This window comes from Williamsia sp. 1138 (assembly GCF_002095435.2).
Lineage (GTDB): Bacteria > Actinomycetota > Actinomycetes > Mycobacteriales > Mycobacteriaceae > Williamsia.
Window position 1 is genome coordinate 1 of record NZ_MJEJ02000022.1, and the last position, 54,071, is coordinate 54,071.

At 64.2% G+C, this 54,071-nt stretch carries 48 protein-coding genes and 1 pseudogene; 29 read left to right on the forward strand and 20 right to left on the reverse strand.

What is annotated here, in order from left to right; all coding sequences use genetic code 11:
• The first annotated feature begins 71 nt into the window (after positions 1–71).
• Complete coding sequence (locus BH683_RS02375) at positions 72–1,286, forward strand: DUF222 domain-containing protein (protein ID WP_084834671.1); 1,215 nt, start codon at positions 72–74, stop codon at positions 1,284–1,286.
• Positions 1,287–1,443: 157 nt separating this feature from the next.
• Here BH683_RS02375 and BH683_RS02380 read toward each other — a convergent pair whose 3' ends face one another.
• Complete coding sequence (locus BH683_RS02380; RefSeq protein WP_084834672.1) at positions 1,444–2,130, reverse strand: hypothetical protein; 687 nt, start codon at positions 2,128–2,130, stop codon at positions 1,444–1,446.
• A 242-nt stretch (positions 2,131–2,372) separates the two neighbouring features.
• On the opposite strand from BH683_RS02380, the gene BH683_RS02385 reads away from it, so the two are divergent.
• Positions 2,373–3,335, forward strand: a complete 963-nt coding sequence (locus BH683_RS02385) for an oxygenase MpaB family protein (protein ID WP_084834673.1) — start codon at positions 2,373–2,375, stop codon at positions 3,333–3,335.
• Here the strand turns inward: BH683_RS02385 and BH683_RS02390 are convergent.
• Positions 3,323–5,521, reverse strand: a complete 2,199-nt coding sequence (locus BH683_RS02390) for an EAL domain-containing protein (RefSeq protein ID WP_084834674.1) — start codon at positions 5,519–5,521, stop codon at positions 3,323–3,325. The two genes, BH683_RS02385 and BH683_RS02390, sit on opposite strands and share 13 nt — an antisense overlap.
• Positions 5,522–5,752: 231 nt before the next feature.
• Between BH683_RS02390 and BH683_RS02395 the strand changes: the two genes are divergently transcribed.
• A complete protein-coding gene (locus tag BH683_RS02395; protein ID WP_084834675.1) occupies positions 5,753–6,856 on the forward strand; it encodes a glycosyltransferase in 1,104 nt (367 codons plus the stop codon).
• Between the two features lie 3 nt (positions 6,857–6,859).
• Here the strand turns inward: BH683_RS02395 and nadE are convergent, their stop codons facing one another.
• The 6 genes from nadE to BH683_RS02425 all read right to left on the reverse strand — a co-directional run bounded on the left by nadE (position 6,860) and on the right by BH683_RS02425 (position 12,364).
• Entirely contained in the window at positions 6,860–7,684 is an 825-nt protein-coding gene (gene nadE / locus BH683_RS02400; protein WP_084834676.1) for an ammonia-dependent NAD(+) synthetase, read from the reverse strand.
• Entirely contained in the window at positions 7,681–8,229 is a 549-nt protein-coding gene (locus BH683_RS02405) for a CinA family protein (protein ID WP_084834677.1), read from the reverse strand. Before BH683_RS02405 ends, nadE begins: the two co-directional genes overlap by 4 nt.
• Positions 8,230–8,396: 167 nt before the next feature.
• Positions 8,397–9,236, reverse strand: a complete 840-nt coding sequence (locus BH683_RS02410; RefSeq protein WP_094647198.1) for a galactosyltransferase-related protein — start codon at positions 9,234–9,236, stop codon at positions 8,397–8,399.
• Entirely contained in the window at positions 9,233–10,210 is a 978-nt protein-coding gene (locus BH683_RS02415; protein WP_094647196.1) for a glycosyltransferase, read from the reverse strand. The genes BH683_RS02410 and BH683_RS02415 overlap by 4 nt, the downstream gene beginning before the upstream one ends.
• A complete protein-coding gene (locus BH683_RS02420) occupies positions 10,207–11,301 on the reverse strand; it encodes a glycosyltransferase (RefSeq protein WP_084834680.1) in 1,095 nt (364 codons plus the stop codon). Before BH683_RS02420 ends, BH683_RS02415 begins: the two co-directional genes overlap by 4 nt.
• Positions 11,294–12,364 carry a glycosyltransferase gene (locus BH683_RS02425; protein ID WP_246833154.1) on the reverse strand — a complete coding sequence of 357 codons (1,071 nt, stop codon included), beginning with the start codon at positions 12,362–12,364 and terminating at the stop codon, positions 11,294–11,296. Before BH683_RS02425 ends, BH683_RS02420 begins: the two co-directional genes overlap by 8 nt.
• 450 nt (positions 12,365–12,814) lie before the next feature.
• Between BH683_RS02425 and BH683_RS02430 the strand changes: the two genes are divergently transcribed.
• The 11 genes from BH683_RS02430 to BH683_RS02480 all read left to right on the forward strand — a co-directional run bounded on the left by BH683_RS02430 (position 12,815) and on the right by BH683_RS02480 (position 25,307).
• On the forward strand, positions 12,815–12,913 hold the full coding sequence (locus BH683_RS02430; RefSeq protein ID WP_084834682.1) for a potassium-transporting ATPase subunit F: 99 nt from the start codon (positions 12,815–12,817) through the stop codon (positions 12,911–12,913).
• Between the two features lie 6 nt (positions 12,914–12,919).
• Entirely contained in the window at positions 12,920–14,605 is a 1,686-nt protein-coding gene (gene kdpA, locus BH683_RS02435; RefSeq protein ID WP_084834683.1) for a potassium-transporting ATPase subunit KdpA, read from the forward strand.
• Positions 14,602–16,704: a potassium-transporting ATPase subunit KdpB gene (kdpB, locus tag BH683_RS02440; protein WP_084834684.1), complete on the forward strand. Its 2,103-nt coding sequence runs from the start codon at positions 14,602–14,604 to the stop codon at positions 16,702–16,704. Before kdpA ends, kdpB begins: the two co-directional genes overlap by 4 nt.
• A gap of 6 nt (positions 16,705–16,710) precedes the next feature.
• The gene (locus BH683_RS02445) at positions 16,711–17,337 is read left to right on the forward strand and encodes a potassium-transporting ATPase subunit C (RefSeq protein ID WP_084834685.1); all 627 of its coding nucleotides are present in this window, start codon (positions 16,711–16,713) and stop codon (positions 17,335–17,337) included.
• A 10-nt stretch (positions 17,338–17,347) separates the two neighbouring features.
• On the forward strand, positions 17,348–19,891 hold the full coding sequence (locus tag BH683_RS02450; protein WP_084834686.1) for a sensor histidine kinase KdpD: 2,544 nt from the start codon (positions 17,348–17,350) through the stop codon (positions 19,889–19,891).
• A complete protein-coding gene (locus BH683_RS02455) occupies positions 19,884–20,603 on the forward strand; it encodes a response regulator (protein ID WP_084834687.1) in 720 nt (239 codons plus the stop codon). The genes BH683_RS02450 and BH683_RS02455 overlap by 8 nt, the downstream gene beginning before the upstream one ends.
• A 58-nt stretch (positions 20,604–20,661) precedes the next feature.
• The gene (locus tag BH683_RS02460; protein WP_143695955.1) at positions 20,662–21,192 is read left to right on the forward strand and encodes a hypothetical protein; all 531 of its coding nucleotides are present in this window, start codon (positions 20,662–20,664) and stop codon (positions 21,190–21,192) included.
• Between the two features lie 156 nt (positions 21,193–21,348).
• A complete protein-coding gene (locus BH683_RS02465; protein ID WP_084834689.1) occupies positions 21,349–22,857 on the forward strand; it encodes a PepSY-associated TM helix domain-containing protein in 1,509 nt (502 codons plus the stop codon).
• Between the two features lie 2 nt (positions 22,858–22,859).
• A complete protein-coding gene (locus BH683_RS02470; protein ID WP_094647200.1) occupies positions 22,860–23,399 on the forward strand; it encodes a copper chaperone PCu(A)C in 540 nt (179 codons plus the stop codon).
• The gene (locus BH683_RS02475) at positions 23,392–24,612 is read left to right on the forward strand and encodes a Dyp-type peroxidase (RefSeq protein WP_084834691.1); all 1,221 of its coding nucleotides are present in this window, start codon (positions 23,392–23,394) and stop codon (positions 24,610–24,612) included. The genes BH683_RS02470 and BH683_RS02475 overlap by 8 nt, the downstream gene beginning before the upstream one ends.
• 59 nt (positions 24,613–24,671) lie before the next feature.
• Positions 24,672–25,307 carry a LysE family translocator gene (locus BH683_RS02480; protein ID WP_084834692.1) on the forward strand — a complete coding sequence of 212 codons (636 nt, stop codon included), beginning with the start codon at positions 24,672–24,674 and terminating at the stop codon, positions 25,305–25,307.
• A gap of 91 nt (positions 25,308–25,398) precedes the next feature.
• On the opposite strand, the gene BH683_RS02485 is transcribed toward BH683_RS02480, so the two are convergent.
• Positions 25,399–26,541, reverse strand: coding sequence for an acyl-CoA dehydrogenase family protein (locus BH683_RS02485; RefSeq protein WP_084834693.1), 1,143 nt, complete (start codon positions 26,539–26,541; stop codon positions 25,399–25,401).
• Positions 26,542–26,604: 63 nt separating this feature from the next.
• Here BH683_RS02485 and BH683_RS02490 point away from each other — a divergent pair, with 63 nt between their 5' ends.
• Positions 26,605–28,089, forward strand: a complete 1,485-nt coding sequence (locus BH683_RS02490; protein ID WP_084834694.1) for an NAD(P)/FAD-dependent oxidoreductase — start codon at positions 26,605–26,607, stop codon at positions 28,087–28,089.
• A 1,415-nt stretch (positions 28,090–29,504) separates the two neighbouring features.
• The gene (locus BH683_RS29120) at positions 29,505–30,566 is read left to right on the forward strand and encodes a histidine kinase (RefSeq protein WP_281492262.1); all 1,062 of its coding nucleotides are present in this window, start codon (positions 29,505–29,507) and stop codon (positions 30,564–30,566) included.
• 10 nt (positions 30,567–30,576) lie between these two features.
• Here BH683_RS29120 and BH683_RS02500 read toward each other — a convergent pair whose 3' ends face one another.
• Together BH683_RS02500 and BH683_RS02505 are read right to left on the reverse strand one after the other, a co-directional pair.
• Positions 30,577–31,227, reverse strand: coding sequence for a response regulator transcription factor (locus BH683_RS02500; RefSeq protein WP_084834696.1), 651 nt, complete (start codon positions 31,225–31,227; stop codon positions 30,577–30,579).
• A 115-nt stretch (positions 31,228–31,342) separates the two neighbouring features.
• Complete coding sequence (locus BH683_RS02505) at positions 31,343–31,774, reverse strand: hypothetical protein (RefSeq protein WP_084834697.1); 432 nt, start codon at positions 31,772–31,774, stop codon at positions 31,343–31,345.
• 284 nt (positions 31,775–32,058) lie between these two features.
• On the opposite strand from BH683_RS02505, the gene BH683_RS02510 reads away from it, so the two are divergent.
• The 7 genes and pseudogenes from BH683_RS02510 to BH683_RS02540 all read left to right on the forward strand — a co-directional run bounded on the left by BH683_RS02510 (position 32,059) and on the right by BH683_RS02540 (position 38,384).
• Entirely contained in the window at positions 32,059–32,442 is a 384-nt protein-coding gene (locus BH683_RS02510) for a PLDc N-terminal domain-containing protein (protein ID WP_084834698.1), read from the forward strand.
• Positions 32,443–32,544: 102 nt separating this feature from the next.
• Positions 32,545–32,985, forward strand: coding sequence for a hypothetical protein (locus BH683_RS02515; RefSeq protein WP_084834699.1), 441 nt, complete (start codon positions 32,545–32,547; stop codon positions 32,983–32,985).
• Positions 32,986–33,054: 69 nt separating this feature from the next.
• Positions 33,055–33,333: pseudogene (locus BH683_RS02520) on the forward strand (polyphosphate kinase 2); the annotation flags it as partial.
• A gap of 61 nt (positions 33,334–33,394) precedes the next feature.
• A complete protein-coding gene (locus tag BH683_RS02525; protein WP_084834718.1) occupies positions 33,395–35,113 on the forward strand; it encodes a SulP family inorganic anion transporter in 1,719 nt (572 codons plus the stop codon).
• Positions 35,110–36,456: a diacylglycerol kinase family protein gene (locus BH683_RS02530; RefSeq protein WP_084834700.1), complete on the forward strand. Its 1,347-nt coding sequence runs from the start codon at positions 35,110–35,112 to the stop codon at positions 36,454–36,456. Before BH683_RS02525 ends, BH683_RS02530 begins: the two co-directional genes overlap by 4 nt.
• A complete protein-coding gene (locus BH683_RS28875) occupies positions 36,446–36,757 on the forward strand; it encodes a hypothetical protein (RefSeq protein ID WP_084834701.1) in 312 nt (103 codons plus the stop codon). The genes BH683_RS02530 and BH683_RS28875 overlap by 11 nt, the downstream gene beginning before the upstream one ends.
• Before the next feature lie 64 nt (positions 36,758–36,821).
• Positions 36,822–38,384, forward strand: coding sequence for an MFS transporter (locus tag BH683_RS02540; protein WP_084834702.1), 1,563 nt, complete (start codon positions 36,822–36,824; stop codon positions 38,382–38,384).
• Here BH683_RS02540 and BH683_RS02545 read toward each other — a convergent pair.
• The 4 genes from BH683_RS02545 to BH683_RS02560 all read right to left on the reverse strand — a co-directional run bounded on the left by BH683_RS02545 (position 38,379) and on the right by BH683_RS02560 (position 41,349).
• Positions 38,379–38,606 (reverse strand): hypothetical protein, encoded by a 228-nt coding sequence (locus tag BH683_RS02545; protein ID WP_143695956.1) that lies wholly within the window; start codon positions 38,604–38,606, stop codon positions 38,379–38,381. The two genes, BH683_RS02540 and BH683_RS02545, sit on opposite strands and share 6 nt — an antisense overlap.
• Before the next feature lie 235 nt (positions 38,607–38,841).
• Entirely contained in the window at positions 38,842–39,390 is a 549-nt protein-coding gene (locus tag BH683_RS02550; protein WP_084834704.1) for a molybdenum cofactor biosysynthesis protein, read from the reverse strand.
• An 88-nt stretch (positions 39,391–39,478) separates the two neighbouring features.
• A complete protein-coding gene (locus BH683_RS02555) occupies positions 39,479–40,552 on the reverse strand; it encodes a diacylglycerol kinase (RefSeq protein WP_084834705.1) in 1,074 nt (357 codons plus the stop codon).
• A 56-nt stretch (positions 40,553–40,608) separates the two neighbouring features.
• On the reverse strand, positions 40,609–41,349 hold the full coding sequence (locus tag BH683_RS02560) for a glucose 1-dehydrogenase (RefSeq protein WP_084834706.1): 741 nt from the start codon (positions 41,347–41,349) through the stop codon (positions 40,609–40,611).
• A 179-nt stretch (positions 41,350–41,528) separates the two neighbouring features.
• Between BH683_RS02560 and BH683_RS02565 the strand changes: the two genes are divergently transcribed.
• Positions 41,529–42,425 carry an HAD family hydrolase gene (locus tag BH683_RS02565; RefSeq protein ID WP_084834707.1) on the forward strand — a complete coding sequence of 299 codons (897 nt, stop codon included), beginning with the start codon at positions 41,529–41,531 and terminating at the stop codon, positions 42,423–42,425.
• Positions 42,426–42,509: 84 nt separating this feature from the next.
• Here the strand turns inward: BH683_RS02565 and BH683_RS02570 are convergent, their stop codons facing one another.
• From BH683_RS02570 to BH683_RS02580, 3 genes are all read right to left on the reverse strand, one after another.
• Positions 42,510–43,874 carry a diacylglycerol kinase family protein gene (locus tag BH683_RS02570; protein WP_084834708.1) on the reverse strand — a complete coding sequence of 455 codons (1,365 nt, stop codon included), beginning with the start codon at positions 43,872–43,874 and terminating at the stop codon, positions 42,510–42,512.
• 26 nt (positions 43,875–43,900) lie between these two features.
• Positions 43,901–44,221: an amphi-Trp domain-containing protein gene (locus BH683_RS02575; RefSeq protein ID WP_084834719.1), complete on the reverse strand. Its 321-nt coding sequence runs from the start codon at positions 44,219–44,221 to the stop codon at positions 43,901–43,903.
• A 230-nt stretch (positions 44,222–44,451) separates the two neighbouring features.
• The gene (locus BH683_RS02580) at positions 44,452–44,895 is read right to left on the reverse strand and encodes a DUF6325 family protein (RefSeq protein ID WP_143695957.1); all 444 of its coding nucleotides are present in this window, start codon (positions 44,893–44,895) and stop codon (positions 44,452–44,454) included.
• Between the two features lie 295 nt (positions 44,896–45,190).
• On the opposite strand from BH683_RS02580, the gene BH683_RS02585 reads away from it, so the two are divergent.
• Positions 45,191–47,758 carry a LuxR C-terminal-related transcriptional regulator gene (locus BH683_RS02585; RefSeq protein ID WP_246833156.1) on the forward strand — a complete coding sequence of 856 codons (2,568 nt, stop codon included), beginning with the start codon at positions 45,191–45,193 and terminating at the stop codon, positions 47,756–47,758.
• A gap of 7 nt (positions 47,759–47,765) precedes the next feature.
• Here BH683_RS02585 and BH683_RS02590 read toward each other — a convergent pair whose 3' ends face one another.
• Together BH683_RS02590 and BH683_RS02595 are read right to left on the reverse strand one after the other, a co-directional pair.
• Positions 47,766–49,136, reverse strand: coding sequence for a DUF2252 domain-containing protein (locus BH683_RS02590; protein WP_246833157.1), 1,371 nt, complete (start codon positions 49,134–49,136; stop codon positions 47,766–47,768).
• Positions 49,137–49,265: 129 nt separating this feature from the next.
• Positions 49,266–50,165 carry a helix-turn-helix transcriptional regulator gene (locus BH683_RS02595; RefSeq protein ID WP_084834712.1) on the reverse strand — a complete coding sequence of 300 codons (900 nt, stop codon included), beginning with the start codon at positions 50,163–50,165 and terminating at the stop codon, positions 49,266–49,268.
• Positions 50,166–50,265: 100 nt separating this feature from the next.
• Here BH683_RS02595 and BH683_RS02600 point away from each other — a divergent pair, with 100 nt between their 5' ends.
• The 4 genes from BH683_RS02600 to BH683_RS02615 all read left to right on the forward strand — a co-directional run.
• Positions 50,266–51,315 carry an alcohol dehydrogenase catalytic domain-containing protein gene (locus BH683_RS02600; protein WP_084834713.1) on the forward strand — a complete coding sequence of 350 codons (1,050 nt, stop codon included), beginning with the start codon at positions 50,266–50,268 and terminating at the stop codon, positions 51,313–51,315.
• 157 nt (positions 51,316–51,472) lie between these two features.
• Positions 51,473–52,357, forward strand: a complete 885-nt coding sequence (locus BH683_RS02605) for an aldo/keto reductase (protein WP_084834714.1) — start codon at positions 51,473–51,475, stop codon at positions 52,355–52,357.
• A gap of 2 nt (positions 52,358–52,359) precedes the next feature.
• Entirely contained in the window at positions 52,360–52,767 is a 408-nt protein-coding gene (locus BH683_RS02610; protein ID WP_084834715.1) for a cupin domain-containing protein, read from the forward strand.
• 256 nt (positions 52,768–53,023) lie between these two features.
• On the forward strand, positions 53,024–54,071 hold a 1,048-nt coding region (locus tag BH683_RS02615; protein WP_084834716.1), incomplete at its 3' end, for a DUF222 domain-containing protein.

Below are 54,071 nucleotides of genomic sequence, written 5' to 3' on the forward strand. Positions count from 1 at the left end.
TTGATACATGCCCTTCCGGGAAGATGCCGCCGACTGTCCCTGTTGATTGCTTGGGTGGAAGGTGTTGTCTTATGCGGGTTCTCGATGTGGTGTCGGCTGTGACTGAGCTGGTGGTCCCTGGTGATTGTGCGGAGCTGTTGGTGTTGGTGCGTGATCTGATCACGTTGCGTAATGCCACCGAGCATCAGGTGTCGGTGTGTGCTGCGGTTCTCGATGAGTTGGGGGTGGCGCGGCAGGCGGGGTCTACGACGTCGAAGTTGTTGGAAGCCAATGGTGCTGCGCCGGCGTCGGCGCAGCGGTGGGTGCGAATCGGTGCCGGTTTGGCGGGTTTGGATCGCACGGCCGGGTGGGCCCGTGATGGGTACCTGTCGTCCGAGCATGTTGATGCGGTGGTCAAGGGTCTAGCCGGTATCGAGGGGCGCTCGGACGAGCCGGTCACCGACGCCGAGCGTTACGAATTTGAGGGGGAGCTGCTGAACGGGGCGGTGTCGGGGGCGCCGCCGGCTGAGATCAGTAAGACTGCTCGAGGTCTGGGTAACGCACTGGCTGCAGATACCGGTGGGAAACCGCCCGCGGAGGACCCTTCCCTGAACAGTCTCGATTATGCGGTCGGTAGCGACGGGCGGTGCGTGGGGAAGTTCGATCTGGATGTGAAGATCGGGGAGAAGTTGTTTTCCGCCCTGGACTTCTGGTCGAAGCCGCGTCCGGAGCCGGATGGTTCTCCGGATGCGCGGACGCCGACGCAGGCGCGGGCCGATGCGTTGCATCAGTTGCTCGACTGTGGCGGTGGTGGGCAGGGGTTGATCTCGGCGCCGCGGACCGAGGTGAATGTGACGGTCCCGGCCGATCATCCTGATCAGGCGTCGTTGCGGTGGATGGGTCCGATCACCGAAGCCACCGCAGCAGCGTTGGCGTGTGATTCGACTTTCACCTTCATCACCCTCGATGGGCAGCAGGTGCCGATTGATCTGAGCCCACCCAAGCGTTTGTTCACCGGGCCGGTCCGTAAAGCCATCATCATCCGCGACGAGTGCTGCATCAAGTGCGGGGCACCGGCGACGTGGACTGATGCCCATCACATCAAGCACTACATCGACGGCGGGGAAACAACCCTGGCCAATGGATGTTTGTTGTGCCGGACCTGCCACGGCGCCGTCCACAACACCGGCTGGGACGTTGTGATGGGCTCCGATGGGCATCCATGGTTGATTCCGCCGCTCGAGATGGACCCACACCAGCGACCATTACCGGCCTATAACAGGCGAACCATGACCCTCGCCGCGTAACACCCTGCTACTGAACGATTCTGACTGACCCCTGGCATTTTCGACCAGCCGCACCTGACCGTGAGTCAGGACCGCGCACGCAATCTTGACAACTCCATAGTGTGAAAACGCACGGTGTTGCCGCCCAGACGGGCTGGGCGGCAACACCAGCGAGGCTTCAGTCCGTGTTCTTCGTGGCGGAAAGGCGCGCCTCGATACCTCCGACGAATACGTCGATCGACAGCTCCAGTTGGGCTCTGTCGTAGGTGTTTACCTTCTGTTCGGCGATCCTGGCGAGAGTGGGTATCTCAGGTTTGTGCTCAGACATGGCTTGCCGGAGCAACTCTGGCCGCGGGGCTGCTTCGGCCGCTGCGATCGCGACGACGTCCCTGGCATGGGAGAGGCAGATGTTCGTCAGTAGCACCAGACACCGAAGGGCGGTCTCGTCATCGGCGCCGGCGTCGATCAGCTTCTGGACGATGACCTCGGATGCCTCGAGCATGGTCGTGACGAACGGATTGCCGAGTTGGAGATGGTCGGCGAGCGGCCCGATGGCGATGACCGCGTCGGTGAAGCCGATCGCGTAGGTGCGGCAAGCCTCCCTCCACGGAATCTCTGCAGCTAACCGAACTGCAGAAAAGCTGTCCGCGAAGGCGTCCATGGCGACGAGTCCGAGTAAGGTCTCTCGGTCGCTGACGTGATGATTGACCGCCTTCCTGTCGACACCCAAAACTCCGGCAACGGCCTGCATGGTGACCGCACCAGGGTCGAGTGTCTTGGCGGCTGCGACGATCTGGTCCCTGTCGAGCCCCGCCCGGACTCCTCGTGCACGGCGAACGGATGCAGTGCGTTCACTGTGAGCCACGAGCCCTGCCTCCTCGGAATGGGGTTGACGACCTCCGAACGGCCAGCCTACAGTCGCACAAGCAACAGTTCCCGGCCGGGAACTGGAAGCCGAGGGGGGTAGGCATGCGACTTGTCGCCAACGGTCGAAGCGATGGGTCCGTGAACAGGGTCCTCACCAGTGAGCGCCTTCTCGGTACCGCAAGACGATGGAGGCGATTCGGAGAGCCGACACCAGCGGGTGAATCGCTGAATGCGGACGGGATGCCCGACTACGGAATCTTCGGTCCGGGAAGCGAGGTGTGGGAGGTACTGCTCCATCCCGCGACAATCGTGTTCCACAACTCGATCCAGGGTTTCATGCAGACGATCTACAAACCGATCGAAGCCGGCATTCGCGACTGCGATCCGATCTCGCGCAAGGGCCGCGACGGCACCTTGACGTTCTTCGATTCGTTCGAACGGCTCCAGCGCAATGCGGGCATGCACGCTCCGATGTGGCTCGGCGACACCGCCACCGCGGAAAAGATGGTGAAACACCTGCACAACATTCACCAGCGAGTGGCGGGCGACATCATTGACGTCGGCGAGCCGGAACTGGGTGGCTACGCCGCGACCGACACGCGCGAGGTGATGTGGGCGGCACTCACCGAGATGCATCCCATGCTGCGTGTATATGAGGCCTTTGCCTTCCGGGATGGGAAGCTGCCCCATCGACTTCCGGCCGCAGCCCGCGACCGATTCATGGGCGAGTCCGCGCGCTACGTACGTCTGCATGGTGTGCCCGAGGACGAGATACCGACCACGATGGCTCAGCTCGCTCTGCTCTACGAGAAATACGATCATCTGTTTCGGCACAGCCCGACGATGAAACTCATTCCCGAGACCGGCGAGGACTTCGAAGAGGTCATGGGCAAGGCCATGATCAAGAATTTTCACTTCACGCAGGTGCGGGCAATACTTCCGTTGATGATTCAGGCCATCATGTTCAATCTGCCCATCGCAGGTGCACTTTCAGGCAAAGCGCGCCGCGCGATGGGACTGAGTCCGGCGAAGGGTCGACTTGCGATCCTGTCGAGGATGGCTGTTCTACCGATCGTCTGGCTCATGCAGCAGCCACCGATCGAACGCCGCTTCATGAGATTGATGTGGGGACCGGACGGAGTGGTGCTCATCGAATCGGCGCGCGTACTGCACAAGCAGGCGCTCGCAGCTCAGTCCAGCTGAGCATGCAGCAATTCCGTTGTGTCGTCGCCTGATATCGGGCGTCCGAACAGATAGCCCTGCGCCAGTTGGCATCCGCAATTCCGAAGGGCCTCGAGCTGCTCCGAGGTCTCGACCCCTTCGGCGACCACAGTCACATCGAAGGCTTTCGCAAGCGAGACGATCGCGGAGATGATGGCCTCTCCGCGAGGGCTGGGCAACCTCGCGATGAACGACTGGTCGATCTTGAAACACTCGAACAGCGGGTAGCGATCGAGGTACGAGATGGAGCTGTGCCCGACCCCGATGTCATCGAGCAGGATCCCCACGCCCATCCGGTGGAGTTCGGTGAGAGTGTCGGCAACTCGTTCCGAGTCTTCGACCCAGACGGTCTCGGTGATCTCCAGGCCCAGTGCCGTCGGGGGCAGGCCGGTCGCAGCCAGGACCAGGGCGACCTGGTCGGGTAGCTTCGCGTCGCGCAACTGCAGAGCACTGACGTTGACGCGAATGGCGATGTCGCTGGTCTGCCGCCACTCGGCGGCCTGCGCGCACGCCGTCCGCAGGGCCCACACACCTAGTTCGGTGGCCAGGCCGGTGCGTTCGGCGACAGCGACGAACTCGGTGGGACCGATCGGACCGAGCGTCGGGTGGTTCCACCGCGCCAGCGCCTCGATCGCAACGATCCGGTTGGCGTCGATGTCGACGATCGGCTGGTACGCCATGTACATCTGATCGCCGCGGATCAGCGCCTTTCGCAATGCAAGCGACAGAGTTCGGATGCGTTCGGCGTCATAGACATCGGCGTTGTCGAAGACCGCGTGCCCGCCGGTCCCGGTGCTCTTTGCGCGGTACATGGCCAGATCAGCCTGATGAATGAGGTCTCGTCTGGTCGACGACTCGTCGGACACTGCGATCCCGATGCTGGCGCTGCGTGGGGTAGGCGAGTTGTCGTCGACGACCGGCTGTCTGATCTCGTCGGTGATCGAGTGCGCGATCTCCTGAGCATGTGCCACGTCCCGGATGCCCTCGCAGATGATCAGGAACTCATCCCCGCCCAGGCGTGCGACCGTGTCCTGTGGCCGCGTCGCGGCATTGAGGCGACGGGCGAACTGCCGCAACGCGATGTCTCCGGTGTCGTGTCCGAGGCTGTCGTTGATGATCTTGAAGTCGTCGATGTCGAGGAGGAGTACGGCGACGACCGTGCCGTTGAGCAGGGCACGTGCGAGGGCCTCATCGATGCACTCGTAGGCGACCTCGCGGTTGGGCAAACCGGTCAGCTGATCGCTCATCCTGCGGTGCCGCAGACGCCGATCCAGTTCGATTCGCCGAATCGCCGTGGACAGGACTCCCGCCACCGTCTGGAGAAAGGCGACCTCCCGCGGGCCGTACGAGCGGGGCCGGACGCTGTGAACGGACAACGCACCCCACGGTCCGGCGTTACCGGCGATGGGTACCGAGACCCCACTCCGCATGCCGGTGGTGGCCATCGCGTGGGTGTCGAACCGCAGCTCGCCTGCGATGTCGGTACACACCACCGGCGTGTTGTGCAGGATCGAATAGCCCATCAGAGAATGGTTCCCCGCGGGTATGCGCCCCATTTTCCACGGGGTTCCGCTGAAGGCCTCGAGCACCAGGGTGGAGTCTTCCTCTGCGTCGACCCGAGTGATCGTAGACCGCTCGACGCCCATCATGGTGGCGGCTGCGCCGGTCGCAATCGGGAGTAGTTGGGGAAGGTCGCCACTGATCGCGATCTTGCTGAGTTCGGCGACAGACTGTTGCTCCGCGGCGAACTGGGCGGCGCTGGCAGCCGCATCGAGCAACTTGAGGTCTCGGTCGTAGCCGGCCCGGCGGTCACGGACGTACGAGGCGATCAGGCTCGGTCTGTCGCCGTCCCTGTCGACCACAAACGTGGAGATGGCGACGGGGATACCCTCTCCCGTGGCGAAGTTTCGCATCTCGCTGCGGCCCTGCCAGTGTCCGACCGTGCTCAGCCCGTGCTCCACCTCGCCTGCGACCTGCAAACCCTCCGGGGTGAAGAAGTCCTTGGTGGTGAGCGTGTCTTCCTCGGGCAATGCGGTCAGGCCCAGTAGCTCGAGACCGGCCGGGTTGAGATAACGGACCAAGCCCGAGAAATCAGACAATGCGACGAGATCGGGCGACCGCTCCAACAGCGCTTGCAAGATCGCCAACTCTGCTTCGGGTCCGCGCATAGGTCGCCATTCTCCCAGAGCCGTGGTCGGCCGGGGCTTGGGCCGCAGGCTGCCTATGAATGTACTGCGGCCAGTCAGGCGGCGGATGTGATTGACCACCACGGCGGTGGTTGCGCGAGGTCCCTGCCGTCCACCGCGGCTGGGTGGGTGCCGGAGGAGTTTCGGACGGTGTTCATCGCGGGGCCACGTGGTGTTCGGTCAACGGGCCGGGGAGGAGTCGACACTTCGATCATGCGGATAGTGCAGGTCGCCAATTTCTATGGGCCGCGTTCGGGAGGACTCCGCACCGCGGTCGATGAATTGGGTAGCGGATACGTCCGGCGCGGTCACGACGTGACGTTGATCGTTCCGGGGCCGATCGCGGCACGCGAGCCACTCGTGTCAGGGGTGGTGCGGCTGACGGTGCCCGCTCCTGTGCTCCCGTTCACCGGGGGATATCGCGCTGCGCGCTTCTCGGCCGTCGCTGCCCAGGCAGCGTCGCTGAACCCCGACGTCATCGAAGTGTCCGACCGACTGACATTGCGTCGCATGGGCATCTGGGCGCGAGACCGGGGCATCGGCTGCGTGATGATCGCCCATGAACGTCTCGACCGGCTGCTGGGTCAGGCACTTCCCCGGCCCGTGGCGCAAACCCTTGCCGACGTCGCCAATCGCGCCACCGCGCGTGACTACGACAAGATTGTGTGCACCACCGCGTTCGCGGGCGAGGAGTTCGACCGTATCGGTGCGAGCAATCTGTGCAGGGTTCCACTGGGCGTCGACCTCGACGTGTTCCATCCGGGCCGCCACAGCTCAGCGATACGCGACCGGACCCGGCGAGGTGCCGATCATCTGCTGATCCACTGTGGACGGTTGTCCGTGGAGAAGCAGGTCCATCGGAGCCTTGATGCTGTTGAGATGCTGCAGGATTCGGGGGATTCGGTGCGGCTGCTGGTCGTCGGCGACGGGCCGTGCATGCGAAAGCTCCGCAAGCGGGCCGAAGGGTTACCCGTCGATTTCACTGGGTACCTCGGGAGCCGTTCCGAGGTCGCGGCGTTGATGGCCTCGGCCGACGTGGCATTGGCGCCGGGACCACACGAGACGTTCGGGCTGGCGGCGCTCGAAGCGCTCGCCGCAGGTACTCCGGTGGTGGTCTCGCAGACCTCAGCGCTGTCGGAGATCGTGACACCGGAGTCCGGTGCGCAGGCGCCGAACACGGCACACGACCTCGCCCAGGCGATCAGGGCCGTGCTGCAACTACCTGTGGCTCAACGACGGTTCAGTGCGCGAGAGCGTGCAGAACAGTTCAGTTGGCCGCACGCGGTCGACGGTATGCTGGCGGCGTTCGTCGGTTGACCGTCATTGCCACCATGTGTCGGACGGTGCGACAGGTAGGTGGCGCTTGTGTCGGGTGCGCAGGTACGCGGCCTCGATGGTCTCTGCGGCCTCGCTCGACACCGATTGTCCCTGTAGATATCGGTCGATGTCGGAGTACGTCACCCCGAGTGCTTCTTCGTCGGGTAGCGCGGGCCGGTCGTCCTCGAGGTCGGCCGTGGGAACCTTCTGCCAGGTCGATTCGGGTGCGTTCAGCGCACGCAGCAATTGCGCGCCCTGGCTCTTGGTCAGACCCTCGAGGGGGTTGACGTCAGTCCCGCCGTCTCCGTACTTCGTGAAGAATCCGGTGACGGCCTCTGCGGCATGGTCGGTCCCCACCACGAGCAGGTTGTGCTCGCCGGCCACCGCGTACTGCGCCACCATGCGTGCGCGGGCCTTGACGTTTCCCCGCACGAAGTCGCGCAGCCGGTCGACACCGAGACCCGTGGCGATTGCGGCGGATTCAGCATCGACACCGGGCTTGATGTCGATGCTGATGACCCTCGACGGCTTGATGAAATCGAGAGCGATGTCGACGTCGGATTGATCGGACTGCTTGCCGTGCGGCAACTGCACGCCGACGAACTCGGCACTGTCGTCGGTCTGGTTGACGCGGTCGACGGCCAGTTGGCTCAGCTTTCCTGCCAGGGTGCTGTCCTGGCCCCCGCTGATGCCCAATACCAAACCCTTTGTCCCGGTGGCGCGTAAGTACGAGGCGAGGAAGTGCACTCGCTGTTCGATCTCGCGTTCGGCATCAATCGACGGTGAGACATGCAGCTCCTCGCGGATCTGGTCACGGAGCGCGGTCATGAAGTCTCCTCCCCGGTCCGGGGTGTCTGCTCGTCCCGATCGCCGGTTCCTGCCTTGGCGTGCTGAATGAGCAGATCTACACTGGCGGCGATCGTGGAGGCGAGGACCTGCTCCGGCTCCCCATCGAAGACGCGATGCAGGGTCTCGACGGATCCGTTGTCGTACACGCCGAACCACACGGTGCCCGGCGGTACGTCCTCCTGGGTCTCGGGCCCGGCTTCGCCGGTCACCGCGACCGCGAGGTCGGCGCCGAGCAGGGTCGCGGTGCTCCGCGCCATCGCGGTGGCCGCAGCTTCGCTGACGACCGGTCCCTCCGGGACATGCAGCACGTCGTATTTGACCTCCTTGCGGTAGGCGACGATGCCTCCGCTGTACCAGTCACCCGACTCCGAGGCGCGCCCCAACTCGGCAGCCAGGTTTCCGGCCGTGAGTGACTCGGCGGTCGCGATCACGCGATTGTTTTCTTCGGCCAGTTCCGCCAATTGCTCGCACCATTGCGCGAGCTCGGAATCGGTGGGTACCCGGTCGTCGGGATCGGCGATCATCAGCTTCTCCGTTCTCGAATTATGCTGTTCGGCAGGATGTTGCGGAACCTCAGTGTCCGCCCTGCGCCTCATCGATCAGCTGCTGCTCGTGCTCGGCATTTCGACACCTATATGGCGTAGCCATTTCGAGATGCCCTAAACCTTCGCCCGGCCCCAGAATCTTCCGATCAAGGGTGCCTGGTGATCCAGTCATCGCTACCGGCATCGAAGGCGATCAGGCCTTGGTCGCGGAAGGCGTCCAACCAACCCTGCATCGGCCACCATCCCCACCGCGCGTGGAAGATCCGGGCGTTCCGCAGGATGTCGTCGAGGTGTTCCACCGGAGGGCTCGAAACCGGGTGGTACTGATGGTAGGCGTGCGCGCCGCCCACCCACGCGATGCGAAAGTCGTTCGCTGCAGCCGACATGGCGAAATCGGTGTCTTCGCCGCCGTAACCCTCGTAGGTCGTCTCGAATCCGCCGATCAGCTGCCAGTTCGCGACGGTCAACGCGAAAGACAACGACCAGAACAGGGTCATCTCGTCATCGCGAACGATGTCGCCTGCCGCAGGGTTGGGCCGGGCGGCGTGCGGATTCGTCAGCGCCTCGAGATCGCTGAGGTCCGCCTGCGGCGGCAGGTAGGTCACAGGCCCGCAGTAGAGCAGACGCTCGCCACCTGTCCGGTCGGCTGCAGCGCCGTACCACCGAAACAACGCGGGGCCCGGCACGCAGTCGACGTCGAGAAAAATCAGCTGTTCGGCGCCGGCATCGATTGCCGTCTGTGCACCGAGGTTGCGGGCCTGCGCCAGCGGCAAGTGTTTGCCCGCACCCTCGACGTCTACCACCCGGGTGGATGGGTAGGGGGCTGCGATGTCATGTACCGCAGCATCATCCATCGCGACGATGATGTGCTCGGCGGGCGGCGTCGTCGCTGCTCTGACCCCGTCGAGTTGGCGCGCCAGGTGATCGTGGCGGCCGGAGACGATGGTGATGGCGACGATCTTCGGCGGCCGGCAGACGGAAGTCACCCGAGGACCGCCTCGATGGCGGCCGCCGCTCGTCCAGCGGCGCCGGCGGTGCGCCACTGCGACCACGGCGGGGCCGCATCCGGTATCGACGCCAAAATGGTGTCCCACTCGCTTGCGGTGGGCCAGGAAGGGGCGACATACGCCAGACCTGCACGCGCCAAATTTCTTCCGGTCCGGAGTTGTTCGTCGAACGGGCGTTCCTGCGGAAGGATCACCGCGGGTTTCTGGGCGACCGCGACGTCGGCGACACTGCCCTGTCCGGCATTGGTGACCACGAGCCGGGCGCTGCACAACTCCCGCCATGGATCGTCGCTCCACGTCCCGAACGCCGGGCCGAGCCCACGGATGGTGAGTTCGGGGTGGTCGCCGGCGAGCTGCGAGACCGCGGCCTGCGAGGTGGTCGCTCCGCCGGTGCCGGTCAAGACCAGGACATCGGACTCGCAGTCGGGATCGATCCGGACCGGCCGGCCGTCGAACCGGCTGATCCCTCCCGTGAACGTGGTCTTGTGCAGGTGCGGGGTGAGCCACTGAGGCTGGTACAGCTCTTTCGGCCACGGGGCGATGATGGCGTCGGCCAACCGGTAGGCCAGCAGATGGGGCGGATCCGTCCGTTCTCCGGGCATCGCGGTGACGACCACGGGAACACCGAGCAGGCGGACGAAGGCGGTGACCTCCACCGACACGTCGACCACCATGGCATCGGGCCGATGCACGGACACGAACTCCGCGATCTCCACCATCCGCGTCCGAAGTCCGTCGTCGAGGCGCGGAGCCCAGTGCAGCGCGCCGTTGGCGTCGACGTCGCTTGGGGTGTCCGTTAAATCATCTCGCGTCAGCGTGATCCGATCGGCGAACACGGTGCTGGTGATGTCGGCACTGCTCAGTGCCACGACCGGAACCCTGAGTCGGTCGGTGATCGCCTCCGCGCGCATCCGGTGACCACTGCCCTGATGGTGGATGTAGTAGCCGATCACGCCGGGATGTTCTCGCGGCCGGCCATCTCCGAGTAGAGCAGTTGATACTGCTCCACCATGGCGTCTTCGCTGCAGTGGGTGAGCGCGCGACGCCGAACGTTGCGACGGTCGTACCCCGCGGCCGTGAGTGCCGCCGTGGCCAGTGCCGCAACGTCTCCGGGCGGAACGAGGATCCCGCCGTCGGTGCCGACGATCTCGGGGATGCCACCGCGGTCGAACGAGGCCACGGGTGTGCCGCACGCCAGTGATTCGGCGACCACCAGACCGTACGGCTCGTCCCACGTCGGGGTGACCAGGGTGACCGCCGACGAACCGACGAGGTCGGCCAGTGCGCTGTGGCCGAGGTGTCCGACGTAGCGGATCTGGTCGTCGAGCGCAGGTTCGATCATCGTGGTGAAGTAGTGCTCGTCGCTCCTCGGACCGGCAAGACGGAGCGGCTTCCCGGCCAGCCGAGCGGCCTCGATCGCCAGGTGTGCGCCCTTCTCCGGGACCAGGCGACCGAACCAGACGAGATCGGTACCCCCGGCACCCTCCGGCCAATGGTCGATCCGAACTCCGTTGCGGACGACGGGTGTCGGACCCAGGACGTGCTCCCACAGCCGCGCGGTGTGGCCGCTGACCGCCACACACCGCGGATGGGGCGCGACGGTCATCGCCGACTCCAGCCAGGGCGTAGGTGGGGTGTGCAGCGTGGTCACCATGGGCGTGGCAAGCGCCGGGGCCATCGCAATCGGCAGGTAGTGCAGGCTGTGGTTGTGGATGAGGTCGAATCGCCCGGGATCGGCGACGAGGTCGAGCATCAATGACAAATACGCGTGATGGTCGCGCATCGCCGTCTCGGACGGCATCGACACATCACCCCGCGCCACCTCAGATGGCTCGAAGATGTTGACGTGCATCACATGTACCCCGGGGCCGACGTCCGATCCAGGGCCTGCGAACAGGGTCACCTCGTGTCCTGCAGCGGTCAGGGCCCGGGTCAGGTGCCAGACATGGGCTTCGAGTCCGCCGGCGAAAGGTTCCGCGATCGGGTGACGGCTCGATGCGATGACGGCGATCTGCAACGGCCGCTCAGTCTTCCGTTCAGGCATCGAGGCACCTGCTGTAGATGGCGGAGTGCTGTTGGGCAAGCCACTGTCGCTGCGCCAGCCGCTGCGACCACGACGGTGCCGGGGTGGGGGTGTCGTGGGCCGCTTTCAGTGCAGCGGCGAGGCTCTCGGCGTCGAAATGGTTCTCGTCGGAGTCGAACTCGAAACAATCCTGCTGCTGACCGTAGAAACCGCAGCTGGGAGCCAGGACCGCCGTGCCCAGATCGTGGCACGCCTCGAGCCAGCCCGAGTGCGTCCCGAACCGGTACGGAAGTACCGATACCGACAGTCCCTGCAGGTACCCCCACAGTTGGTCGTCCGAAAACCGCCGATGCTCGATCAGCCGTGCGCTGTCGTGGGATCCGAGGGTCCGTAGTTCCCGTCCGAGGTCGGGGTCGTATCCGTGGTGGCTCCGATCGAAGATGTCGTCGTGCACGTTGATCTGAACCACCATGTCGTCGTATGACGCGGCGATGTCCACCAGGGCCTGCGCGACCGTCAGTGGGTCGCAGTTCGCTCGCGCACTCTTCGCATGAATGCCGACGGTGAACTCGGGGGAGTCGGTCGGACGTTGATGAAACCACTGCGGCGGGACCACATGTGGGTGGGGCAAGACGGTGGCGGTACGCTGCCAGCGCTCCCGGATGCGCTCGGCAGCGCCCGGGGTGAGAGTGATGATCTCATCGGCCTCCGGGACCAGGATGTCGAGTACCGCTTCGTGGGCACCTGGCGATCGGTGGTGCGGATTACGCAGGTCGTGCAGCGTGTAGACGATCGGCTTACCACGTGATCGGAGCTCGGAGATCACATCGTTCATGGTCTCGGGAGAGACATCGTCGAACCCGAAGTGGAGATGAAAGACGTCGAACTCTGCGTGATGGGCCGCGAGCCACTGCGGGTCCAACATGCGTGGCGGCCACCACACGCCGGGATCGGTCCGACCGCCGGCCGGAACAGGATCAGGAAGACGGATGACGTTCGTCTCCTCGGGCATCAGAGGAGCGATGTGCCGGACGTACACGTGCGAGTTCGGCACCGACGCGACCCTGATACTGCTGCGCTTCACCCACGACCTCGCTTCACCATCGCTCACTGACTCCCAGAAGGCTGACGACTCAACCGAGACAGGCATGACGCAGGCGGATCGTGTCCGCCTCGCCATGCCTCATCGAGCGTGTACCCAGCTGTGACGGTGGCTAACCGTGCGCGGGTGACCGGCGTCAGGCCGCGGATCGATCCCTGATCACGCGAACGGGCTCCGTCATCTGGCCGTCGGCTTCAGTGGGCGCAAAGATCTCGTAAAGATGCAGCACGCGGGCGTATGAAGGTCGTCAACGCACTGGTCGCAACCACCGCCGCCCCAGCATGCTGAACTCACCGGCCGGACCCGACGAAGTGGTCCGGCCCCCTCATCCTCAGGAGTGGACGTGGCAGATCTCTATTTCGTGCCGGCGATCTTCGGTGGCTTCGGTGTGTGCGTACTCGTCCTACGCCTTGTTGCTGCCCGGACCCGACCGTGACCGCCGACGGCGCGACAAATGTCGTGTTGCTGATCATCGCAATCGTGGTGGTGCTGTATCTCTGTGCAGCCCTGGTACTTCCCGAAAGGTTCTAGGCAAACGTGAACTCCTCAGTGGCCGCCGCCCTCCAGGTCGGGTCGGTGGTCTTCATTCTCGCGGCTGCGTATGTGCCGCTCGGCGACTACATGGCCCGCGTCTTCTCCAGCACTCGCGACCTGGCGCCCGAACGCCTGCTCTACAAGATCGCGAGGATCGATCCGCGCCGGTCGCAGACCTGGACGGGTTACGCCACCGCGGTGCTGGCGTTCTCCTTCGTCGGGGTGCTGTTCCTCTACGCACTGCAGCGACTCCAAGGTGTACTGCCCTGGAGCGACGGACGCGTTGGGGTCTCGCCCGCGATGGCCTTCAACACGGCGATCTCCTTCGTCGCGAACACGAACTGGCAGTCGTTCTCTCCCGAGGTCGTGATGAGCAACCTCACCCAGATGGCCGGGCTCGCCGTGCAGAACTTCCTGTCCGCCGCGGTCGGACTCGCGGTGGCGATAGCACTCATCCGCGGAATCATCGGCACGAAAGGCGACGGTGAACTCGGAAATTTCTGGGTGGACCTGACCAGGGCCACCCTCCGTATCCTCCTGCCGCTGAGCATCATCGTCGCGCTACTGCTGCTCACCCAGGGTGCAGTGCAGTCGTTCAAGAGCGGTTTCGACTTCATCGGGCTCGACGGGTCGAGTGGTTCCGGCGTGGTCGGTCCGTTCGCGTCTCAGGAGGCGATCAAGGAGCTCGGCACCAACGGCGGCGGAACGCTGTCGGCCAACTCCGCCCACCCGTTCTCCAACCCCACACCGCTCAGCAACATTGTGGAAATCATTGCGCTGCTGATCATCCCGGTGTGCCTGACCCGCACCTACGGCACGATGGTCGGTGACCGTCGACAGGGTCTGACGATCCTCGGGGTGATGGCCGCGATCTGGTCGGGCATGGTCGCCATCGTCTGGGCGTTCGAATCGCACACCAATGGACTGGCGGCGCAGGGGGCAGGCGCGATGATGGAAGGCAAAGAACAGCGCTTCGGCGTCGCCGGGTCCGCGTTGTTCGCGGTCTCGACAACAGGAACATCCACCGGTGCGGTGAACTCCGCGCACGACTCTTACTCCGCCGGCGGCGGTGGCGCACTGATCTGGAACATGCTGCTCGGTGAAGTCGCACCCGGCGGCGTCGGGACCGGTCTGTACGGAATGCTGGTGCTGGCGATCATCGCGGTGTTCGTCGGTGGCCTACTCGTGGGCCGGACACCGCAATTCCTGGGCAAGAAGATCGGCCAGCACGAGATCACCATGGCGGCGCTGTCGATCCTGGTGATGCCCGCGTTGGTGTTGATCGGCACCTCGATCACCGTGATCTTGTCGTCCACCACCGGATTTCAGGGCAACAGCGGCGAATCCGGATCGCCGGGTTCGATTCACGGCTTCTCGGAGGTGCTGTACGCGTTCGCCTCTGCGGCGAACAACAACGGTAGTGCGTTCGGCGGACTGACGGTCACCAGTGACTGGTTCCAGACGGCGCTGGGAATCGCCATGCTGCTCGGCCGGTTCCTGCCGATCATCTTCGTCCTGGCGCTGGCCGGCCTACTGGCCTCGGCGAAACCCCGACAGGTCAGTTCCGCAACACTGCCCACCCACGGTCTGCTCTACGGCGGCCTGCTCACCGGCACGGTTCTTCTCGTCGCCGGGCTCACCTTCTTCCCGGCCATGGCGCTGGGACCTATTGCAGAGGCACTTTCATGACAACAGTCGCGGAGCGGGAGACCGCGCCCGTCCGGGCGGACGACGATCTGGCCGGTAGCGGAGCGTTTGATCCCCGCCAGTTGATCACTTCGATACCCCAGGCGCTTCGCAAACTCGATCCGCGTGACCAGGCGCGCAATCCGGTGATGTTCGTCGTCTACCTCGGCGCGATCATCACGACGGTTCTGGCGGTGTGGCAGCCCTCGTGGTTCTCGTTCGCGGTGGTGTTCTGGCTGTGGTTCACGGTGTTGTTCGCGAATCTCGCCGAAGCGGTCGCCGAGGGACGCGGCCGCGCCCAGGCCGCGAGCCTGCGGAAGGTCAAACAAGACACCGTCGCCCGACGGCTCGACGCCGACGGCGCCATCACCGAGATCTCGGGCAGTGCACTCGTGATCGGCGACCTGATCGTCGTCGAGGCCGGAGAGGTGATCGCCGGCGACGGCGACGTCGTCGACGGTATCGCCACGGTCGACGAATCCGCGATCACCGGTGAATCCGCGCCCGTGATCCGCGAATCCGGCGGTGACCGCAGTGCGGTGACCGGTGGCACGGTGGTGTTGTCCGACAAGATCATCGTGAAGATCACGACGTCCCCGGGTGAATCCTTCGTGGACCGGATGATCGCGCTGGTCGAAGGAGCGTCGCGGAAGAAGACACCGAACGAGATCGCACTCGACATCCTGCTCTCGAGCCTGACCATCATCTTCCTGCTGGCGGTGGTGGCCGTCGGTCCCATGCAGCAGTACGCGGGACAGAGCCCGGACGCAGTGAAACTCATTGCGCTACTGGTCTGCTTGATCCCGACCACCATCGGCGCCCTGCTCTCGTCGATCGGGATCGCCGGTATGGACAGGCTGGTGCAGCGCAACGTCCTCGCGATGTCCGGGCGCGCGGTCGAGGCGGCCGGCGACATCGACACGCTGCTCATGGACAAGACGGGAACCATCACGTTCGGCAACCGCCAGGCGACTGCCCTGGTGCCGGCGCCAGGGGTGACGCTCGGCGAATTATCTTTGGCAGCATGCCAATCGAGCCTGGCCGATGACACCCCGGAGGGCCGCAGCATCGTCGACTTGTGCCGTGTCGAGTTCGGCCAGGACCCGGTGGCGCTCGACGCAGCAGACCGTGCCACCCGGGAGATCGTTCCCTTCACCGCCCAGACCCGGATGAGCGGCATGGACGTGCCGGGCCCCGCCGGTACGGTCAGAATCCGCAAGGGTGCGGCCGATGCGCTGTTGCGGTGGGTCGCCGACAACCACGGTGACACCCCGGCCGAGGTGAGCGACGAGGTCGCTGCCATCTCGCGGGCAGGTGGCACGCCACTGGTCGTCGGCACCCAGACCGGCGACGGCCGCGCGGTCATCCTCGGAACCATCGCCCTTTCCGATGTCGTGAAACCAGGTATGGCCGAACGGTTTGCGCAGCTGCGGGCCATGGGCATCAAGACGGTGATGGTCACCGGCGACAATCCGCTCACCGCGACGGCGATCGCCGCACAAGCAGGGGTCGATGAGTTCGTCGCCGAGGCGACGCCGGAGGACAAACTGGCGCTGATCCGCAAGGAACAGGCCGGTGGGCGGCTGGTCGCCATGACCGGCGACGGCACCAACGACGCCCCGGCCCTCGCGCAGGCCGATGTCGGGTTGGCGATGAACACCGGTACCTCAGCCGCCAAAGAGGCGGGCAACATGGTGGATCTGGACTCCGATCCCACCAAGCTGATCGATGTGGTGGCGATCGGCAAGCAGCTACTGATCACTCGTGGAGCGCTGACCACGTTCTCGCTGGCCAACGACCTCGCGAAGTACTTCGCCATCCTGCCCGCGCTCTTCAGCGGCATCTATCCGCAACTCGACAAACTCAACATCATGGGTCTGCACTCGTCGGAGTCGGCGATCACCTCGGCGGTGATCTTCAACGCCCTCGTCATCGTGGCGCTCATTCCGTTGTCGCTGCGCGGTGTGCGCTACCGGCCCAGTTCGGCGTCGAAGCTGTTGGGCCGCAATCTGTTGATCTACGGACTCGGAGGTGTGATCACGCCGTTCCTCGGGATCTGGCTGATCGACCTGGTGGTCCGCTTTCTCCCGGGAATGGGGTAGACGAACATGAGAACGATGTCCACATGGATCCGGCAGTGCGTGGTGGCGGTCGCTGTTCTCGCGGCGATGACGGTGATCCTGGGCGTGGCGTATCCCGCAGTCGTCTGGGGTGTGTCTCGGCTCGGCGCGACGTCGGCCGAGGGGTCGCAGGTCACCGACCGCAACGGCTGCGTCGTCGGGTCGAGACTGATCGGCGTCGATTCGCAGGTGGCCGCCGGCGAACCCGACAAATACCTGCACGCCCGCGTGCTGGGTTCCACCGACGACCCGATGGCGCCCGGTGATCCCGCGGCGTCCGCGGCGAGCAACCAGGGCCCGAACAGTGAGAAGCTGGCCGGCTGGATCGCCCAACGCAGGCAACTGATCGCCACGCGCGAGGGCGTGGCGCCCGACCGGGTTCCCGTCGACGCGGTCACCGGGTCAGGGTCGGGTCTGGACCCGCACATCAGCCCGGCCTATGCGCAACTCCAGGTCCCGCGGCTGGCCCGGGAGAACGGCAAGTCGATCGCAGAGGTCGAGCAGGTCATCTCGGACCACACCGCGGGCCGTCAGCTGGGCTTTCTCGGCCAGCCCAGGGTCGACGTACTCGAGGTGAACCTCGATCTGGGGCTGACCGCTCCTGCCTGCGACTAAGGTCGACGCAGTGACCGGCGAAACCAGAGGGCGTCTCGAGGTGTTCCTCGGCTGCGCCCCCGGTGTGGGCAAGACGTACGAGATGCTGGCCCAGGCGCACGCTCTGCTCGCAGAGGACGTCGATGTGGTGGTCGCGGTGGTGGAGACGCACGGGCGGTCCGTCACCGCGGCTATGACCGACGGACTGGAGATCGTCGCCCGCAAGGATGTCGAGCACCGCGGGACCGTGCTCGCCGAAATGGATATAGACGCCGTGCTGGCCCGCCGCCCGCAGGTGGCCCTCGTCGACGAACTCGCCCACACGAACGCCCCCGGTTCGCGGAACGCCAAGCGCTGGCAAGACATCGAGGAGCTACGCGCAAGCGGGATCGATGTCCTGTCCACGATCAACATCCAGCATCTCGAGAGTCTCAACGACGTGGTCCAGGAGATCACCGGGATCGCGCAGCGTGAGACCGTCCCAGACGACGTCGTGCGGGCCGCCGACGAGATCGAACTCGTCGACATCGCGCCGCAGGCACTGCGGCAGCGTCTTTCGGCGGGCAAGGTCTATCCCGGGGACAGGGTGGGCGGTGCGCTGGCGAACTACTTCCGCGAGGGCAACCTCACCGCACTACGGGAACTGGCCCTGCTGTGGCTGGCCGATCAAGTCGACGACAACCTGGCGACGTACCGCGCCGCACACCAGATCACCGCCACCTGGGAGGCTCGCGAACGCGTCGTGGTGGCTTTGACCGGCGGTCCGGAATCGGCGACGCTGCTCCGCCGCGCAGGCCGGATCGCATCGCGCTCGAGCGCCGAACTCGTGGTGGTGCACATCGCGGCGGCCGACGGTCTCTCCGACCCCGCCTCGGTGGACATCGCCGAGCTCACCGAACTGGCCAAAGGATTCGGCGCACAGACCCACACGATCGTCGGCGACGACGTTCCTGCCGCGCTGCTCGAGTTCGCCCGTGGGGTCAACGCCACCCAACTCGTGATCGGCACCTCCAGACGATCTCGGTGGCAACGCATCCTCGACGAAGGAGTAGGCGCCACCGTCGTGCGCAACTCCGGAAAAATCGACGTCCACATGGTCACCCATTCCGAGACCAAGGCGCGAAACCCACTCGACATCAGGCAGACCCGCTTTCACCGTCCGCTGAGCTGGATGTTCGCCGTCCTCGTGCCTGCCGCGGCGGCGGGCCTGCTCGCCTTCCTGGATCGGTGGCTGGGTATCGCCAGCGAGTCGGCGTTGTTCTTCGTGGTGGTGCTGGCGGTCTCGATGCTCGGTGGCATCGGCCCGGCGGCGTTGTCGGCGATCGTGTCGGGGTTGTTGCTCAACTACTTCTTCACCTCGCCGCGCTACACCTTCACCATCAACGAGGCCGACAATCTGATCACCATCATCGTGATGCTGATGATCGCCATAGCCGTTGCCGCTCTGGTGGACTCGGCCACCGTCCGGCGGGTACAGGCGCAGCGGGCCGGTCGTGATGCCGAACTCCTCGCCACGTTCTCCGGTGCTGTTCTCAGCGGAGAAGGACTCGAAGGCCTTTTGCGGCGTGTCCGCGAAACCTACGACCAGCGCGCCGTCTCTCTGATCCGACGCAGCGGCCGGGAGGCGAGCATGGTGGAAGGAGCGGTCGGGGAGAATCCACCTGCCGAGACCGGGGCCGCCGACACCGTCTGTCCTGTCCCTGGCAGCGACTTCGCGATGTTGCTCAGCGGACCCAAACTCGGTGGCCGTGAACGCAAAGTGCTCGTCGCGGTCGCCACCCAGGCCGCCGGGATCGTCGAACGGCGCGAGCTCGCCGCCGAGGCGGCCGAGGCGCGAGCGCTGGCGGAGACCGATCAACTGCGGCGGGCTCTGCTGTCGGCGGTGAGTCACGATCTGAGGACCCCGTTGGCCGCGGTCAAAGCGGCCGCGTCGAGTTTGCGGGGCACCGACGTCACCTTCTCGCCCCAGGACACCGAGGAACTGCTCGCGACCATCGAAGAATCCACCGATCACCTGACCGCGCTGGTCGGCAATCTGCTCGACTCGTCGAGACTGGCCGCCGGGGTGGTCCGGCCGGATCTGCAGATGGTGTACCTGACGGAGGTCGTGAGCCGAGCGATGATGGGCATCTCCCGCCTCGACCCCACAGGCGCCAACCGTGTCGAACTCGACGTCGAACAGATGCTCGTCTACGCAGACCCGGGGTTGCTCGAGCGCGTGTTGGCCAATCTGATCGACAACGCCCTCCGGCACAGCGGGCAGGCCTGCGCGGTGCAGGTCCGCGCCCGCCTCGGCCCCGACCCGGCTGACGCCGATGGCCCACCGCGTTGCACGGTGTCGGTGCGTGATCACGGCTCGGGAGTACCCGCCGAATCCTGGGACAAGCTCTTCACCGCCTTCCAACGACTCGGGGACTCCGGCAGTGGTACCGGGGTCGGGCTGGGGTTGTCGGTGGCGCAGGGTTTCGTCCGCGCCATGGGAGCTGAGATCGCCCCGTCGCACACCCCCGGTGGCGGTCTGACGATGTCGTTCGAGCTCCCGGTCGAACCGCCGGCGGAGGCCACACATGGTTGATCAGGTACGTGCGGATCAGGCGCGGGAAGAGCGGGTGCGGGTGCTCGTCGTCGACGACGAGCCGCAGATTCTGCGCGCCCTGCGGATCAATCTGAATGCGCGCGGGTTCGCCGTGACCACCGCCTCCAGCGGTGCGGGCGCCCTGACTGCCGCCGGGCAGACGAATCCGCAGGTGATCGTCCTCGATCTCGGGCTGCCGGACATCGACGGCTTCACCGTGCTCGCCGGGTTGCGGGGGTGGACCGACGTGCCGGTCATCGTCTTGTCGGCGCGCACCGATTCGGCCGACAAGGTGCAGGCCCTCGACGCCGGGGCGGACGACTACGTGACCAAACCTTTTGGCATGGAAGAGTTCCTCGCGCGGCTGCGGGCAGCGGTCCGGCGCGGAAGCGTTGCCACCGACTCCTCCGAACCGGTGGTGGAGACCGAAGCCTTCACCGTTGACCTACGCGCCAAACAGGTCATCCGCGCGGGAGCGCCCGTGCATTTGACCCCCACCGAATGGGGCGTTCTGGAGTTGCTCGTCCGCAACGAGGGAAAACTGGTCGGTCAACGCGACATCCTCACCCACGTGTGGGGTCCGAGCTACGGCACCCAGAGCAATTACCTCCGGGTCTATCTGGCCAGCCTGCGACGAAAGCTCGAGATCGATCCCACGAAGCCGCGGCATCTGCTGACCGAAGCGGGGATGGGCTACCGGTTCGTACGGTGAGGCCGATGTACGACACCCTGTAGTACCCACGCGCGGTTCTGCCTAGTAGGGTGCCGCTGTGGACTCCCGGATGCAGTTGCTCGCGCGGATGCGCGGTGCCTTCGTCGGGTTGATGTCCGGAGCTGTCGCCATCGCCGGTCACGGACTCGGTGGTGGGGCGATGGCATTGTCCGAATCGTCCCTGCTCCTGCTGATGCTGGTGTGCACCGCCGCGGGGGCTGCGGTCACCGCCGGCCAGGTGCAGTCGAACCGGCTGCTCGTCCTTCTTGCCGTGCTCGGCCTCGGCCAGGTGATGGGCCACGTGATCCTCACGCTGAGCCACGGACACGCACAGGGGCTGATGCCCGCGCCGTCCATGGCCGTCGGCCACCTCACGGTGCTCGTCCTGACCGCAGTACTCATCCGATGCGCCGAACGCGGTTTGATCGCCGCCTTCGGTTTCGTCGCCCGCTTGCTCACCCGCGCGCTCGATGTTGCGGCGGGCCTCGTCCCGCTGTGGACGGCCACGATCACCGGCTACCGGCCCGCCGCATGCCGCTTCGTCGCGTTGTCGACCGCGGGTACCCGCGGACCACCGCTGCCTGCGTAAGTCTTTCTGCTCGTACGGATCCGACTCGTCGTCGGTCCGTGCGCACACCTCTGCGCGCTGAGTCCGACTCCGGTCACCCCGCAGAGCGATTCTCCGATCGCTGCGTACCCCCGTGGTCCGCCGCGCCATGAATTCTTCACTGACGAATAGAGAGTCATGTCGATCATCCGATCCGACCATGACCAACCGGACGCGGTACCCGCGTCTGCGTCGACGACGAGACCACCTGCAGTTCAGGTGGTCCGTCCTCTGGTCATGCGTCTGCACTTCTACGCGGGGCTGTTCATCGCCCCATTTCTCATCGTCGCCGCCATCAGCGGCGGCCTCTACGCGATCGCGCCCACCGCCGAGCAGTGGGTGTATCGCGACCTCCTGCACACCGATTCGACCGGACCCGCGGCGCCACTGGCCGAGCAGGTTCAGGTGGCGCAGACCGTTGTTCCCGATCTACAGGTAGACGCGGTTCGCCCTGCCGCCGAGACCGGTCAGACCACCCGGGTGCTGTTCGCCGACCCCTCGCTCGGACCATCCGAGCGGATGGCGGTGTTCATCGATCCGGTGACAGCGGCGTCGAGAGGCACCGAGGTCGCCTACGGGTCCAGTGGATCGCTACCCATGCGGACCTGGATCTCTCAGCTGCACCGCAACCTGCACCTGGGTGAACCCGGCCGCATCTACAGCGAACTCGCCGCATCCTGGCTGTGGGTGATCGCGCTCGGCGGGCTGGTGCTCTGGATCATCCGGTACCGCAGCGTCAGGCGTTCGAAGGGGTCGGCGCCACTGCTGACGATCGACCGCACGAGCACGGGCCGCAACCGGACACTCAATTGGCATGGCGCCGTGGGGGCGTGGATCGTGGTTGGCCTGGTGTTCCTGTCAGCGACCGGACTGACCTGGTCGAGATATGCGGGCGAGAACATCAGCGATCTGCGGCAATCATTGAGTTGGACGACGCCGGCGATGAACAGCTCCCTGAGCCCCGATTCGGCGAACCGCGCCGACTCGGGTCACCAGGGGCACGGGGGCGCCGACCACGGGTCGATGTCCGCCGATCAGCAGATCGTGACCCGTAATGTCGACGCTGTCGGGTCGGTGCTCTCCACCGCGAGGGCGGTAGGGGTCACCGGGGCAGTGGAGATGACCATCCCGTCCGATGCCGACACTGCCATGGTGGTTTCACAGGTTCGAGCGCCCTGGCAACTGGAAACCAACGCGGTGGCGATCGATCCGGCGACCGAGACCATCGTTGACGCCTCGAAGTTCTCCGAATGGCCACTCGCGGCGAAACTCTCGAGTTGGGGTATCGCTCTGCACATGGGGCTGCTGTTCGGCCTGGCCAACCAACTGGTGTTGCTGGCCGTCGCGGTCGGACTGGTCAGCCTGTGCGTGCGCGGATACCTGATGTGGTGGAGGCGTCGCCCGACCCGGGGTCGGCAGGGTCTCGTACTTGCTCGCGCACCCGGACGCGGCGCACTGCGAAAGACCAACCCGGCCATCGCGATCGTAGTGATCGCCGCTGCCGTTCTCGTCGGCTGGTTCATCCCCCTGCTGGGGATCAGCCTGCTCGCCTTCGTCGTGATCGACACGGCGATCGGAATCTTCCTCCGCGACCGTGCACGGCGAACGCCGCCGGTCTCGACCCCCATCACCACGAAAGGTGCATGACCATGCGTACTCTTTTCACCCGAACTGCCCGAACCGTCGCGGCAGCTGCCCTGTGCGTCACCGCGCTCGTCGCGTGCGGCGACAGTGGCGAGACGGCAACGCAGGCCGACTCGATCACCGTCTCCGACCAGTGGGTCAAGGCCGCTGACAGCGGGATGACCGCCGCGTTCGGTCAGTTGGCGAACACCGGTGACTCGCAGGTCCATCTCGTCTCCGTCTCGAGTCCTTCCAGCGGATACATGGAGATCCATGAGATGGCGACCAGCGATTCCGGCGGCATGGTCATGCGCGAAAAAGAAGGAGGACTGGTGATCCCGGCCAAGGGGTCGCACAGCCTCGATCCCGGTGGAGACCATCTCATGTTCATGGACATCACCGCACCGGTGACCGCAGGCCAGACCGTCGATCTAACCTTCACTTTCGAGGACGGGTCCACCAAGGACGTCGAGGCCCAGGTGCGTGACTTCAGTGGCAACGAGGAGAATTACGATCCCGGAACCACCGACATGCCCATGCCGCAAGACGTGACCCCCGGTGCCTGAGCGCAGCCGACCCCCCACCGGATTCAGCAGGCGGCGTCTCCTGGGAGGCGCCGCAGGGCTGGGGGCCGCCGGTGTGGGTGTCGGAATCGGCTGGGGCGCAGCGGAAGCGTTCATATCGAGTGACTCTGATGGTGGCGCGGGCCGCCAGACCGAGCCGTTCTACGGGCCTCATCAGGCGGGTGTGGCGACGACGCCGCAGGCACATGCCCAGTTCGTCGGGCTCGACCTGGTCAAGGGCACCGACCGCGCTGCGCTCACCGGAATCCTCAAGGTCTGGACGGAAGACGCTGCGCGCCTGACCTCGGGGAGGTCCGCGCTGGCCGACACCGAACCCGAGCTGGCGGACATCCCGTCTCGGTTGACCGTGACCGTCGGAGTGGGAGCCGGGGCGTTCGAAGCCGCGGGTCTCGAGGATCGCCGGCCGGCGTGGCTGCGTCCTCTGCCCGCGTTCGACATCGATCGATTGGACGAGAATGCCTGGGGACAAACGGATCTGTTGCTGCAGGTCTGCGGTGATGACCCGACCACCGTCGCGCACGCGGTGAGGGTACTCCTGAAGAATGTGCGTTCGCGGGTGCGGGTGGCCTGGGTCCAGCGCGGGTTCCATCACGCGCGGGGGAGCACCCCGAAGGGCACGACGATGCGGAACCTGATGGGTCAAGTGGATGGCACCGTGAATCCGAGGTCTGACGTCGACTTCGACGCGCTGGTCTGGGACGACGGCGGGCAGCAACCCTGGATGGCGGGTGGGACATCGCTCGTGCTCCGGCGGATTGCCATGCAACTCGACACCTGGGAGGAACTCGACCGCCACGCAAGGGAACTCACCGTCGGACGGACCGTCGCCAACGGCGCTCCGCTGACAGGATCGGCCGAACACGACGAGCCGGACTTCGAGGCGACCACGATGGGGATCCCGGTCATCCCACCGTCGTCCCACATCGCTCGGGCGCATCAGCGCACACCGAACGAGCAGTTCTTGCGCCGTGGGTACAACTTCGACGACTCGCCCGCGGCAGGTCAGACGTCGAACTCCGGTCTGATCTTCGCGGCCTACCAGCGGGACGTAGAGGCGCAGTACCTTCCGGTTCAGCAGCGTCTCGCCGACCACGACGCGCTGAACGAGTGGACGGTGCCGATCGGATCTGCGGTGTATGCGATCCTTCCGGGCGTCGGGGAAGGAGACTTCCTGGGTTCGACCCTGCTCACGTGACATCGCTCCGCTCTGCGGTCGAGGGTTCGAGTCGTATCCAGTGGGTACCCGGGAGGGCAATGAGTCTTGAAACGGTTCTTGCCTTCTGTGGAATTGCTCTGCTCGCCTACGTCACGCCTGGTCCCGACTGGTTTGTGGTGATGAGCCACGCGGTCAGGTCCAGGCGGGCCGGCTGGGTTGCCGCGATCGGTGTCCAGTGCGGGCTACTCGTCCACATGACGGCGGCCGCGATCGGGGTCGCTGCGATCGTGCTCGCCAGCGCAACGGCGTTCACCGTGCTCAAGCTCGTCGGGGCCGCGTATCTGGTGTACCTCGGAGTTCGTGCGCTGCTGAATTCGCGGTCGAGTTCCGGCAGTTCCGTCACCGAGACCCAGGAACCGGCCGACGTGCGGTTGTTCGGCGTGTGGCGCCAGTCGTTCGTCGCCAACGTCCTCAACCCGAAGGCGGCGCTCTTCTTCGTGGCTGTGCTCCCGCAGTTCGTGTCCACCGATGGCGCGGTCACGCTGCAGATCCTCGGGCTCGGCGTGATCGACGTGGCACTTGGAGTCGCGTGGTGGGCGTTGTTCGTGTTCGGAGTGCACCGCCTCCGGACGTTAATGGGTGGACGACGCGCCAGGGTGGTGACCGACCGGATCTCGGGCACCGCACTGATCGGACTCGGTGGGGGATTGGCGCTGACGCCGGCCAAGATGTGAGAGCCCTGGTGTCGGTTGACATCTGGCCTCGACCATCCGTCGCGCGGTTGCGCGACGGATGGAGGTTCCCGCCCACGGCTGCCCTCGAACGCTACAGCGATCGGGCGATTATTTCCTTCATGATCTCGTTGGTGCCCGCGTAGATTTTCTGTACGCGTCCGTCGGCCCACATACGGCCGATCGGGTACTCGCTCATGTAGCCGTAGCCCCCGAAGAGCTGGACACACTCGTCGAGGACCGACATCGCACGGTCAGTGGTCCACCACTTGGCCATTGCGACCGTCGGAATGTCGAGCTCGCCCGTGAGGTGCTTGACGATGCAATCGTCGACGAAGACCCGCGCGATGCGGGTCTCCGTGGCCGCCTCGGCGAGCTTGAACTTGGTGTTCTGGAAACCGAAGACCGGGCGGCCGAACGCCTGACGGTCCTTGGTGTAGGCAATGGTCTGTGCAACAGCAGATTCCATACCAGCGACCGAGGCGACGGCGATGATGAGGCGCTCCTGCGGGAGCTGCTGCATGAGCTGGATGAAGCCCTGGCCCTCCTCGGTGCCGAGCAGGTTCGCGACCGGAACCCTTACGCCGTCGAAAAACAGTTCCGAGGTGTCCTGTCCTCGCTGGCCGATCTTGTCGAGCACTCGCCCCCGCCGGAAGCCCTCGCGGTCTCCCTCGACGAGCACCAGCGAGATCCCCTTGGCGCCCTCATTGGTGTCGGTCTTGACCACGACGATGATGAGGTCGGCTTGAGAACCGTTGGTTATGAACGTCTTCGACCCGTCGATGACGTAGTCGTCGCCGTCGCGAATCGCCTTGGTCTTGATGCTCTGCAGATCCGATCCGGTGCCCGGCTCGGTCATGGCGATGGCGCCGACCACCTCACCAGAGGCCATCTTCGGCAACCACCGCTGCTTTTGCTCCTCTGTCCCGTAGGCGAGCAGGTAATGAGCGATGATGCCGTTGTGCAGGCTGACGCCCCACGACGAGTCACCGACCCGAGCCTGCTCTTCGATCAGCACCGCCTCGTGTGCGAACGTGCCGCCACCGCCGCCGTACTCCTCGGGGATCGACATGCACAGCAGGCCGAGCTCTCCCGCCTGATTCCACAGATCACGATCGACGTGATGCTGGTCGACGTACTTGTCGACGTTGGGAGCGACGGTCTTCTCGAAGAACGACCGGACCAGACCACGCAGGTCGTCCAGGTCGTCGGTCGCCCAGGGGGAAACGTGAGTCATGGGGTTACCTTCCGGATGTCCATGGAATGCGAATGTTGTCATCAGGGAGCGTAACATTGGGTGATGGCAGTAAAGACGCACCACGAAATCGTCGTCGTCGGTGGTGGCTTCTCCGGCTTGGGGACCGCGATCGCACTCAAGAAAGCCGGTTTCCACGACCTGCTCATCGTCGACGACGCCGATGGGCCCGGCGGCACCTGGCAGTGGAACACCTACCCGGGTGTGGCCGTCGACATCCCGTCGTTCAGCTACCAGTTTTCGTTTGCTCAGCGGTCGACCTGGTCACGTAGCTACGCTCCCGGCCGTGAGCTGCGCGCGTACGCCAAACAGATCGTCGACGAATACGACCTCGCACCCCACCTGCAGTTCCGCACTCGGGTCCACCAGGCCACGTTCGACGCGCAGTCCGTACGTTGGTCGATCTCGACCAGTTCCGGGGATGTCACCGCACGTTGGCTGATTCACGCCGGTGGCCCGCTGAGCCAGCCCAAGCTGCCCGAGATCGATGGCATCGACACCTTCGAGGGCGCGACGATGCACACCAGCCGGTGGGACCACGAGGTGTCCTTGGCGGGTAAACGGGTCGGGATCATCGGCACCGGAGCGACGGCCGTGCAGGTGATCCCTGAGATCGCACCCGACGTCGAGCACCTGACGGTTTTCCAACGCACCCCCATCTGGTGTCTGCCGAAACCGGACTTCCCCCTCGGTCGCGTCGGACGCGCAGGACTGAAGAAAGTGCCCGGAGTCAGGCAAGCCGCCCGCCTGGCGAGCCAGGCGTTCGTCGAGGCGACGTTCCCGGTGCTGGCGCACTTTCATCGGTGGGTTCCCGGTACCTCCGCCCTCGAAGTTGCCGCCCGCAAGTATGTCGCCATGCAGGTCCTCGACCCGACCACACGGAGCAAGCTCACGCCCACCTACGCCCTCGGGTGCAAACGGCCGAGCTTCCACAATTCATATCTGTCAACCTTCAACCGTGACAACGTCGCTCTGGAGACGAGGTCCATCGCCGCGATCACCCCGAAGGGGATCAGGACAACCGACGGCGCCGAACATGAACTCGACGTACTCATCCTGGCAACAGGTTTCAAGGTCACCGACAAGGATGCGCTACCGACCTACCAACTCACCTCGAACGACGGCACCGACTTGGCCGAGCACTGGGATGCCGATCGGTTCCACTCCTACCAGGGTGTCACGACGGCGGGCTTCCCGAACTTCTTCACCGTCTTCGGCCCATACGGCTACAACGGCGCCTCCTTCTTCACGCTGGTCGAGAACAGTGCGACCCACATCGTGCGGGTGCTCGACGAAGCTCGCCGCCGCCAAGCAACGTCAGCCGAAGTGACCGCGGCGGCACAGGAGAAGTACATGACCTCGATACTGGCGCGCCGCCCGCTGCAAGTGTTCACCAACCCGACCTGTGCGAGCGCAAACAGCTATTACTTCACCAAGAACGGTGACGTCCCTTTCCGGGCATCGACCACGCTCGAAGCGGCCTGGCAGAGCCGGCGGTTCTCCCTTGCCGATTACACCTTCGCCGGGTAGGCAACGGAACTCTGTCCGGGCGATGTCGCCCGCTGGGTGATGCCGCTGAGGACTGACTTCCGCGGAGTTGAAGAAGATGTCTCGCGCGGCGGAACACCTGGCCGAGTGGCCAAGCAAGCAGTGGCCACTCGGGGGTAGGTCCAAGCAGGGAGTTGAGTCCGGTGAGCGGATCCATGGAGATCCACGAAGTGGCGACCAGTGACACCCGGGGCATGGTCATGCGGGAAAGGGAAGGGGACTGTTTATCTCGGCGAAGGTCTCGCGCAGTTTCCATTCCGGTGGGGGAAATCTCATGTTCATCGTGGCCCCCGGTTCCTGAGCGCAGGCGCCCCTCGCCGGATTCAGCCAGCAGCGTCTCCTGGGAGTCGCCGCGGGGGGTGGGGCGGCCGGTGTGGTCTGTACCGTCGTTGAAAAATCTGCATATTTCATTGCCACGAAACTTCGTGCCATGAAACATGATTCCATCAAACGGATTGAACGGCGTCGTGCTGAAGAGTGCAAAGTCTCTTTTGCTCCTGCTCGTGTACTTTGCTATATCGTGCGAGAGCAACGACTTGCGGTCGCTATCGATCAAGGCATGCCGAAAGGACATGCGTCATCGGTATTTAGTGCGCGCCACTAAATTAACGCTGTGAGTTAATCTGGTGTTTTGCTCGCGTAATTCCCAGATCGCAGATAAAATGCGGCGCGCAGATCTAGCATAGCCTCAGTTATTCCATTAAGGTCAGCGCACGTGGTGAATCGACGTCACGCAACTTTGGGGAGTTGGCATGAAGCGGTCGATTGAATTGCCTGCGACGGGTCATCGGCCACTGGCGGGAACGACCCTGCGTAACGCTTTCAACGATGCGCCGAAGGCGGCCGGGGAGGCGCCCATAGCCACTGGCCGAATCCATGGCCTCGCCGAGGCGATCGTGCTCGTGAACGCCAACCTCGATCTTCATACGACTCTTCGGTCCGTTGTGGCCTCGGCGATGACGTTGACCGGTGCAGAGTACGGCGGACTGGGGGTGTGGGGTGCAGACGGACGATTCAGTGAGATTGTTCCTGCCGGCTTCGACGCGCCGGGGCCAGCCAAGAAAGGTGCACTGCTCACGGATGGTGGGGTGTCGGGGAGGGTCGACCGTTTGCAACTCGAGCAATTGGTACGGCATCCGCAGACGATCGGTCCTTCGCCACGCGGTTCGCACACGGCCACGTTTCTCGGTGTCCAGATTCGTGTGCGAAGCAAGCTGTTTGGAGCTCTGTACCTGACTACGAAGCGGGGCGGCGGTCACTTCACCGAGGTCGATGAGCTGAATATCCAGACACTCATCGCCGCAGCGGCCACCGCGATCGATCACGCGCGGAGGCACGAGCAGATCCGGGCGCGATTGGCCTGGAACGAGACGATCAGAGATATACGCACCGAGTTCATGACAGGGTCTGATGCGGTCGGCGCCCTGACTACAATCGCACGTGGTCTATGCCAACTGACCGACTCCGACACGGTTTTGGTCGCGCAGCCCCGAGCCGACGAACAACCGCCTGAGACGGTCAGGGAACTGATCATCTCGGCGGCCGAAGGGGGTTTCTCCGCGGGGTTGTTGGGCCGAGCCATCGCTGTTGGTTCGGTCGCCCCGGGCCACGCTTACCCCGACTTGCCCCCGATACGTCGAGGGCGGCTGGACGTGCATGCCGTGGTGAGTGGATCCGGCGTAAACGGTCCGACCATGGTTCTGCCCCTCGGTACAGACCAGACGATGTTCGGGGTTTTGCTGGTGTCCCGTGTGGATGGGCGAGCTCCTTACACTCAGGAGATGTTGGACCTCGCGACGGAGTTCGCAGGCCAAGTGGCGCTCGGGTTGTCGATGGCGGTTGCTGTTGATCGCAACCGCGAGCTGGAGGTGTTGGCAGATCGTGAGCGCATCGCGCGGATACTCCACGACCACGTGATTCAACGGATCTTCGCGGCAGGAATTAATGTGCAAGGTACCTTGCAGCGTGCTCAATCACCGGTTGTTCGTCGTCGTTTGACCGAGACGGCCAATGATTTGCAGGACATCATCCAGGAAGTTCGCACAACGATATTCGACCTTCAACCCGATGGTCGCGAATCGACGCGGTTGCGACAACGCGTTCACGAAGTGATCGACCAACAAACGCGAGACTTTACCGGCAGAACCTTCGTCCGGATGTCAGGCCCGCTATCTGTGGTCAGCCCGGGCCTGACCGAGCATGCGGTGGCCGTTGTACGGGAGGGCGTGACCAACGCGGTGCGCTATGCAGGGTCGGAAATGATAACTGTGAGTCTCTCTGTCGACGACGATCTGGTCATCGAGATCGTCGATGACGGCGTTGGCATGGACGACGATGTGACACCTAGCGGATTGACCAATCTGCGTGGCAGGGCACAAGATCTCGGCGGGGGTCTGACGCTCACCACGAATACGGGTTCGGGTGTCGTGCTGAGATGGTGGGCGCCCCTCGATCACTGACCGGAGTCCATCAACGTTCGCGACTCCTGCGGTCGGCCGCGAGCTGGGATGCGTAAATGCCGGCTTGCGTCCGACGCTCCATCCCCAGCTTTGCCAACAGCCGGGATACGTAATTCTTCACTGTCTTCTCGGCGAGGTGCATCCGTTCCGCAATCTGCCGGTTGGTCAATCCCTCGCCGAGCAACGTAAGCAACTTGCGCTCTTGTTCAGTGAGCCCGTCGAGCCGGCCGGCAGCATTCTGACCGGTTCGGACACGATCCATCAAGGCGGCAGCTGCGCGATTGTCCAACAGCGACTTTCCTGCACCCACGTCGCGAATTGCCTTGGTCAAATCCATTCCCGTGATGTCCTTGATCACGTATCCGCTGGCGCCGGCCGTGATCGCATCAATCATCGCCTGGTCGTCGGTGTACGAGGTGAGCATCAGGCACCGAAGACCATGTACCTTGAGCAACAGCTCTCTACACAGGTCGATGCCGCTTCCGTCAGGCATCCGGACATCGAGGACGGCAACATCCGGCTTCAACGCCGGAATGCGTACCCGCGCCTGCGCGCACGTGCCGACGTCGCCCACAACGGACAGTTCCGTGTCGGCATTGATCAGCTCGATGAGCCCCCGACGAACAACTTCGTGATCATCGGCCAAGAATACTGAGATGATGGCAGGCTCCTAGTGAGTGCGAGCGTCTGCTGACCCGGCAAGTGTAATTCGAGGGCCCAGAACTGGTGGATTCGGCAACTCGACGAGGCACCGCAACGCGTCCGCGCTGCGTGCGTTAGTGCTGAAAAGCGAACATCGTGGAATCACTGAAGTCTATACTTTCTTTGCGATATGTCGGCGGCATTGCCCGATAGCGCTCCACGGCCACGAGCGCCCAGTCCAGAAGTTCGAAGAACATCGTGCGGCAGGCCACTTGTATCGCGCGATCGACCTGTTTGAGATCCGTGGAATCGGCGGGCGCAAGGCCGCCTCGATTGAGGAGCCCAACGAGTTCGGAGTTGGAGATCTGATCGAATCGCGTCCACAGCCAGGTGGCTGCAACGCGAAGAGACCCTGAGTCTTGCGGACCGCCATTGGTCAGCGCCTCCTCGAGCATGGGTACCACGACGACCGCGGGCGAGCACCGCGGAAGTGCGCTGGAAATCGCGTGATCGGCACATGCACGGGGTCCTGTGCCCGAGGCCCCCTCGACCGATTCGAGATCCATGTTTATCCCTCCTGGAACAGGCGACGGGCATCGAGAATCTCATGATCATGGGCACGGGCCACTGTGACTAGAGTCGAGTGTCATCGACTTGACCATCGTCTGAATGCCGTTCTGCGACTCCAATGTGCGGTCGGAGCGAAGGCCATCCGTCCCCTTGTCTGTGTGACTTTGTGCCCTGGTACATCGAGGCGAACGAATGGTCTACTGAAAGAGCCCGTCGGTAAACATCACACTCCACCGTAATCCTCAGCGAGTACGGCGACATAGAAGCGGAGATCTGGCATATGTGGGATTCTTTTTGGGACTTCATGTGGTACACCATCGTCATCTTTGCGTTCGTCGCCTATTTGCTTATCTTGTTTCATGTCATCGGCGATCTATTTCGTGACAAGGCGACTTCAGGCTGGGCGAAGGCTGCATGGATACTTTTCCTGGTATTCATCCCGTATATCGCCCTGTTCGTCTACCTGATCGCTCGGCGGAGCGGCATGGCCGAACGGTCCGTGGCTGCGCACGAGGCAGCCCGAGAGCAGGCGGACGAGTACATCAGAAAGACTGCCGGAAGATCGGCCGCGGACCAGATATCCACTGCCAAAGGGCTACTCGACGACGGCGTCATCGATCGGGTCGAATTCGAGCAACTGAAGAGTGCGGCAATAAGCGCATAGCTGGAGACCGGGCCGGGCAGTCGAAACAAGTTCAGAAGCGCAGAGCGTGACCGATGACGCGATGAGGCGTCGACAATGATGGACCCCACCGATGGAGGAAAAATGACTTCGACCGAGCGAACAACCGCCGATGGTTATGGTCGCCACCCGGTGAGGCAAGGATTTGCCACCGGAACGAACTTCGCAGCCGCCACCCTGCTACTCGTGGTGTCGGTTTTGGGAGTTTTCCAGGGCATCTCGGCTCTGGCGAACGATGAGATATTTGTTGCCGGCATCGACTATGTGTACAAGTTCGACCTGACCACCTGGGGCTGGATCGTGCTGATACTCGGCCTTGTCGGGGCGGCGGTCGCGTGTGGGATGTACACAGGGGCGGTGTGGGCCCGAGTGGGTGCGGTCGTCATCGCTGCTGTATCCATCGTTGCCAACTTTCTCTGGTTGCCCTACTACCCGATCTGGTCATTGGTGTTGATTGCACTGGACGCGGTGATCATCTGGGCCGTCACCACGTGGGACCGCGACCGCGTAGACGGCGGCGTATGAACGTCGGCTGACGTCGGGATTGTCGCGGTGAGCAAGAAAAAGAGGCGGAAGTCGTCGTCGGCGCTCGCCATGCCGAACGTCGATGCTGCTGACGCTCCCCGCTCGATGAAAAACAAGGATTACCGTCACCTGATCCGACCGCTGCGCGGCGAGCTCGTGCAACTTCAGGAATGGGTGAAGTCGACCGGATCGCGGGTGTGCATCGTGTTCGAGTGCCGTGACACAGCAGTAACAGGCGGTGTCATAGCAGCCATGACCGTGCGGGTGAGCCCGCGCGTGTTCCGGGTGGTGGCGCTGACGGCGCCGACCGGACGCGAGAAGTTGCTGGTGTACATCCAGCGATATCTGTCGCCTGTACTGACCGTCGCCGCAGCGTTCAACCCCCGTGACGTTCGCTGAGAACCGCGTCATGTCGTGGATGGCCGGTCTGGCGCAGCTTCCGGGAATCGTGACCGCGCGTGGATACCGTCGCGGGTGGTTGCGAGCTGACGTGACTTCCGGGCTCGTGCTCACCGCGCTGCTCATACCGGCGGGGATGGGGTACGCCGAGGCAGCGGGACTGCCCGCTTACGCAGGCCTGTACGCAACGATCGTGCCTCTGACGGTGTACGCGCTGGTCGGTCCCTCGAAAATCCTGGTGCTCGGTCCCGACTCATCCCTGGCCCCGCTCATCGCAGCTGCGATAGTTCCCCTCACCGTCACCGACGACCCCGAGGAAGCGTTGGCCCTGGCCGGCATTCTTGGAGTCCTGGTCGGTGTGATCCTTCTGCTCGGTGGGTACCTCCGACTCGGTTTTGTGACCGAACTACTGTCGAAGCCCATCAGGCTCGGTTACCTGAACGCCATCGCGCTCGTCGTCATCGTCGGGCAACTGCCGAAACTACTCGGATTCGACGTCGAAGGAACTGGCGTCCTGACCGAGATTCGGGAGATTGTTCGAGCAGTGTTCACGGGCGGCATCGATCCCGTTGCTGCCGCCGTCGGAGTCTGCTCACTGACGGTAATTCTTGCGTTCCGGGTGTGGCTTCCTGTCGTACCGGGCGTCCTGGTCGCCGTTGTCGGGGCGATCGTCGTGTCCGCGATCCTCGGTCTGCAAGATGAGATCGAGATGGTCGGCGCTCTACCGGAGGGCCTGCCACTCCCTTCATTTGACGGGGTCACCTGGGGCGACGTCGGTCGTCTGGTCGGGCCTGCGGCCGGCATCGCTTTGATTGCATTCGCGGACACGGGTGTGTTGTCGCGTACGTTCGCAGCGCGACGAGGTGAAGACGTGAACGGCAGCACCGAGATGAAAGCGGTAGGTGCAGCCAACATCGCCGGAGGATTCCTGGGCGGATTTCCGGTGTCGGCCAGCGGTTCTCGAACACCTGTGGCCGAACAGAGCGGCGCCAAAACCCAATTTGCTTGTTTGATCGGCGCGGCCGCGGTACTGATCTTCATCCTGGTTGCGCCCGGCGTCACCTCCTATCTTCCCGATGCGGCCCTCGGGGCAGTGGTCATCGTGGCAGCCACCGCCTTGATCGATGTTGGCGGCATGGTGCGTCTGTGGCGGATGAGCTCGGTCGAATTCAGCCTCGCCGCCGCGGCTTTTCTCGGCGTGGCACTTGTCGGGGTACTACAGGGAATCCTGGTTGCGATCGGCCTTTCTTTCGTGGCTGTGGTGGCGCGAGCCTGGCAGCCATATCGCACCGAACTGGTACAGACGGAGGGGCGTCCGGGCTTCCACGATGTACAACGTCATCCTGACGGGCGGCGTATCCCTGGGCTGATCCTGGTGCGGTTCGATGCTCCGCTCTTCTTTGCGAACGGTGAGATCTTCGATCAGTACGTACGCACACTCGTAACGCAGGCGGCGGAACCTGTCGAGTGGGTGGTCATTGCGGCAGAACCGATCACAGGCCTGGACACCACGGCCGTCGACGAACTGGTCGACCTCGATACGTACCTGGAGACGAAAGACATCCGACTGGTGTTCGCAGAGATGAAGGGCCCCATCAAAGATCGACTCATCCGGTACGGACTGAGCGACAGGTTCGACGCAACGCACTTCTACCCGACGCTCGACTACGCCGTAGAGGCCTACGCCGATAGAACAGGCCGCGCAACCGACTCGGCGGACCGACCATGACCGATCGGCGGCACGAAGCGGTCAGGTCCGAAGGTGCTGGCAGCCGATGGTGGGCCCGAGCAGCGTTCCTGTTCGCATTCTCGACCGCTGCAGTGCCGCTGCTGTGGGCAGGGCTCACGAGCACGGTAGGTGTCCTGCTGGTCAGCGTCGGTGCAGTTGTGATCACGACGGCAGCGTTGTATCGGGTCCTCGCCAGCCGAGGCGTACTGCGGTGGATCTCATTTGCCATCGTGCTGATCGCCCCTCTCTCCATGCTGATCGTCTTCATCCAGGCCGACTTGTTGGCAGCGGTGATGTCCGTGTGCGGACTGGCTTTGCTGACCGTGTTCTGTGCCCGTGCTGCCCTGCATCGACCGCTGCCGGACAGGACGATCAGGGCACCTGCGGTCAAGGCCGAGAGACCCTTCGTCCTCATGAACCCTCGTTCGGGAGGCGGGAAGGTGGCGAAGTTCGATCTCCGGCGGAAGGCCGAGGATCTCGGTGCCGAGGTTGTGCTGCTGGAAGGTCCGGCCACGGTGGACGTCACCGCATTGGCGCGGGACGCGGTCGAACGGGGCGCCGACCTGCTCGGAGTGGCCGGCGGCGATGGCACGCAGGCCCTCGTGGCCTCGGTGGCCGCCGAGCGCGGAGTGCCGTTCGTGGTGATCAGCGCAGGAACTCGCAACCATTTCGCGATGGACCTGGGACTCGATCGCACCGACCCGAGCCTTTGCCTCGATGCGTTGCGCGATGGCGTGGACGTGCCTGTTGACCTGGGCCGGATCAACGGCAGGCCGTTCGTGAACAATGCGTCGTTCGGTGTCTACGCGGAGATCGTACGCAGTCCTGCGTACAGAGAGGACAAGGCGGGGACCGTACTCTCCGCCATTCCAGACCTACTCGCAGAACACGCCGGCTCGCGGTTGACCGCTCGATTCGGTGGTGTGCAGGTGACCGGGCCGCAAGCAGTCCTGGTCAGCAACAACCCCTACGGCACAGGAGATCTGGCGGGCCTGAGCCGGCGAGTGCGGCTCGACCTCGGCATCCTCGGAGTGGTGACACTGTCGGTTGCCAACACTCGACAGGCAGTGGGGTTGCTGCGCCGCGCAAAGGTTCGAGGTTTGACCCAACACACCACTGCCGAGGTCGTCATCGAGGCCGATACCGTCGAAGTTCCCGTGGGTGTGGATGGAGAGACGTTGATGCTGACCTCTCCGGTGCGATGCACGATCGAGCCGGGGGTCCTTCGGGTCAGGCTGCCGCGTGACCTGCCCACGCCCCGCCCTGCCGAGCCGCCGATCGACTGGGTACGTCTGAGCCAACTGGCTCGGCGCCGCGGAAAGGATGCGACGCATGGCCCATGAGCTTGACGCTGAGCGTCAGAGCATCGCGAACGTCGTTGCGCGCCTGGTCTCTTGCCATCCTGGAATCACGATGGCGGACATGGACTGCCTCGTCCAATCCATCTACGAGCGTTTCGTCGACGCGCGGGTGCGTGACTTCATACCACTGTTGGTAGAACGCCGTGCGCGAGAGGAATTGACGAGGGGTAACAGCAGTCCGGACCCGATGCGAGCTGTTGAATTGTTCAGAAGGGTTGATCTACCAATGGTGGAGCGCCTGAACCCATCCGGTGTGGACAGCGCCGCATATCGGACTGCGTGAACGCTGATGCCCCTTGCGGTATGGCATTTCAATCAGGCGACCTACTCTCAGGGTGGGTGGCCGCATGAATGACCGTTCATCCGCCGAGGATTTCGGGCAGCTGACGAACTCGGATCGTGTACTCGCGTTGCTCCTCGCGATGGCGATGTTCGTCTTGGTTGTAGACACCTCGCTGATGAATGTCTCCATATCGTCGGTGGTTCGCGACCTCGAAACCACGGTCAGCGGAGTTCAGGCAGCTATCGCCCTGGAGGCGCTGGTGTCCGCGGCATTCATTCTGATCGGCGGCAAGGTCGGTGATCTCATCGGACGAAAAAGGGCCTATGTGCTCGGGTTGCTCGGGTACGCGGTCGGGGCCTCGGCCATGGCGTTCGCGCAGAGTCTGACTGCAATCATCGTCTTCTGGGCCGTTCTCGGCGGAATCGGCGCCTCACTTCTGTTGCCCGCGATGCAATCGCTCATCCACGGCAATTTCCATGGTGCCGCTCAGAAGAAGGTCTATGCGCTGGTCGGCGCGGCCGCTGCCATAGCTGCTGCCATCGGCCCCCTACTCGGAGGCTTCATCACGACATTCCTCTCCTGGAGAGTCGGTTTCGTACTCGAAGTGGCCATCATCGCGATCGTGCTGTGCGGCATCAGACTGGTCAAGGACGTGCCGTACACCGGGCCCAGAGGCATCGATCTGGTCGGCGCAGCGCTGTCGGTTGTCGGCATGGGAACAATCGTGCTGGGCGTTCTGGTGTGGCAGGAAGGAGGCGAGGCGGTCGGCCTCCTACTGGTGGTCGGCGCGCTGTCGCTGGTGGGGTTGGCATATTGGCTCATCAGGCGCACCCGTGAGGGAAAGTCGACGCTGCTGGACCCGGCCCTGTTCCGTTCAGCGATGTATCGCTTGGGCATTTCGGGACAGATGCTCCAGCAGATCGCGCTCGGTGGGACGATGATCGTGCTGCCCATCTACTTGCAGATGGTGCTCGAATACAACGCGATGCAGGCCGGCCTGTCGCTGGCGCCGCTGTCGCTGAGCATGTTTGCCGTAGCGCTGGTGGCAGGTAAGAAGGCCGGTGGTCGGCGGCCGAGCAGCATCATCCGGTGGGGTTTTGTGCTCCTGACCATCGGAACCGTCGCACTGATTCCCATCGTGCCACGCGCGGAGTTCGGTTGGGGGCTCGTCATCCCCCTGGTGATCATGGGATCTGCTCTCGGGCTGCTGGTGTCGCAGCTCAACAACTACACTTTGGCGCCGATTGCCGAAGATCGGATCAGTGAGGCTGCGGGTGTGAACTCGGCCGCGGGATCGTTTGGATTGTCCTTCGGACTGGCGTTCGCCGGGGCGGTCATGTTGGCGGCGATGACCATCGCCTTCACAACGATGTCCGACTCCAGCGAGGTGCTTGCGCCGTCGGAGCAACAACAGGTCGCACAGGTGCTCGAAGACGACGCCGAGCTCATGAGCAACACCCAACTGAAACAACTACTTACCGAACAGCCGGTGGAGACCGCCGACGAGGTCATCCGAATCAACACGGATGCGCGGCCACTGGCTCTTCAAATAGCCTTGCTCATACCGCTTTCTGCTGGCGTCATCGGTCTGATCATCTCGACGCGAATGACCCGAATCGAGTCATGAGGCGTCCTGAGCGATGATCGGAACCGGCTGGGGCGACAGGACAAACGCTTCGGGGAATTCGGAAATGAGGGCATCCATTAGTCTATGGATTTCGTCGAGCTCGCGTTGCTTCAGGAATACGACAGCAGGTGCATTCGGATGATGCGTTTCGAGTTCGAGGATGCAGACCCATCTTCTCAATTCTCCGAAAAGATAGCGAGCCTGCTCCACCTCGGCCGCCACGTAAATCACGGTAGTCATGTCGCCCGGCCTTTCGTCGACGAAAGGGACTCGCTGACACCAGTGTGCACCGAATCGTGTGTCCGTATCACATTTTTGGTGGATAAAAAGTAGAGAAATAATGGGTATTGCGGCATCTACATTACTTGCATCGACCGGACCCAGTTCGTCACTGAAGCAGGCGCGAGTGAACACAAGATCGTTGTCTCGTCGCAGATGTCGACGGCTCTGCGTTTCCTCAGATCGGCTGGGCCCGTCGGACCTGCTCTGCCACCCGCGCCGGGTCGAGTTGCACATCGCAGGAGATGACTGCCGGCCCGACGCGCAGGACCCCGGACGTCAACGGTTGCGTACGGAGTCCGCCGCGTCCGATCAGTGCTTTGCGGGTGCCTTCGCCTGCCATCGTGTCCATCCACACGCAGGGGTGGGCAGGACGCCCGCCGCGAAACCGGACCGGTCCGTCACCGGTGTCGATCTCGAACTCTTCGCCTCGCAGCGGGTCGAGTTCCAGTCCACGGACCATGACGTTGCGGCGGGCCACCGCCGGATCGACGTCTCCTGCCGCGGTCTCCCAGGCCTCGAGGGCGAGAAAGGTGATCGCTGCCTCGGTGTGCGCCCTTACACCGAAGAAGCGGTCGCCCCGGATGCCTTTGTTTGCGGTGATCTCGATGAAATCGGGTGTCTGCGTCGCCACGTCGGCGGCCGGTCCGTCCTTGGCCCGGCCGAAGTAGGCGTGGGCAGGGGACACCAGCAGGGAGACGATCTCGAAGCGGTACTCGCGTTCCATGGGTCCACGGTGGCACGGCGTCGGTCTCGGGCCAAAACAAGGTTCGTGCGCCTGAGGCGATCGGACGATGGCGGGCCCCGCGGCCGGGTCAGCCGACGTAGAGGCCTTTGCCGGTGACGAGGGGCAGATCCAGGGTGGTGCGGATCCCCGGTGGTGCAGCGATGACCGCCGGGATGGCGTTGACGATGCGGCCGGCGGCGGCCACGATCGCGGCGTGGTTGTGGTCGCCCTTGACGCTGGTTGGGCAGATGTCGACGGCGTAGTTGGGTTCACCCACGATCTCGACCCGGTACGAACCGCCCTCCTGGGCGGGCCGCGCCCAATCCGGTCGCAGATCGTCGCGCAGCCGGGTGACGTGCTCGACGACGATCGCGGAGTGCCCCTTGACCTTTCCGTGGATCTCGAAGCGCATGGCAGCAACGGTTCCCTTCTCGATCCGTCCGACTGCGACATCGAACGCCTCGGGGGCGGGTTCCAATTCGAAGTTCTCGGTGATCTCGTCGACCTCGATACCGAGGCCGGCCGCGAGTTGCCGAATCGTGGTGCCCCAAGTGAATCCGAGGATGCCGGGCTGAAAGAGAATCGGTAGTTCGTCCAAGGGTTTTCCGAACCCCATGACGTCGAACATGACGACCGCGCCGTCGTAGGTGGCGTAGTCGGCGATCTCCATGACGCGGATCTGCTCGACGCGTTGACACGTGCCCGCCAGGGCGAGGGGGATCAGGTCGTTGGCGAATCCGGGGTCGACGCCGGTGATGAAGATGCTCGCGTCGCCTGTGGCGGCAGAAGCCTGGACCCGGTCGATGTTCTTGTCTGGCAACAGTTGCCACGGGTATTGCAGGATCACCGGTGCCGATCCGACCACATCGACTTCGGCTTCCAGAATCTTCTGACAATCCCTGAGCGCATCGCCGGTGCGGATGTCGCCCATCGCGCAGTACACAACGCACTCGGGTTTGGTTGCCAGTACCGCGTCGATGTCGCCCACTGCGGTGATGCCGGTGACGGCGTCTACGCCGGCCAATTCGCCGGCATCCTTGCCTACCTTGGTGTCCGTGGAGACGCCCACCGCGGTCAGTTCGTAATCTGCGCTCTCGATCAGTTGGGTCAGCGCCAGGCGGCCGACGTTGCCGGTGCCGATGAGGGCGACGCGAATCGCCATGGGGATCTCCTCAGAAGTGTTGATGCACTGGTCTGTCGGGCTCTGGAATCAGAAGTTCACATGGACTTGTGGGGAACGTCGGTGACCAGTCCGCCGTCGACGACGAACTCGGTGCCCGTCGCGTACGACGATTCATCGCTTGCCAGGAAGAGTACGAATGTGGACACCTCGCTGGACTGTCCCGGTCGACCGAGCGGAATCGTCACGAGGTCGTCGGGGAACTTCTCGGTCATCGGTGTGCGGATCAGACCGGGGTGCAACGAGTTGACGCGGATGTTGTGTGGCGCCAGTTCCAGCGCGACCGATTTCGCGAGACCGCGCACGGCCCACTTGGTCGCGACGTATCCGTGCGCCCAGGGAGCCCCGCGAAGGCCCTCGATGGACGAGACGTTGATGATCGAACCGCCACCGGCCGCGATCATCGGATCGGTCGACGCCTGGATGCCGAAGAACGTGCCGGTGAGGTTGACGTCGATGATTTTCTGCCACTTGTCGTGCTTGAACTGCTGGATCGAACTGCCGTTGGCAATACCGGCGTTGTTGACGAGGACGTTCAGAGCCCCGAAGTCGTTGACGGCGGTGGCGACTGCGGCCTCCCACTGATCGAACTGCGCTACGTCCAGGTGGACATAACGAGCGGCGTCGCCGAGTTCGTCGGCCAGAGCCTGGCCTTTCTCGTCGAGGATGTCTCCGATCACGACCTTGGCGCCTTCGGCGACCAGGAGTCGGGCGTGCGATGCGCCCATTCCCTGTGCGCCACCGCTGATGATTGCCACTTTTCCGTCCACGCGTCCCATGGCAGGCACGCTACCTCGACCATCAGACATGTGTCCAGACTCAAGTTTTGTTTGGTGTCCAAGTCGGCCCGTCGTCGACTCCGATTGCTCCGATTCGCCGCGCGGCAACGACCTCCGCGATCTACCGTTGACGACAATCACCTGAGGTATTTCGCATCGAAGCCGTTTTGGGGGGGAATGTGTCTGGCACTGTGTTGCCGAGCTGGAACGACGGAGTGGCCAGGAAGGCCGTCGTCGACTTCGTGACCTCGGCAGTCACCCCCGGTGGAGGCTTCGTGGAGATCGCGGACCGGATCGCGGCGTTCGACAACGACGGCACCCTGTGGTCGGAGCAGCCGCTGCCGCCCCAGTTCGACTTCGTGTTTCGCAAGTGGGGAGACGAGGTCGCAGCAGACCACGCTCTGGCTGCCGTTCAGCCGTACAAGGCCTTGGTCGAGAAGGACAACGCCTTCTTCGCTCGGGTGGGAGCGCAGGACCCCGAGGTGATCGAGACGTTACTGGCCGCGTTCGCGCGGTCGTGGGCAGGAACCACCCCAGCCGAGTTCGAGGCTCAGGTCCGGGAGTGGCTGGAGGCGGTCAAGCAACCGAAGTTCGATGTTCCCTACGTCGAACTTGTGTACGCACCCATGCTCGAACTCATCAAATATCTGAAGGACAACGACTTTCGAGTCTTTGTCTGCTCCGGCGGTGGGCGCGATTTCATGCGGGTCTTCGCGGAGGAGACGTGGGGTATCTACAAGGAGAACGTGATCGGGACGGCCGCCGACTACTCCTATTCGAATGGATCCATGGTTCGCGCTGCCCGGGGCCTCGGCGGACTCGACATCGGTCCGGGAAAGCCGGAGCACATCTTCGCCACGACGGGGCGGCTGCCGGTGTTCGCCGGCGGGAACGCCGACGTCGACATCGAGATGCTCGAGACAGCGACCTTTGCGTTGTTGGTGGACCACGACGATGACGAGCGCGAGTTCGCATACACATCGAACGCCGAGAAATCGGTCGAACGTGCCAAGGAGCTCGGCTGGACGATCGTCAGCGTGAAGGACGACTGGAAGACCGTCTTTCCTTCGAAGTAGGCGGCGCTTTCTCTCGCGGCGGACACTGCCAACGGTCCTCGTGCAGACATCGACTCGGCTTGCGCGACAGTGAGACGGCTGTCATTATCTCCGGCGCCCAAAGGGTTTGACGCGGCTGAAGATCGGCTGCGCGTGCACACTGAGATCGAGAAGTCGAACCCAGTCCACTCGCGTCGGCGGCCGGTGAATTCCAGGTCGCTCGCGAGGAACCAGGACCCGTAGTGCGCCCGGTCTGATGGTGCATCGCACCGGGGTGGGGAACACGAGCGCTTCGCCGTCGACACCGACCGGGATCTCCTGCGCATCGGCCTCGATCACGACGGCGTCGACGGTGTCCTGGGTCAGCCCTCGTTGTCGTGTGCGGCGGAGTAGACCGAGGGCGTCTTTGGCGCTGTCGACCGAGATGGTGACCATTCCGAGGACGCCGCGGTCGATCCGCGGCCGACGTCCGAGTCCCGCGAGATCATGGGTCTCGTAAGGCCCGTTGCTGATCAGCACTGCCTGAGGATTGTCGATCGTCATATTTCCCGCTCGGACCCGCAACCCGGCGCCGCGGTGGTTGCCGATCAGGTCGGGCAGCATCCGCAGCATCGTGCCCCGTTTGTCATCGCGGTACTCAGGGCTCTGCACCACCTCGGCGTACGCACCGAATGACGCATTGTTCACGAATGTTCGGCCCCCGATCTCGCCGAGGTCGACGCGGATCTCCGTCCCGTCGACCAGGGCGTCGAGACACCTGGCCGGGTCGTCGAGGTCGAGTCCGAGATCGGCGGCGAAGTGATTGCGCGTGCCGGCACTGATCACCAAGTACGAGAGGTCGTGTTCGGCAGCGATGCCCGCCACGAGTGCCTGCGTCCCGTCCCCGCCCGCAACACCGAGCAGATCGGCCCCACGCTCGACCGCGTCCCGGGTCAGGGCTGCGACGTCGACGAACCCGGGTCCGTCGAGAAGCGCGACCTCGGCTCCGAGGGCCTCGGCCTTTCTCCTCAGGTCGAACGTGCCGACCTTCCCCCCGCCCGAGCGGGGATTCATCACCAGGAACGCGTGCTCTGGACGTGAGGCTCCCCGCTCCGGCATCGCTGGGCCGGCGTTGTCCCGCCGAATAGCTGAGCGGGCGCAGATTCCGGCGATCACCAGCAATACGATCGAGGTCACCACCACCCACAGCAGACTCGCGCGAATGAGCAAGCCCAGAAACACAAGTGGGGCGATGACCAGTGCCGCCAGCGAGACCCAGCGCACGACTCCGCGGGAAGACAGGAACCAGAACAGGCCGACGACCGCGATCAGAATCGTGCCCACTGCAGCGAGCAGCAAGGTCAGCGTGTGCAGCCCTGCGAACACCACGAGGACTGCCGCTGTCGCCAGTACGGCAAGAAACGACGCCCGTGCCAACCAACGGGCGGCGGCGGGCGACGCGGGATCCGGGCTGCCACGATGGCTGTCCATCCGACGACGATGCCGGGGGCGGCGTACTACTTGGCGGCCGCTTTGCGTGGCCGAGCCCGCTTGGTCGCCTTGGCCGGTGCGGCCGCGGCCGGTTCGGGTGCTGCCTTGGCGGTCGTTGTAGCAGCATCGCGCCATTTGATCTCGATCTCGATCTCCGTCTCATCCCCGTCGACCTCGATCTCGAGCTCGAACTGGACTCGGTCGGCGACTTCGACCGTGATCGACTCACCGCCGGCGCCCAGGTCCACCTCGGAACCGCCGGCAAGGGCTTTACCGAGGGAGATGAGCCTTTCGGACACCTGCTTACGGGTCAGCTCTGTGGTCTTCTTGATCTCCAGCTTCGGCATGTCGGGCTCCTGGCTTCTCGTCGATGTACAGATCGGATTGGTGTGAATCATTTTCGGGCTCGCCGGCTTCGGGAGATCCGGGCCGACGATCGCGATCATGGTCAGTGGAGCTTCGCCGGCGACGAATACCCTCGGCGACAACAGCTGCGCCGTCCGCGGTCGAGCGCTGCCTGATGACAGGGTGCCCGATCACCGCACGTCTCGTGGCTCTTCCGTTGCGCATCGTCACGTCAGTCCGCCATGGGGTGGTCGGCTTCGAGTGTCGCGACGATCGCTCGGGAGGGGATGCGCCCCTGCGCGACAATCTGCGCCGAGACCTGACGTGCAGACGCCGAAAGCGAGGCGACTCCGATGTTCTCCCAGACGATCACCGCGGCGGTGGCGTCTGAGCGGATCGCCCTGGCCAGGTTGTCGATGTCGTCGGCCGCCAGGATCTCGGCGAGTGTCCCTGTGAGCGAACGTAACTCGGAGGCTTTTCCGAGGTCTTCGATTTCGGTCACCGCGATGTCGCCGGTGGCCGACTTCTCGACGATGAGCAGATCGAGCACCCGGATGATGCCGCGGTCGACCAGGTCGAGTAGTGATCGCGTCATGGCGGCGGGAACGTGGTGTTCTCCGTCCACGAACTCGACGATCACGTAGTCGACCGGACCCAAGTCGGAGTAGTCGATCAAACCGGACCTCCATGAGCAGACATGCACGTCGGTGTTGTGACCTGCGCACACGCCCGACGATGAGTGACGTCAGTTTCCCAATTGTTGTCGGGTTCTGTCGTCATCCGTAGGGAATGAGATGTGCGCGCGAATAAGACGACTTATCATCATGCACAGGTGTTCCACGGGCGGGGCCAGGAACAATACCGAAAGAGGTGGTCAAGACATGGCCGACCAGTACACTGCTGCATTTCGTCTACGGACGTCCCGATCGGATTCTCCACCAGGTTTCGTCGAGCGTCAGCGATTGAACTCGATGTTTAACCGTGGCGCGCGCAAAGCCGTCACCATCGTCTGCGCCGGACCCGGTTACGGTAAGACCCTCGCGGTCTCGGCCTGGGTCGGGCGCGGTGATCCTCCCGGGGCCGTTGCCTGGCTGACCGCGGACACCAGATATGACGTGCAGGGCCTGTGGGCGGACTTGTTGGATGCCTTGCGGATTTCCGGGGTTGTGCCGCAATCGAGTGTGCTCGCAACCTTGACCCCGGGAGTGCAGTTCGGCGAACCCGAACTGGACCGGATCGTCGAAGGGTTGATGCATCTACCGACGCCGATCGTCGTGGTGCTGGACGACTTCCACCACATCACCGATCCCGCCGCGCTGGACAGCATCAATCGCGTCGCCGAGTACCGCATTCCGCAATTGCGCCTGGTGTTGGTCTCCCGCACCGAGCCCGACCTGCGGCTGTCCAGACTCCGCCTCGTCGATGATGTCGCCGACATCGACGGCAACGACCTGACGTATACGGCTGCGGAAACCCGCGAGGTGTGCGCCCGGAGTGGGGTGACGCTCGGCGACGGCACACTCACTGAACTCCACAGTCGTACCCAGGGTTGGCCGGCCGGACTTCGCCTGGCGATGATCAGCGTCGACGAGGCTGCCGGAGCGGTCCCGGTCCTAGAGCACTTCAGCGGCAACAATCGAAGGGTCGCCGAATACCTGCTGGAGGAGATACTCGACCGGCTGTCTCCGAGCGACCGCTTGTTCCTTCTCGCCACCAGTGTTGTCGATCAGATGACCGCAGAATTGGCGCGAGCTCTGTCCGGTCGCGTGGACAGCAAACACGTACTCGAGGACCTGGTGGCACGTAACGCGCTGACGGTGCGACTGTCGGACCGCCCGCACTGGTTTCGTTATCACCCGCTACTCCGAGAGTTGTTGCAGGACAGACTCTCTGCGGAGAATCCGGACAGTGTCGCGGAATTGAACCGCCGGGCCGCGGACTGGTACTTCGGTAGGAACGAGCCGATCGATGCGTTGCGCCACTATGCGTACGCCCGTGATTGGGCAACTGTGGCAATGGTTCTCGGACAGGTCGCCCTTCCGCTGATCTTGACGCCGCAGGCCACCGCTCTGGTGTCGGCGTTGTCCACCGTGTACGACGACGTGGCCCGGTTGCCGACCGCCGAGACCTTGATCGTCGCGCTGGTGTGCGACTATCAGCGACACGACTTCGAGTCGATGCAACGAAATGCCGACGACGCTGCGTTGCTGCTGAGTGGGACAGACGATCCGTTGGCCGACGTGTACCGGATCATCATAGCCATCGCGCACACCGTTCATGCGAGGGCGACCTCGCCGTCACGGTTGGTGGCAACCGCGGATGGGTTGCTCGAACTACTCGATCGCGTTCCCCGGCGGGAGGTTCCGGCGTCCGCTGCCTACACCCTCGTCGCCATCAACAACCGCGCGACCGGACTCGTGCACGAAGGCCTCCTCGACCGGGCACAGATCAGTCTGTCTGCGGTGCGCACCCAGGGCGGGCATCTCGGTATAGGTTTGACGGTGCTCTCGGCCGCGTCCTATCTGTCGCTCGTCGAGTTCCTGCTGGGTGATCTCGATCAGGCCGAGATCGAGTCGACGGCTTCGCTGGCGACGGCGGAGACGCGGGGATGGGCGCGTGAGCCCCAGTTGCTTGCCGCCTACGCTGCCGCGGCACTGGTTTACCTCGAACGAGCTGATTTCGAGAAAGCCGAGCGGTATATCGACACGGGCCTGGCGGCCAGTACTACGGGGTCGGACATCGGGTGCAGGCTGCTCCTGCACGTGGCGGCAGTCGGCGTCGCCGTTGCCCGTCGGGAGCTGTCGCCGGCACGGACGGCACTGCATCGTCTCGACCTGTTGGCGGCATCGGTTGTCCTGCCCGCCTTGTTGGTTGCGTGGTCGCGCGCTTGCCGCGCGGAGGTGGCGATGGTTGCGGGGGAACCCCAGGTTGCGCTCGAGGTGATCGGCGACCCCGGCGATGGTGTGGACTACGCGTCGAGCCTGATGCGCATCACCCGCGCCAAAGCGCTTCTCGAACTCGCCAGGCCCGCCGCTGCTCTCGAGGAGCTTCGTCCGGCAGACCGGTTCGCCGGGTTCAAGACACTGGCCGCGGAGGGTGCGCTGCTGGAGGCGGCTGCGCATGGCCACCTTCGGCGCGACAACACGGCCGTCGAACGGGTCGGCGCCGCAGTGGCGTTGGCCGCGCCGGTCGGCTTGCGGCGACCGTTCCTGCTGGCGGACGCGCAGATACCGATTCAGCTGAACCGGTATATCCGCCTCAGCGGCGACCGCAGTTCATTCGTCACCGAACTCGCGGATACCTTCGGCGTCGTCACCGAACAGACGACGCCGCCCGCCACTGTCCTGCAAGACCTCACCGAACGCGAACTAGCAGTGCTGAAGTATTTGCCGACCATGCTGAAATCGTCCGAGATCGCCGCTGATCTGTTCGTGTCGGTCAACACCGTCAAGACTCACCAGCGCTCGATCTATCGAAAGCTGGGCGTGTCCAACCGCCGCGAGGCGGTCGAGTCGGCGCGCTATTGGGAGATGCTGTAGAACGAGCTCAGGGGATGTCGGGCCAGCCTTGTTCTGATGGGATATCGCCGTCGGCAACGGCTTTCGCCAACTGCGCATGGTCGGCGGCGTTCTGGTCGGCATAGGCGCTCGAGAAGTCGACGAGGGCGTCCTCCACCTTGTCGCTGTTCCCGAGATAGTCGGCGATCGCTGCAGAGTCACCACTTCGGGCATGCGCCCGTGCCAGCACATGTCCGCACGCAGCGGCGAACCGAGGTAGCACCGGAGCCACCCCTTCGCCTTTCGGGATCACCTTGCCGTCGCGGAATTGACGGACATAGAAGTCCAGATCCAGATCCAACTCCTGCCACTCGAACGACGTCCAGCCCACGAACATGTCGGTGGCGCTCTGGATGAGGTGCTGTCCGTGCACAACTCGGGCACCGTGGTTGTCGTATTTGCTCCTGCCGAGAAACTGTTCGTACACAGAGGGTCCGGCTTGTTTGACCTGCAGGAACAGGGGGTCGCCTGTACGACGTTCCTCGAGCAACGTCAGGAATACCCTCATGCCGACACTGCCCACGCCGACGACCTGGCGTACGGCGTCCACTGCGTCGTACCGGCTGAGGAGATTCTCCAGGTGGTCGGGTACCGACTCGTGGTACTTCGAGAGGACGACACGCAAGATCTGTTCGGCGGCATCGCCGAGTCGGTGGGTCCGGTACGGCGGATCCTCGGTGATCTGTCGCTTTCCCTCGACAGTGGTGAGCAGCTTTTTCGACACACCCCGACTGGTCCGCTTCTTGGCGCGGCTCTCGATGAGGGCGTCCAGCTTCTCTTCGTTTTCTTTCTTGGCGTACTTCACCAGTTGCTCGATGTCGATCTGGTCGTACCAGACGTCGATCTGCGGCATCTCCGCATACGTTCTCATGTGCTTGCGGTAGTTGCGGTAACCCGCCCGAACCGCATCCTGCGCGGCCGATTCCGAGATCCCGTTGTCGCGAGCGAGCACGACCAAGCTCGCGAGGAAACGTTTGAGGTCCCATTCGAACGGGCCGGGCAAGGTTTCGTCGAAGTCGCGAAGGTCGAAGATGAGGTTGCGCTCGGGCGACGTCCACATCCCGTAGTTCAGTACGTGTGCGTCGCCGCACATCTGCACCATGATGCCGGTGTGCGGGGTGGAAGCCAGATCGGCAGCCATCACCGCGGCGGCGCCGCGGTAATAGGTCCAGGGGGAGTGACTCATCCGACCGTGGCGGATGGGCAACAGGTCGGGGGCGCGGATGTCGCTCTGCGCGAGAATCGTCTGCAGTGCGTCGTGGCCACGTTTTTCTGGATTCCAACGTCCGAGCTCGCGGCGTGGGACCACTTTTCGTGACTGCCGACCCGGGTCCGGGTGTTCGGGCAACGGTGCGTCGATGAACTCTTGGTCCTGCGTCGGCCGCGCGTCGAGATCGGTCACCGGCACTCCTTTGTCGTGGTCCGCTCTAAGCATTCTCCTCGACGAGGTTCCGAGCTTCATCCGATCTGGGTGAACCGGGTGCGCTATTTACGCCTGGTCGTTCGAGGCGGTGCGCTCGGTGGGCAGGACGTCGTGGCTCGCCGCCCAGGACGCCAGCAGCTTGAGCGCATCGGCGGTGGGTGTCCCGGCGGCTGCGGTGTAGATGTTGAGCTTGAGGCCTGGCTCGGAAGGCAACTCCATGGCTTCGAAGTCGAGGTCGAGTTGTCCGACCGCCGGGTGGTGCAGCCTCTTCCGGCCGCTGCGGTGGAACCGCACGTCCTGCGATGCCCAGCGTTGGCGAAACGCCTCGCTCTGGGTGGACAGTTCGCCGACCAGTTCGATGAGTGCCTTGTCGTGTGGATTGAGGCCCGCCTCGAGACGGAGCATCGCGGCGGCGTCGCGAGCGATCTGGTCGTAGTCGACGAAGAAGGCCTCAGCTTCTTCGGGGTGTAGGTAGACGAAGCGGGTGGTGTTCGCCGGACGGCGCGGATCGGCCAGGACGGGGGAGTACAGCGCGCGGGCGAGGTCGTTCATCGCGATGATGTCGTGCCGGCCGTTGCGGATCCAGGCAGGGGCGTCGGTGATGGCGTCGAGGACCTGCTGGATCGCCGGGCGGACGGTGGACTGCGGTGCTCGCTTGCGCCGCCGCGCTCCGGTCTCGGACTGGCGGGCCAGGGTGAAGAGGTGATCGCGCTCGGCCTCGTCGAGTTTGAGCGCACCGGCGAGGGCGTCGAGCACGCTGTCGGACGCACCCGACAGGCTGCCTCGTTCCATTCGGATGTAGTAGTCGACGGAGACACCAGCCAGCATGGCGACCTCCTCCCGCCGCAGCCCCTTGACCCTGCGATTGCCGCCGTACGCAGGCAGACCCGATTCTTCGGGGGTGATGCGTGCCCGACGGGAGCTGAGGAACTCGCGGATCTCGGTGCGTAGGTCGGTCGTGCCCATGGACCCACGGTAGGCCGCAGAATCGGCTCGGGGGAGGCACTGGCAGTACCTGGACCGACAGTGACTCCCCAGCCGTCCGGATCGGACGTCAACTGGACGTATGCGAGCAACCTATATGTACGGCGCGGGCGATGTCCGCGTCATCGACGTCCCTGACCCATCCATCCAGCAGGCCACCGACGCAGTGGTCCGAGTGAACCGGGCCTGCGTGTGCGGCAGTGATCTACATCCGTACCACTCGATGCCGTCCGACCCGGCGGGCGCGCCGATGGGCCACGAGTTCATCGGAGTCGTCGAAGCGGTCGGCGCCGACGTCACCACCCTCAGCGTGGGCGACTTCGTGATTGCGCCGTTCGCGGTGTCGTGCGGCGTCTGCGAGTTCTGTCTGGCCGGCCTGCAGACCTCGTGCGTGCGCGGCGGGTTCTGGAGCGACGCTGCGCTCGGAACCGCCGGCGCTCAGGCCGAGGCGGTTCGAGTTCCACTGGCCGACGGCACGCTGGTCAAGGTCGACGGGGGTGAGGGCCTCGACGATGCCATGCATCTGTCGCTGCTCACCCTGTCCGACGTCTACGGCACCGGCTGGCACGCCGCCGTCCGAGGGGGTGTCACCGCAGGCAGTACCGTCACCGTGATCGGCGACGGCGCCGTAGGCCTGCTCGCGGTGCTCTCGGCGAAACAGCGTGGAGCCGAGCGGATCATCTTGATGGGACGGCACGCCGCCCGTACCGACCTCGGCAGGGACTTCGGTGCCACCGACGTCGTCGCCGAACGCGGCGAAGAAGGCATTGCCAAGGTTCGCGAACTCACCGGTGGACATGGCAGCCAGATCGTCCTCGAAGCTGTGGGTCATCGTCCGGCGTATGACCAGGCGCTCGGCGTCATCCGGCCCGGTGGCGTGATCAGCCGGGTCGGCGTCCCGCAGTACGACGACGCACCCGTCGGGTTCGGCAGCCTGTTCGGCCCGAACATCACCCTCACCGGCGGCCCCGCCCCCGTCCGTGCGTATATCGAGCAGCTGCTCCCGGCAGTGCTCGACGGAACCGTGAACCCCGGGCGGGTCTTCGACCGCACCGTCGACCTCGAGGACACCCCGAAGGGCTACGCCACCATGGACTCCCGCGAGACGCTCAAGGTCGCTGTCCGGCCATGAGCATCGGCCCCGCCAGCAGCATCATGCATGCGCTGGCATTGATCGTGATCCTCGGCGTGATAGTTCCAGCCGGAAGCAGCAGTTCGAAGGGGGTTCTGCCAGTACCCCGACCGTCAAGGACTCCCACGCGGCCGATGTCGCGCCTAGCGTGGAAGTCATGAGTATTCCGAATCTGACTTTGAACAACGGCGTCGAGATCCCGAGCCTGGGCTTCGGCGTCTTCCAGACCCCACCCGCCGAGACCGACGCCGCGGTGACGACCGCGCTGGAGACGGGCTATCGCCACATCGACACCGCTGCGGCGTACCTCAACGAGCGAGGTGTCGGCGACGCGATCGCGCGTTCCGGTGTCGACCGTTCCGACATCTTCATCGAGACGAAGATCTGGATCAACGACTTCGGCTACGACGCCACAGTGCACGCGTTCGACAAGGCTGCGGGCAAGCTCGGCGTCGAGCAAATCGACCTGTTGATCCTGCATCAGGCGTTACCCGGCGAGTTCGACCTCACCATCGCCGCATACAAGGCGCTCGAAACGCTGCTCGCAGAGGGCAAGGTCCGGGCCATCGGGGTCAGCAACTTCATGCCCGACCACCTCGATCGCCTACTGGAAGCGACTTCTGTTGTGCCGGCGATCAATCAGATCGAAGTTCATCCCTACTTCCGCCAGTCGGAGCTGCTCGAGGTCAACGAGAAGCACGGCATCCTGTCGCAGGCCTGGGCGCCGATCGGCGGCATCACGTTCTACCGGGATGGCAAACATGGCTCCACACTGGAAGATCCGGTCATCAAGGAGATCGCTGCGGCACACGGTAAGTCGCCCGCCCAGGCGATGCTGCGCTGGCATCTGCAGCAGGGCCGGCAGGTGATACCGAAGTCCGTCACCCCGTCGCGAATCGCGGAGAATTTCGACGTGTTCGACTTCGAACTCACCGCTGACCAGCTCGCTGCGATCGACGCGCTCGACACCGGTGTCCGTGGAGGACCTGAGCCCGAGGCAGTCACGCGTGAGAAGTTCGGCCTCGACATCCCGGAGGCGTGAGCATGCAGGTCGACCCCGTAGTACCGACAACCAAGAACCCGCCTGAGCAGTTCACCGGGGACGTGTGGCTGGACCCGATCGCCTTCCCCCGTGAAGAAGGCCAGCAGATGATCGTCGCGAAGGTGCGGTTCGCGCCGGGAGCGCGGACGGCCTGGCACTCGCACGCGCGAGGGCAGACTCTGCACGTGACCCAGGGTGTCGCATGGGTGCAGTCGCGTGGGGGAGTGAAGGTCGAGGCCTCCGCGGGCCAGACCATTTACTGCCCGCCTGGCGAAGAACATTGGCACGGTGCAACATCCGAGAACTTCATGGAGCATCTCGCGATGCTGGACAATGCCGACGACCCGGCGACCACCACCACATGGCTCGAGCACGTGACCGATGAGGAGTACCTCAGCAGTAGTCACTGACGGTCGCCGCGAGTGACTTTCTTCAAGACGCCCCACCTGTTCAGGTGGGGCGTCTTTTTGTGTGAAGGTTCTTTCTTTGACTACCGAAAGGTGATGGGAACCAGTGAGATTGGAGGTTGGAACCGCTTGCGAACATGTGTTCGAGTGCGGTAGGTTGTAGGTAGTCGGCCCAATGATGACGAATCTTGATACATGCCCTTCCGGGAAGATGCCGCCGACTGTCCCTGTTGATTGCTTGGGTGGAAGGTGTTGTCTTATGCGGGTTCTCGATGTGGTGTCGGCTGTGACTGAGCTGGTGGTCCCTGGTGATTGTGCGGAGCTGTTGGTGTTGGTGCGTGATCTGATCACGTTGCGTAATGCCACCGAGCATCAGGTGTCGGTGTGTGCTGCGGTTCTCGATGAGTTGGGGGTGGCGCGGCAGGCGGGGTCTACGACGTCGAAGTTGTTGGAAGCCAATGGTGCTGCGCCGGCGTCGGCGCAGCGGTGGGTGCGAATCGGTGCCGGTTTGGCGGGTTTGGATCGCACGGCCGGGTGGGCCCGTGATGGGTACCTGTCGTCCGAGCATGTTGATGCGGTGGTCAAGGGTCTAGCCGGTATCGAGGGGCGCTCGGACGAGCCGGTCACCGACGCCGAGCGTTACGAATTTGAGGGGGAGCTGCTGAACGGGGCGGTGTCGGGGGCGCCGCCGGCTGAGATCAGTAAGACTGCTCGAGGTCTGGGTAACGCACTGGCTGCAGATACCGGTGGGAAACCGCCCGCGGAGGACCCTTCCCTGAACAGTCTCGATTATGCGGTCGGTAGCGACGGGCGGTGCGTGGGGAAGTTCGATCTGGATGTGAAGATCGGGGAGAAGTTGTTTTCCGCCCTGGACTTCTGGTCGAAGCCGCGTCCGGAGCCGGATGGTTCTCCGGATGCGCGGACGCCGACGCAGGCGCGGGCCGATGCGTTGCATCAGTTGCTCGACTGTGGCGGTGGTGGGCAGGGGTTGATCTCGGCGCCGCGGACCGAGGTGAATGTGACGGTCCCGGCCGATCATCCTGATCAGGCGTCGTTGCGGTGGATGGGTCCGATCACCGAAGCCACCGCAGCAGCGTTGGCGTGTGATTCGACTTTCACCTTCATCACCCTCGATGGGCAGCAGGTGCCGATTGATCTGAGCCCACCCAAGCGTTTGTTCACCGGGCCGGTCCGTAAAGCCATCATCATCCGCGACGAGTGCTGCATCAAGTGCGGGGCACCGGCGACGTGGACTGATGCCCATCACATCAAGCACTACATCGACGGCGGGGAAACAACCCTGGCCA

What these genes read in the sequence shown, in the direction of transcription:
- BH683_RS02505 (WP_084834697.1), bottom strand. Translation starts at nt 31,774, where the DNA reads ATGGATCTCGAATCGGTCGAGGGGGCCTCGGGCACAGGACCCCGTGCA.
- BH683_RS02390 (WP_084834674.1), bottom strand. Translation starts at nt 5,521, where the DNA reads ATGCGCGGACCCGAAGCAGAGTTGGCGATCTTGCAAGCGCTGTTGGAG.
- BH683_RS02600 (WP_084834713.1), top strand. Translation starts at nt 50,266, where the DNA reads ATGCGAGCAACCTATATGTACGGCGCGGGCGATGTCCGCGTCATCGAC.
- BH683_RS02530 (WP_084834700.1), top strand. Translation starts at nt 35,110, where the DNA reads ATGACCGATCGGCGGCACGAAGCGGTCAGGTCCGAAGGTGCTGGCAGC.
- BH683_RS02490 (WP_084834694.1), top strand. Translation starts at nt 26,605, where the DNA reads ATGGCAGTAAAGACGCACCACGAAATCGTCGTCGTCGGTGGTGGCTTC.
- BH683_RS02465 (WP_084834689.1), top strand. Translation starts at nt 21,349, where the DNA reads ATGTCGATCATCCGATCCGACCATGACCAACCGGACGCGGTACCCGCG.
- BH683_RS02480 (WP_084834692.1), top strand. Translation starts at nt 24,672, where the DNA reads ATGAGTCTTGAAACGGTTCTTGCCTTCTGTGGAATTGCTCTGCTCGCC.
- BH683_RS02570 (WP_084834708.1), bottom strand. Translation starts at nt 43,874, where the DNA reads ATGGACAGCCATCGTGGCAGCCCGGATCCCGCGTCGCCCGCCGCCGCC.
- BH683_RS29120 (WP_281492262.1), top strand. Translation starts at nt 29,505, where the DNA reads ATGACAGGGTCTGATGCGGTCGGCGCCCTGACTACAATCGCACGTGGT.
- BH683_RS02485 (WP_084834693.1), bottom strand. Translation starts at nt 26,541, where the DNA reads ATGACTCACGTTTCCCCCTGGGCGACCGACGACCTGGACGACCTGCGT.
- BH683_RS02470 (WP_094647200.1), top strand. Translation starts at nt 22,860, where the DNA reads ATGCGTACTCTTTTCACCCGAACTGCCCGAACCGTCGCGGCAGCTGCC.
- BH683_RS02420 (WP_084834680.1), bottom strand. Translation starts at nt 11,301, where the DNA reads ATGCCTGAACGGAAGACTGAGCGGCCGTTGCAGATCGCCGTCATCGCA.
- BH683_RS02395 (WP_084834675.1), top strand. Translation starts at nt 5,753, where the DNA reads ATGCGGATAGTGCAGGTCGCCAATTTCTATGGGCCGCGTTCGGGAGGA.
- BH683_RS02385 (WP_084834673.1), top strand. Translation starts at nt 2,373, where the DNA reads ATGCCCGACTACGGAATCTTCGGTCCGGGAAGCGAGGTGTGGGAGGTA.
- BH683_RS02605 (WP_084834714.1), top strand. Translation starts at nt 51,473, where the DNA reads ATGAGTATTCCGAATCTGACTTTGAACAACGGCGTCGAGATCCCGAGC.
- BH683_RS02540 (WP_084834702.1), top strand. Translation starts at nt 36,822, where the DNA reads ATGAATGACCGTTCATCCGCCGAGGATTTCGGGCAGCTGACGAACTCG.
- BH683_RS02455 (WP_084834687.1), top strand. Translation starts at nt 19,884, where the DNA reads ATGGTTGATCAGGTACGTGCGGATCAGGCGCGGGAAGAGCGGGTGCGG.
- BH683_RS02560 (WP_084834706.1), bottom strand. Translation starts at nt 41,349, where the DNA reads ATGGGACGCGTGGACGGAAAAGTGGCAATCATCAGCGGTGGCGCACAG.
- BH683_RS02585 (WP_246833156.1), top strand. Translation starts at nt 45,191, where the DNA reads ATGTTTAACCGTGGCGCGCGCAAAGCCGTCACCATCGTCTGCGCCGGA.
- BH683_RS02525 (WP_084834718.1), top strand. Translation starts at nt 33,395, where the DNA reads ATGTCGTGGATGGCCGGTCTGGCGCAGCTTCCGGGAATCGTGACCGCG.
- nadE (WP_084834676.1), bottom strand. Translation starts at nt 7,684, where the DNA reads ATGACCGCGCTCCGTGACCAGATCCGCGAGGAGCTGCATGTCTCACCG.
- BH683_RS28875 (WP_084834701.1), top strand. Translation starts at nt 36,446, where the DNA reads ATGGCCCATGAGCTTGACGCTGAGCGTCAGAGCATCGCGAACGTCGTT.
- BH683_RS02510 (WP_084834698.1), top strand. Translation starts at nt 32,059, where the DNA reads ATGTGGGATTCTTTTTGGGACTTCATGTGGTACACCATCGTCATCTTT.
- BH683_RS02405 (WP_084834677.1), bottom strand. Translation starts at nt 8,229, where the DNA reads ATGATCGCCGATCCCGACGACCGGGTACCCACCGATTCCGAGCTCGCG.
- kdpB (WP_084834684.1), top strand. Translation starts at nt 14,602, where the DNA reads ATGACAACAGTCGCGGAGCGGGAGACCGCGCCCGTCCGGGCGGACGAC.
- BH683_RS02445 (WP_084834685.1), top strand. Translation starts at nt 16,711, where the DNA reads ATGAGAACGATGTCCACATGGATCCGGCAGTGCGTGGTGGCGGTCGCT.
- BH683_RS02375 (WP_084834671.1), top strand. Translation starts at nt 72, where the DNA reads ATGCGGGTTCTCGATGTGGTGTCGGCTGTGACTGAGCTGGTGGTCCCT.
- BH683_RS02555 (WP_084834705.1), bottom strand. Translation starts at nt 40,552, where the DNA reads ATGGCGATTCGCGTCGCCCTCATCGGCACCGGCAACGTCGGCCGCCTG.
- BH683_RS02550 (WP_084834704.1), bottom strand. Translation starts at nt 39,390, where the DNA reads ATGGAACGCGAGTACCGCTTCGAGATCGTCTCCCTGCTGGTGTCCCCT.
- BH683_RS02595 (WP_084834712.1), bottom strand. Translation starts at nt 50,165, where the DNA reads ATGGGCACGACCGACCTACGCACCGAGATCCGCGAGTTCCTCAGCTCC.
- BH683_RS02575 (WP_084834719.1), bottom strand. Translation starts at nt 44,221, where the DNA reads ATGCCGAAGCTGGAGATCAAGAAGACCACAGAGCTGACCCGTAAGCAG.
- BH683_RS02610 (WP_084834715.1), top strand. Translation starts at nt 52,360, where the DNA reads ATGCAGGTCGACCCCGTAGTACCGACAACCAAGAACCCGCCTGAGCAG.
- BH683_RS02515 (WP_084834699.1), top strand. Translation starts at nt 32,545, where the DNA reads ATGACTTCGACCGAGCGAACAACCGCCGATGGTTATGGTCGCCACCCG.